The sequence below is a fragment of the Streptomyces sp. NPDC002754 genome, from assembly GCF_053592315.1.
Genome location: NZ_JBSFVM010000013.1, coordinates 1 through 55,349, shown reverse-complemented (window position 1 = coordinate 55,349; position 55,349 = coordinate 1). Strand labels below are relative to the sequence as shown.

The window sequence follows — 55,349 nt, the reverse complement described above, 5'->3', positions numbered from 1 at the left end:
TGACGACGCCGGCGCGGAACTCGGTCGAGCTGCCCGCGAGGGCCTTGTCGAGGCCGTCGAACGACTCCTCGTCGACGGCGGTGTCGCCGTTGATCACGGTGTCCTGAAACTGGGTCCGGGTGGCCTTGATCTTCTGGCTCATGTTGAGCGTGACGGCGCCGGACGCGGCCGGACCGATCCGGGCGACGACGCGGTCGACGCGGAACGCCCCACCCATCACCTTGAGATCGACGGTGTAGCGCTGCGTCTGGACTTCCGACGCGGTGTACTCGGTGTTGATCGGACGGAACGACGCGGTCGGCTGGGTGATCAGCCGGCGGTATCCGTACGTGAGGGTGTCGCCCCCATCGGCGGGGTTGACGACGTCGGCGAACGTGAGCGAGTCGAGAACGGCGGATTCCTTGCGGAACTCATCGATCACGGCGACGTCGATGTCGTCCTGAGCGTTGTTCTTCGCCTCGGCGAGAGTGACGGGCATGTGCGGTGCTCCTAGGTTCAGGCGCCCAGACGGGCGGCGATTGCGTCGTGCAGCGATCCGGGCTTGCGCTCGGGCGGGGTGGCGCTGCTGAAGTCGGCGCCCCCACGGGCGGGGCCGACGGCGGCGGCGAGGTGCGGCTGTGCCTGTACGGCGGTCTTGATCGCCTCGGTCACGGCGGCCTGGTCGTTGGTGTCGACCGCGGCAAGCGCGGTCATGGCGGACTGCGAATCGAGCAGGGCCGCGGCGTTGGCGCCGGCGGTCGGCGCGATGCGCAGTACGGCGGCATGGACGGCGGCGGTCCGGGCCTGCTCCTGCGCCTGGCCGAGCTGGTCGCGCGCCCACTTCGGGAGCTTGGACAGGTCGCCCTCGGCGGCCGGCTCGGGCGCGGGCGGGGTCGGCTGCGGCGGGTCGGCCGGGGCCTTCTCCTGCGCCTTCTTGATGAGTTCCTGGGCCCACTCGGGGAGCGCGGACACGTCGCCCTCGGCGGGCTGCTGCGGGTCGCCCTGCGGGGCCGGCGGGTTGGCCGGGGGCGCGGGCGGCGTCGGCGGTCCGGCCGGGGGTGCCGGGGGGTTGGCCGGGTCCGTCGAGGGGTCGCCGGACGGGTTCGGGTTCGGGGGCTGCTCGGGCACGGTGGCTCCTCGTGGGACGTGGCGGGGGGGGTGCGGACATGCGAAAGGGGGGCCCGCCGTGGTGGCGGACCCCCCTTCGGGGTGTGGTGCTGGGGTGGTGCTACTCGACGGCCTGGTCGTCCTCGACGACGTCGGCCGGAACGGGGCGGGCCTCGGCGTACGCCTTGATCCACGCGGTCCGGAGTAGGGACGTGGCCGGGTACGGGCAGGCGCTCGCGCGCTCGCCGTCCCGGCCGGCCTTCCGTCCCGCGACGGTCGCCCGGATGATGTCGCCTCGCGCGCCCATGCTCACCTCTTCATCTGCTCGCCCCACCGATTCTCGCTCGCGCCGGTCGCCCAACGCTGCGTCTTGCCGGTGACTTGCGTGATGAACTCGGCCTGTGTGAGGCGCGGGTGGGTCTCCCACCACTCTTTGAGTTCGTCGGACGCGCGGGCGTAGCCGATGCGGTGCGGGCCGGTGAACAGGGACTCGTACGAGTAGCCCTTGGTGGCGTACTTCTTGTTGAACATGTAGCCGTTGGTGGCGGCCTCGGCGTCGGCGATCTGCCGTTGCACCCATTCCCAGTACATCTCTCGGGCCTCGGCCCGGGTGATGCGGTGTTCGGGCACGGCTTCGTCGCCGGCGTCCTCGGCGGCCTTCGCCGCGCGCTCCTCGACGCGCTGCCAGTAGGCGGCGGCGGCCTCGGAGTTGCGGAACTGCGCGAACTCCTCGTCGGGTAGGGCCTCGATTTCCTCGTCGCTGAGCGCTGCCCAATCCCGTGGCGCGGTGGCCTCGCCGTCGCCGGCGAGGGCGCCCCACACGATCGGATCGGGTACGGCGCCCATCACCTCGGCGAGGGCGTCGCGGTCGGCGAGCAGGTCGGCCACGGGGTCGCCCGTGTCGGCCGGCTCGGGGAGCGGCGCCGCGTCGACTCCGTCTCGGCGGTCGAACTCGTCGGCGATCCGCAACAGTTCGCCGTCGTTGGCGTACTGCATGACCCACGCGAGGTCGTCGTCGCCGAGGGTGGGCAGGTCGTCGACCAGGCGTCCGCCGGGGAACATCGCGGCGAGCATGTCGCGGCGGTGCGCCTCGGCGGCGAGCTGGTCGACGTCGTCGGTCCCGTGCTCGATGGCGTGGCGGACGCGGGCGGCGAGTTCGTCGTCGGACAGGCCGACCAGATCCGGGCGGACGCCCGGGAGTCGGGCGGCGACGTCGCGGCGGTCCAGTTCGGCGGCGATCCGCAGTGCGTCGGCGTCGTCGACGTGGCCGATCACGCGGCCTAGCTCGCTGTCGCTGAACGGCGTGAGGTCGGCGGCGAGGGTGCCGCGGGGCGCGGCGCGGTCGAGCAGGGCGTCGAGGTCGCGGCGGTCGGCCTCGGCCTCGATCCTTGCTCGGGCGCGGTCGTCGAGCAGGTTCGAGCGCATGGCGGCGGCGAGGTCGTCGTCGCTCATGGCGCGCACGCTGGCGTCGTCGCCCGACCACACGCGGGCGGCCTCGACCTGCTCGGGGGTCGGGTCGGGGTTCTGCCGGCGGGCCTCCTCGCGCTTCTTCGCGGGCTGCTCCGACGGGTCGAGCTGTTCGCGGTGCGGGAGGCGGCGCAAGTCCGGATGCGCCTTCAAGTGGTCGCGCATCGCGGTTTGCCACTGGCGTACCTTGGCGCGGGCGACGCGCTGCCCGACGGGGTCGACGGCGGCGGCCTCGCGGCGCTTCCACTTGCGTATGGTCCGCTCGATCTCGCGCTGTCGCTGCCCGGCGGCGTACCCGTCCGGGTCGCTGGTCGCCTGCTCGATCCGGGTGAGGCCGGGCGAGTACAGGCTCACAGAGTGCCGGCAATTCGGGTGCTGCAACCCACGGGCGCGCGCTTCGTCGAGGCTGCCGGCGACGCGGACGGGCACCATGCGGCCGTCTTCGGTGGCGTGTTCGGCCTCGACCGTGCGCGCCCCCGCGGGCCCGCTGATCGTCAACACGCGGCCTTCCCACGGGGCGCACAAGGAGCACTCGCGCGGGGCGTCGCTGACGACGACCAGCTCGACGCCGGCGGTCTCCAGGGTCCGCATGTGCGCTTCGGTCGCGGCCCGCGCGGTCGCGGTCCTCACTGCCATTTCGGCGTAAGAGGGAAGCGACCAGCGGCGGCCGGCCTTGTCGACGAACGCCTGTATCCCGCGGTCGGCAAACGCCCGCATCGCGTCCTGTGTGGCCTGCCGGCGGGTGCCGGTGCCGAGTAGGGGCGTGGCGGCCACGGACGCGATGACGGCCCGGAAACCGTCGACGACGGCGCGGAGAATCGACCGATGCGTCGCGGTGACGACGTCGACGGCCTCTTGCGCCAACCTGTCGACGGCCTGGGCGTTCGGCGTGCGCTCGTCGACCAGGGCGCGGGCCTCGTCGGACAGGGCGCCCAACTCGGCGACGGCCGACCGGTGCCCGACGTTGTACGCCTCGGCGACCGCGTCGAACACGTCGAGGGTGGTCGCCTTCCCCAACTCGTCGACGACGGCCTGTGCGGCGCGGCGTACCTGCTGCACGGCGGCGAGCTTGGCCTCGACCCACCCGGGCGCGTCAAGTCCCTTGGCGAGCTGGCGCGCGATGATGCCCAACAGCCGCTCCTCGGCCGAGGCGTAGGTGTCGCGCGTCGTCTCGGCCAGAACCTCGACCATGCCCGGGTGAATCGGCACGGCGCACCCCCTCGTCGTCTACGCGGCGAGCGGGTACGTGTCGCCGGGGTCCGGGGCGGCGGTGCCGGTCTCCCGAAGGATCGCGGCGGCCTCGGCGGCGACCTCCGTGTCGTTCCAATCCGGGTGCAGGATCTTGACCCGGGTTGCGGTCGACACGGCCTGTGCGCGGTTGAGCAGGTCAAGGGTTGTCGCGGTGTCGAGCGGCGACTCGGCGACTCCGTCGGGGAACTCCACCCGCGGGCGTTCCGCGGGCGCCCCGCTGCCGAAGTGCGCGACGTCGAGTTCGAGCACGGCGAACAGGGCGTCGGACATGCCCTGTTTCCAGTGGCCTGCCTTCTTCCTGCGCGTAATCGTGCTCTTGTCGTCGTCGCTGTCGACCTCGGTCGCGGTCCGGGCGGCGCCGCCGTCCTGGTCGAGGCCGAACGACCGTGCCGCGTAGCCGGCCGACTGGGCGGCCTGCCTGGTCAGTGCCTCGGCCGTGCGCTGGTGCTCCTCGACCCTGATCTCGAACTGACTCAAGGTGATGCCGCCGTTTTCGGTCGGCGGCATGTTGAGCTGTGCGTATACCTCGGCGTCCTCGTCGAACGACGCGCCGCGGCCGGGGCCGTTGCTCCGTAGGTACCCGTCCGGAACGATCAGGCGCGCGCGGGCGAGGCGAATGTCGCGCATCCAACTCGTCCACACCTCGTCGAGGCTGTCGAGCTGGTCATAGATCGGCGCGGCGTAGTCGCTGCGCCCGATCGGTGATCCCCTGTGCAGCCGGTTGGGGGTCATGTTCGGGATGTACGCGGCGGTGAGCCGGCGGATACCGGTGGTCGTCGACTCGCCGTCCTGCTCGATGCTGCCGACCAGGGCGGCCGTGTCGGGGTGCTCGGTGAGCGGGACGCGGCGGCCGATGTTGTCGCCGCTGCCCTGGTAGAGCGCGTGGGCGATCCGGCCGGGCTCGTGCCGCTCGACGTGTCGCCATACGGCCTGTGTCGTGCTGCCGGACAGTTCCCGCCAGAAGTTCACCGCGGCGAGCATCCCGAATCGCCACTCGGGGATGGCGTTGTCGGGCTGCACGGCGGTGAGTAGCGGACGGTCGACTAGGTCGCGGTCCCACGTCGCCCGGAGGTAGACCCCGGACAGGGCGGCGCACTGCTCGGCGGCCGACAAAAGCATCTGCTGTGTGTGCCCGTCGGCGAGCAACTGGTCGAGGCGGGTCTGTGTCCGGGCGTCCTCGACGACGACGCGCGGCATGTCCGCGAACAGCATGTCGGCGGACGTCTGGGCGATATCGCCGGCGAGGGGGACGTGTAGGCGGGTGTCCCGGCCGGGCCGGTGCGCGGTGCTGCGGCGGGCCCACAGGCGGCGGCGCGGTGTCTTCTGCTCGCGGCCGTAGATCCGGGCGAGGCGGCCCCGGTCACCGGAGTACCACGCGTCGTCGACGGCTATCCGGTCGTAGTACGCGGCCCACTCGGGGGGCGGCCACGCTGCGCCGTTCTCGGGCAGTGCCATGGGGTCACCTCCTGGTCGTGGGGTCGGACTGGCGCGCGCTGAGCAGGTGGCGCCACTCGTGCGACGTCGAGTGGACGGCGTACCGCAGTGCGTCGGCGCTGTGGTCGTTGATCTTCAAGGGGGCGTCCTCGCCTCGCTCGGTGGCTTTGGGATCCCACGAATAGCCGGGCATCTCGCCGAGCAGGCCGTCGCACGACCGATGTACGTACAGGCGGCCGGCGGCGAGCAGGGCGGCCACTGACCGGATGCCGTCGGCGACCGTGTTGTCGGCGCGCGCGAGGCCCGGGTGTCCGTCCTGCCATAGCTGGGTGGAAAACGACTTCGCCGAGGGGTCAACGAACGTCCACTCGGGCCCGACGCCCTGGTCGGCGAGCCACGCCCGGACGGCGGCGCTGTACTGGGCGTCGGTCATGGACCGGTGGGCGGTGCGCGAGTCGAATCGCCACTCGGCGCACACGTACAGGCGGTCGTCGACGCCGAGGCCGAGCAAGATCGCGCTAAACGGGTTCGTGGTGCCGTAGTCGATCCCGACCCAATGGCGCCGGATCGCGGGCAACTCGTCGACGACGTGCCGGTCTTCGTCCCACTCGCTGTAGATCGCGCCCTCGGCGACGACCCACGCGCCGTCGATCATGCGCCGGCGCCATAGGCCGGTGTACTCCGCGGCGAGCGATGCGACGTACTCCGCCGACAACGACGGGTTGTCGGCGAGCTTGAAATGCCACGCCCGCATGTCGAGTTCGGCGATCCGGTCGAGGTATCCGACCTTGAGCCAATGCCTCGGACTGTCCGGGTTGGTGGTGGCGTACAGGCGGGCGCTCGGGACGCTCAACCGGGCAAGTAGCTGGGTCCAGAACCCTTCGGGCAACAGGGTTGCCTCGTCGACGTAAGCGAGCTGGGCGGTAAGGCCACGTAGGCGGCCCTCGGCCCGCGCGTCGGCGGCGCCGATCAGGTGGACGGTGCGGCCGAGGATCGTCGCCGTCGTGGCGCCCCTGGTGTGCACGACGTGCCGGGCGAGGGGCCCGAACAACGCGTGATCCTGTAGGGGCTCCAGAACGTTGCGTTCGATCGTCTGGAGGCTGCGCCCGACGATGATGATCAGGCCGGACGGTCCCGCGGTGGCGACGGCGATCACGAAAGCGAGTAGCGAGGCGATCGTCTTGCCGGACCGGACCGACCCATGCCACAAGTTGATACGGGCGGTCGCCTGGCCGATCGACCGGAGTTGCTTACGGGACAGGGGCAGACGGTCGAGGTCGAGCACGACGGCTCACCCCCCGGCGTCGCCCCCGTCGTCGTCGAGGGCCTGGTCGTCGTTGGCGGCCTGTGTCAGGGCCTCGCCGAGGGCGCCCAACATGCTGCGCACCTGCTCGGCGTTCTCTCCGCCCTCCGCCGGGGCGAGGCGTAGCGAGGTGCCGACGGCGGTTTGTACCGACGCGACGATCGCCCGTTGATCGCCGAACCGCGGTTGCGGTAGGTGGGTCTCGTGCCACTCGCCCTCGCGGCCGGCGAACTCGCCGTGCGTGGTCGGTTCCCATAGTTGGCCGAGCAGGCGCTCGGCGGCGGCCTGTAGGTCGAGGGCGAGGCCGGCGCGGCGTGAGGCGAGGTCGGCGGTACGGACGCGGGTAGCGGCCTCGACCTGCTCGGCGCGGTCGAACGATAGGGGCGGGTCGAGGTTGCCGGCGATCTTCGAGACGGTCGAGGGGGAACGTTTCAGCGTGCGGGCGATTGCGTTGCGGGACTCACCCGCGGCGTGCAGCTCGCGCACCTTGCGGCGGTCGGCGGCCGTGATGGGGCGAGCCATCGGCGACACCTCCTCGCCGAGCATGCGAACGCCCCGCCGGGGGTGGGCCGACGGGGCGTTCGGGTTGTCGGCGCCCCCGGGGGCGGTAGTCGCTCGCGGGGGCGCGGTCTGGGGAGTTCCGGGCACGCCGGAGACGGCCCCAACATTAGGTCACAGATCGATAACGGCGCAAGTCCGTTCGGGGGCGCGCGCGCCTACGCGGGGGCGCGTCCGGTCGCGCGCTGTCGGACGGTCCCCGCGCGCTGTCCTACGGCTGTCGGACGGGTACGCCCGGGATCGGGCCGGAGCGTGCTACCTGGGGCCCGCGGCCGGGGGCCGGTGCCCATGGGCGTGCGACCGGTGCGGCCGGACGTCCGACGGGGAGCGCCGACGGCTGCCGACGGGCGTCATACGCGCTGGTCGGGGCCGGTGCGGGCGTCGGACGGGGCGGCAACATGGCGGGGTCCTGCTGGAGCTGGTAGGCGAGCAGGGTCGGCGCGGTGCCCTCGGCGACGACACCCTCGGCCCATCCGGTCCGGTACATGTCGGCAAGCTGTCGGACGGCCCGTCGCACGGCGTCGGACAGGTTGACGTCGGTACGCATGACGACGGCGAGGTCGGCGGCGAGCTGGTCGTCGACTCGGATCGACGGACGGGTGCCCGGCTTGGGCGGGCTGGTCTTCTGGTTACGCTTCTCGGTAGCCATCGGGTTGGGTCGCTCCTTCTGCGGTGGTCAGGGCCCGCCCATACGGTCTGTGAGGGACCGGGCGGGCCCGCTTGCGTCTGCGGGCCTAGTGGCGGGTGCGGTCGACGGTGTGCGCGGCGTCGGCGTCGTCGCCCTCGTCGCCCTCCCACAGGAAGATGCGGGCGCGGCCCGTGCGGGCGCCGCTCTCGTCGATCAGGCGGTTCGCCTCGGCCGGCAGGTTGTTGGGGTCGAGTTCTTCCTCGCCGACCTCGCGGTCGGTCCACTCGCCCTCGGCGCCCATCACGTCGACGCGAAACGTGTACCGGGTGAGCGGGACGGCGGCGGCGCGCTCCTTCTCCTGCCGGATGAACTGGGCGACCCTGCTCGACGTGTAGCCGGTCGCCTGGGCGATCTCGTCGGGGCTCTTGCCACCCTGGCGAGCGACGTACGCAATCCGCGGCATGGCCTCGGTAACGGCGGTCCACGCGCCCCGCATGATCCGGACGTCGGACAGGGTGAACGTGTCGGCGACCTCCTCGATCAGGTCGTCGTACGCCTGCCCGCCAACATCCGGGCGCATGACGGTGCGATGGTCGCGGGCGAGGTTGACCAGGGCGGCGCGGCTGAGCACATCGGCCGGTCCGTCGGCGGCGGCGCTCTCGCCCCGGGGGCGGCCGGCGCGGTCGGCGGTGTAGTTGTCGACCAGGTCGACGACGGCCCGCAGGATGCCGGCTTGCAACGCGGGTACCTGCTGCGCACCCTCGACCAGGTGCTCGCGGAACTCGGCGAGGGTCGGCTCGACGCGGGCGGCGCGGACGGCGCGGCTGATCTGGCCGGACGTCCACCCCTTGGCGGCGGCCATGCCCTCGACGGCGGCCTCTTGCCCGGCCGGTGTCGTCGGGAACTTCGACGCGTCGGCGCGGGTGTACTCGGCGGCGGTGGGCTCGACGCCCTGCTCGTCGTCGTGCGGCTGCTCGTTGCTCATCTCGGGGGCTCCTGTCGGTGGTACGGGGCCCGCCCTCGGGCGAGGGCGGGCCGGTCGGCGGTCAGTCGGTGGCCGGCCGGTGGGCAAAGACGCACTGCGACGACTTGAGCATCTTCTCGACGGTCCAGCCGCGGCGGGTGAGGCGGTCGGCGAGGCAATCGAGGCTCGGGCCGTGCCACGAGTCGTCGCGGCGGATGATGCGCCCGCCCTCAAGCCAGTACACAGCCACGCGGGCGCCCTCGCGGGGGTCGACCAGGTACCCGCGCACGTGCCGTTCGTCCTCGGTCGGTTCGGTCACGTCGTGGTGGTCGGTCATGGTGGCGACGGCGAGGCCGTCGAGGGCGGCGCGGGCGGCGACGACGTCGGGGTGCGAGGCGTTGCTCGGGGTGCTGCCCTCGGCGGTGCCGGCGTGCTGGACGATGACGCCCTCGATCACGCGGCGGGCGGGCGCCTGCTCGGCGGCGCGGGCGGCGATCCGGTCCCGTACGCCCTGTGACGGGGCCACGCCGTGGGCGGCGCACTCCGCGGCGATCCGGTCGTCGCTCTCGGCGCGGTACGCGGCGCGGTCGGCGTCGGCCTTCTCCTTGATCCGGGCGAGGTCGGCGGGGCGGAAACTCGCGCGGGCGACGATCGGCTCGCGGACGGTGGCCACGGGGGCGAATAGGGCGCCTTGTTCGACCGTGCCCTCGACGGCGAACAGGACGTCGGCGGCCGGCTGCTCGCCGATCCACGCGCCCCGCCACGTGCCCTCGGTGGCCTCGGCCTCGGTGACCAGGGCGGCGGCGTACAGGGCTTCGGCGTCCTCGACGGTCTCGACGCCGGCCTCGACCTGCTCGGCGTGCTCGACGGCGTCGACGGCGCGGGCGGCGCGGTCGAACTGCTCGCCGGCCTCGGCGACGGCCTGGTCGTCCCAACGGTTCAACAGGGCCATGACGTCGGGCAGGTACAGGGCGGGGCGCATGCCGAGGGCGGGGAACATGATGTGCACCTCGCGTTCCCCGTGCCGGATGTGCGCGGCGACGGCGGTGCGGACGCGGGCGACGGCGTCGGCGGTGGTGTGTCCGCTGTAGGCGAGGGCGTGCAGGTCGTCGCGGGCGAGGGTCGCCTCGGGGCTGCCCTCGACGACGCGGACACGGTAGGTGCCGGCCTGGGGCAACTCGCGGACGACCTGACGGACGGCGGCGACGGCAAGCTCGTAAGCGTTCGCCCCGCGGGAGTCGGCGAGGTGCTGGCGGCGCTCGGCGCGCTCCTCGGCGGCCTGCTCTGCGTCGGCCTGCTCGACAGTCTCGGCGAGGTCGACCGCGGCGGCGGCGAGCGGCGACGCGGCGGCAAGGGCGCGGGCGTATGCGCGCTTCTCGGCGGCCTTGATGCACGGCGAGCACAGCAAGTCGTGACGCTTGTCGGGGCCGTCGGTGTACTGGGTGACCTCGCGTCCGCACAGGGTGTCGTCGTTGTTCGAGTAGTGCACGCGGCGGCCGGTGCCAACCAGGCAGTACCGGACGCCGGCGCGCTCGGCGAGGGTCGGGCCGTCGAGGTTGCGGTCGGCGACGACCTGCTCGGCCTCGACGCGGTCGCGCTGCTCGCCCTTGGCGCACTGCTGGCACACGCCGGTCACGTCGGCCTCGGTGACGGGCTGCGCCTGCACGGTGCGCCCGCAGTAGCTCGCGGACGTGCCGGGGCGGCGGTAGTGGCCGGCGCCGCGGCTGCGGGGGTTGGCGGGTCGGTACAGGTCCATGGGGTCGCTCCCTTGGTTCGTGTCGGTGCCGGGTGAGGGCCGGCGGTCCTGTCGGGGTGAGGACCCGTCAGGAAGGCCAACACTAACCGTTGCTGTAGTCATTACAGCAACGGTTGCAGCAAGCGTTACCGAACCGTGATCGGGCCGGTTCGGGGACGGCATGCCAACACCCCCGGGGCCCGTATCCCGGGGGTGTGGGGGTGCTGCGCCCTACGCGGCCGGGGCGGTGCGCCTCGACTCCAGCGCGGTCAACAGGCCGACCAGGGCGGGCCCTCGCCACGCCCGGCGGCCTCGCTCGGCCTCGACCGGTGCCGGGCACGTCGGCCCGGTCGAGCAGGTCGCCACGGCCTGTTGGGGGTCGCCCCCTCCGTTGTGCACGGTGATGCGGCCGGCGCGGCAGAACGGGCACGGCTCGTCGAGCGTGATCGTCCGGGCGGTGCGGCCGAGGGCGCCCTCGACGCGGCGGCGTGCGGTCCGGGCGACCTCGGCGATCTGGTCGACCAGGGTCGCGGGGGTGGGGGCGAACAAGTCGCGGTCGGCCTGGTCGTCAAGGGCGCGGCCCTCCAACCAGACGGCGGCCCAATGGAGGCCGAACACGCGCGATCCGGTCGAGGCGATCGTCGTCGGGCCCGCGTCGCGGTACGTGGGCAGGCTCCACAAGCGCGGGTCGCTCGGGGCGCTGCCGAGGGTCCAACGGCCGTGCCGGTCGCGGGCGGGGAGCTGCACGCGCTCGGCGACGGTGTCGCACATGTCGAACACCTCGCGCTCGACGTCGAGGGCGGCGTCGAGGGCCCGCAGATCGGCCGGTGCGGGGTGCTCGCGGAGGATGAGCGGCAGACGGCCGACGGCGGCCTCGGCGAGGGCCTGGTCGTCGTCGGCGCGGTCGTTGGCGGCGAGCTGGTCGAGGAAACCGCGGCGCTCGTACGGCATCCATTCCGCGGCGCGCGGCGGCTCGGCTATCGCGGCGAGCAGGTCGCCCCACGACTCACGCACGGCGGCGAGGTCGTCGGCGGCGCGCTGGCCGGGGGTGGTCGTCATGTGCGGTTGCTCCTGGTGCTCAGTGCTGACGGCGGCGGGGCGGCGGGCCGTAAGGGCTCTGCCATGCGGGGCGGTCGCGGCGGCCGGGGCGCGGCGGGGCGAGGGCGTAGTCGTCCCTGCTCGCCGTACGCGCGGCCTCGGCGAGCTGGGCGAAAGCCTGGGCGGCGGCCCGGACGGCGGGGGCGACGGCCTCGGCCCATGCCCTGAGCGCGGTGCGCACCTCCTCGACGGCGGCGCGCACCTGCTCGGGGTCGACGGTCGGTGGGGTCGGGGGCGGGCTGGTCATGTCTGCTGCGCCTGGTCGAGGACGTACCGGATGCGTTCGGCGAGGTCGTGCCGGCCGTTGGCGTACGCGAGGTCGGTCGGTAGGCCGAGGCGCGGCCGGGGCTCGTCGGGCAGTGCGGCCCGGACGGCGACGACCTGCTCGCGGTAGTGGTCGACGGTGCGTTGCATGGTGGCGCCGAGGCGGCGGGCGCGCTCCTCGACGGTGGCGAGGGCGACGTCGTGCTCGCGCTTCTGCTCGGCGAGGCGGGCCGTCGTCGAGTCGGCGGCGTCGAGAAACTGGGCACGTATCGCGGTGTCGGGGTCGAGGGCGCGGCGGTCGTTGTCGAGGGCCTGCTCGATGCGGTCGGCGTAGATCGCTGCTGCGCCCTGGGGCGAGCCGGCGCGCATCCGTTGGGCGAGGACGCGCACGCGGGACACGGCGTCGAGGGCGGCGCCCTGCTCGGCCTTCCATCGGCGGGCGCGGTCGTCGGCGGTCCGGTGCTCGACGGGGTCGGCGTCGACGGCGGCCCATACGGCGGGGGCCGGTACGGCGGCGTGACGGCCGACCAGGGCGACGACGCGGGCGACGGCGGCGGCCTGCTCGCCGGCGACGCGCTTCGCCTCCGTGGCGCGCTCCTCGGCCTGGTCGCGGTCGCGTTCGGCCTCGACGATGGCGGCCTCGGCGGCGGCAAGCTGGGCGCGGGCGCGTTCGAGGGCCTGTGTCGTGCCGGCCATGGCGCGGCGGGTCTCGTCGGCGAGGTGCTGCTCGGTGCGCACGTGCTCGGCGAGTAGGGCGCCCTCGGCCGTGGACAGGACGCCCCGGTGTGCACGGGCGAGCAGGACGTCGACGACGGCCCGCCGGTCGACGCGGTCGCGGTCGCGTCCCTTGGGTGCGCGCTGCTGGGTGCGGGGGCTCATGCGGGCGGCTGCTCCTGGTCGTCGTGCTGGGGGTGGTGTACGCGGCCGGGCTCGCCGGACAGGGCCCACACGATCAGGCGGGCCGAGGCGGCGAGCAGGACGACGGCGACGGCGAGGTTCGCCGCGGTGGCGACGGCCGGGGTCACTGGCCGGCCTGCTCGTTCGCTGCGCCCTCGGCGAGGGCCTGCTCGTCGGCGAGGCGGTCGGCGTACGTCCGGATGGTGCGGCGGGCGCTGCTGTACCCGGTGAGCACTCCGCGAGTTGAGCGGTTGAGTCCCCATCGGGTGTGAGTCTCGGCGCGCTCGACCTCGACCAGGGCGGCGAGCTGCTGAGCGTGCGCGGCGAGGATGATGCGGGCGGCGCCGAGGGCCTGCTCGGGGTCACGCGGCGCGGTGGTGTCGAGCAGGACGTCGCGGAGCGTGGCGAGCACCTGGTCGCGCTCGTCGGCGTTGAACGCGAGGGCGTCGCGTACGTCGCCCGGGGTGAGCGGCGCCGGCTCCTCGGCGGCCTGCTCCTCGTCGACCATGCTCGCGGCGACGTAGCCGAGCAGGGCGTCGAGGCCGGCCGGGCGCTGCGCCTGGGACGGCGAGGCGGGGGCGTCGTGCACGGGGCACGGGCGGCCGGTTATGAGCGCGGTCTCGCACTGGCCGGCCGGGCTGTCGAGGCCGTCGGCGAGCTGTCGCAGTACGGACGCGGCGACGGGGCGCGGGAGGTTGCACGACACCTCCGCGGGGCCGTGGTTCGGGACGGCGACGATCAGGCGGTGCGTGTCGAGCGAGGCGACGGCGACGGCGTCGGGGATGCGGGTCATGGTGGGTTCGCTCCTGTGTCAGTGGTGGGTGGTAGACGCGCGCACGCCCGCGCATGGGGCGGCCCGCGACCGGTCGCGGCGAGGGCCTAGAACGGCGGCTCGTCGGTGTATCCCTGGCGGGGCTGCTGGGTGCTCCACTGGTCGGCCTGGGGCGCTCCGTAGCCCTGCTGGGGGGCCTGCTGGCCGTACCCCTGGCCGTATCCCTGGGCGCGCTGCTGGCCGTTCTGCTGGCCGTTCTTGGAGACCTGGGCGGTCGCGTTCTTGAGCGCGGGGCCGACGTCCTCGGCCTGTACCTCGTACGACGACTTGCGCTCGCCGTCCTTCTCGTACTGGCGCTGTCCGAGGCGGCCGACGACGATCACGCGGTCGCCGCGCTTGATGGACTCGGCGACGTTCTCGGCCTGCTGGCGCCACACGCTGACGGACAGAAACAGGGTGTCGCCGTCTTTCCACTCGTTCGTGGCGCGGTCGAGCGTGCGGGGCGTCGAGGCGATCCGGAAGTTCGCCACGGCGGCGCCGGCGGGGGTGAATCGCAACTCGGGGTCGGCAACGACGTTGCCAACGACGGTGATCGGGGTCTCTCCAGCCATTACGCGGCGGTCCTCTCGGGGGTAGTGCGGGTGGGAAGGGTGGCGACGGGGGCGAGCTGGGGCTCGCGGGTGCGGCGGGCGCGGTCGCGGGCGCATGTGCGGCACTTGCGCATCCCGTTGGGGTGCGACGGGGGGTAGCTCACGCGGACGTTGGCCGGGTCGGTGAGGTCGTGGCCGTTCACGCATCTGGTGCGGCGGGCGTTGATCGCCGAGGGGCCGGTCGAGCGGAGCACGTTGGTTCGGTGGTCGACGGGGTCGAGGTGGTCGTCGGCGACGCATCGGCGGACGCTGCACGTGTGGTCGAGTTCGAGGCCGGCCGGTATGGGCCCGCGCTTCTGCTCGAACGACCAGCGGTGCGCGGGGACGACTCGGCCGTCGATCCAGAAGCGGCCGTAACCGTCGCGGTCGAGGCTGCCCTCGGGCCACAACAGGCACGGGGAGTCTGGGGTGTTGGGGCCGTCGGGGGTGGTCCCTGGGGTCGTCTTGGCGGCGAAGCGCTCGGCGGCTGTGGGCCGGCTCATGGACGTACCTCCGCGGGATGTGGTCGACGACTGGACGTACTTTCTCGGATGGCTCGAACCATCCATGGATGGAAGATACAGCACGGGGGCGACCCTTGTTCGATCGGTTTCGCCCCCGTGTGCTGGGCGTCAGGCTGCGTGCGGCTCGGGCTGTTCGAGCGGGGCGAGCGTCCACCCCTGGTGGCGTAGCTCCCTGGCGATCCGGTCGACGACCGCGGCCGGCTGCTCGACGTGGTCGCGCTGGGCGTCCTCAACAGCGGCCCGGACGACGGCGAGGGCGGCCGGGGTCATCGCTGCGCCCCGGTGATGTGCCGGGCGCGCTGCCGGTTCTCGGGCCGGACGATTGCCGGCGGGCACATCAGGGCGCGGGCGTCGCGGTGCGCTTCGGCGGCGAGGCGACGGCGGCGGGCGCCGGCCTCGGCCTGCTCGCGGGCGGCCTGCTCGGCGGCGCGGCGGTCGGCCTCGGCGCGGGCGCTCATCCATGCGAGCCACGTGCGGTGTCGGTCGTCGGCGTCCGGCCGGTACGCGGGCGGGGCCGGCGGGTGCCCGGCGGCGGCGAGCTGCTGCTCGGCCTCGCGCTCGGCGAGCAGGGCGGCGCCGTCGACCTCGCGCACGGTGCGCCACCGGTCCCACCCCTCGTGTTCCTGAAAGATCACGTACGCGCCCTTGTCGGCGAGGTCGGCAACCTTGCGGCGGGCCTGCCTCTTGTCCGACGTCCGGATGACGACCGGTGCGTCGGGACGGTGGTCCCAACTCGCCTCGACGCGCCACAACGTGACGTTCTTCGTCCGGTCGCCGGTCGCGGCCTTGCGGCGGTGGGTGCGGGCCTGCTTCGGGGTCGGGCTCATGCTGCGGTCTCCTGCTCCTGGCGGCGGGCGTGGTGGACGGTGGCGCGGTCGAGGCGGGTCGGGTGGGGCTTGGCGCGGACCTGGCGGCGGGCATTGCGGCACGGCTCGCCGACCGGGGCGAGGCAGTGCTCGTATGCGCACGACACGTCGAGGGCGTCGGGGCGGTCCTCGACGGCGGCGCGCTCGCGTTCGGTCCGGCGCGGCCGGTGCTCGGCAAGCACCTGCTTGACGCTGCGGGGCATGTACTCGCCGAGGGCGGCGAGGCGACGCTCGACCTCGGCGGCGGCCGGGCCCGCAGTGATGGCGCGGAGCGTGACGGGTGCGATCCGGCCCGCGGCAACGGCCTCGCGCTCGCGGCGCAGTGCGGCGACATACGCGTCGCCGGTCTCGTCGTCCGGGTCGATCTCCGGGTGCGCGGTGGGCTCGAACGTGCCCACGTGCCGGCCCATCACGTCGGCCTTATGGGTGTGCCACGGCCGGGACACGTCCGACGGCTGGATGCGGTACGGGTTGCGGGCTATGTAGTCGCGGGCGACGCGGGCGGCGTCCCACCCGTGCGCCTGGGCGGGAACGTCGCTGAGCAGGTCGCACCACTGGGCGAGCCGTTCGGCGGCGGCGGCCTGGTCGTCGAGGGCGAGGCGCGGGTCGAGCTTGACGACGTAGGCGATCAGGGCGGCAACTTCACGGGGGGTCACGGCTGGGCCTCCATGGCGGCGAGGGCTTCGGCGAGGTAGTCGGCGGACTGGGCGACGCGTCCGCGGGGCTGGGCGCGGTCGAGGGGGATCACGTTCGAGGCGGGCCGGGCGGGAGCGGCGGCCGGGACGGTGCCGGGCGCCGGGGCGGGCGGTAGCGACTGCCACGCCCGCAGGAAGTACCGGGCGTGCGATACGCCCTTGCGGTTGCGGGCGGCGGCCTGCACGGCGGCGGTAGCGAGCATGTCGAGGCCGGACCGCTTCACCAGGGCGTCGACGATGAACCACTCGGCCGGGGCGAGGTTCCACGCGACCAGGACGCCGGCGGCGGTGATCTGGTCGACCAGGGAGCGGGCGAACTCGGGGATCACTGCGACCGCGTCGCGTGCACGCTCGCTCCCTCCTTCACTCAATCCCTCTATGGGTGGGTGTTGGGGGCCGAAATCCGGTCCCCAAAGGGGCCGAGATTCGGCCCGGTAACCGGTCTCCGGGGTATCTGCGAGGGGACCGGACTCCGGCCCGGTAGAGGGGCCGAGATTCGGCCCGGTAGCCGGTAGGGGGCCGGATTCCGGCCCGGGGGTCTCCGGGGCTATGGGGCCGGATTCCGGCCCGGTAGCGCGGGCGGTCCGGCGGTACCCGACGGCTCCGGGGAGCTTGTACCGGGTCGCGCGGCTGCCCTTGGCGGGCTCGTCCTCGACCAGTTCGCCACTGGCGAGGGCGGCGTCGACGGCGGCGCGGGCGGTCGAGCGGGACGCGGCGAGGCGGCGCATGAACTCGGCCGTACCCATGCGCGCGGTGGCCTCGGGGCCGGTCGCGGCGTCGGCGACGGCGAGCAGGACTAGGCGGGCGTTCCCGCGCGCCTTCGCGCGGGTCCACACCCAATCCATGGCGTCGAGGGTCACGGGGTGGCGCTCCTGTCGTGCTGGGGGCCCGGGGGCGAGGGCGGCCTCGCCCCCGGGGGGCCGGTCAAGGCGAGGGAGTGAAATACGGGCGGGTCCGGCTGGGCTGGTGCTCCTCGCACCGGTGGCCGCACGGGTAGAACCGGACGGGCCGGGCGCCGCACTGGGGGTTCCCGTGGCCGCACGCGGGCGGCGGCTTTTCCTCGCCGGCCGGGACGTCGACGGCGAGCTGACCGGGCACGTTCTCGGGCGGCGGCTCGTCGAGGCGGCGACGCATGGCGGCGAGGCTCGCGGCGGTCGCCCGGGTCACTGCTCGGGCTCCTCGGCCGGCGCGGTGGCCGCGGCCGTCGGCGCGGCCGGGGCGAGGGCGGGCAGGAACTCGACCAGGACGCCCGCACGCCACGCGGCGGCGACCAGGTCGCGCCCGCTGGTCGGCTGGGCCTTGCTCCCCCGGGTGTAGGTGAGGCGGTGCGAGGCGGCCCTCGACGGCCTCAACTCGACGCCGGGCACGTCGTGCACGACACCGGACGTCCCGTCGACGAACTGGGAGGTACCGGCCGCGGTCGCCTCGGCGAGCACCTTGCCGGCGAAACCGGGGCGCACGCTGGTGAGCACCTGGGCGGGCACGAACTCGACGACGTGCTCGGTCGGGTAGTTGTCCCGGACCCACCCGCGGAACGCCTCGGCGTCGACGACCTGGGCCTCGCGCTCGCCCCCCGAACGGGACGACGAACCGACCTTCGTCCCGTCGGGCAACAGGGCGTCGACCTGAGTCGTCCCGCCGGCCTTGTGCGACTTGTCGAGCAGGTCGTCGGCGGTCTTCTTGGCGTCCTTGTACGCGTCCTTGACGTGGTCGAGCAGGGCGCCGAGGACGGCCTGTCGGGTCACGGCGTCGCGGACGACGACGGGGTCGGGTGCGGTCGGCTTGGCTTCGGCCTGCTCGGTCTGGGGCTGCTCGGTCACTGGGCGCCCCCGTTCTCGATCATGGCGCGGAATGCGTCGAGCTGGGCGGCCGGGGCGTGCTCGATCGGCAGGCCGTGAACGCGCTCGAACGCTTCGTCGAGGTTGGCGAGCTGGGCGCGGCTCGCGGCGAGCCTGAGCCGGTTCTCGGCCTCGGCGGCGACCTGCTCGGCGTTGGCAACGCCGGCCGGTATGGCGCCCTCGGCGGCGACCGCGTCGGAAACCGAGTGCGGCGTCGGTCCGGCCGGGGGGCCCTGCTCCTCGGGCGTCGACCGCTCCTCGCCCCCGCCGGTCTGCTGCTTGGCGCCCGGCTTGGTGGCGCCGATGGCGACCAGGCGGGCGAGGTGGTCGGGGTGAACGCCTCGGGCCTTGGCGGCGGCGTGCAGCTCGCGGACGGGGCCGACGGTCTCGGCGGCGTGCGCGTCGCGGAGTTCGCCGAGGCACGTCATGTAGTCCGCGGGGGCGCCGGCCGCTTCGGCGTCGGCGAGGATCGCGGCGAGCTGGTCGGCGTCGGCCGTCTCCGCGGCCTCGGCGAGGTAGTCGCGCGTCGGCGCGGTCGCGGCCGGGGGGCCGTTCGGCGTCGACTGCACGACGGTCGCCGTCTGCTGCATGGGCGGGGCGTCGGTCCGCTCGACGGCGACCGGGTTTCCCTCCTGGTCGACGACGGCGCCCAACTCCTCGGGCGTGTAGATCGCCCCGTGCAGCACTTCGGGGCACGCGATGCGCACGCCCTCGGCAATGCACCGGGCCCGCAGCATGGCGCGCGGGAACTTCTCCCACGGGGTGGGGTCGCCGTGCTTGTCGCGGGCGTACGGGCGGTCGTTCTTGAGCGTGCACAGGCCGGCGGTCACGGCGTCGTCGAGGGTCCACTCGACGACCGTTTCGTCGTCCGGGTCGTCGTGGCGCTGAATACGGACTTCGCACCGGGTGCGCTCGGACTTGATCCGCACGCGGTGCCCGGCGGAGCGGGCGCGGCCGAGCATGAGGTCGGCGGACTGGCACGGCTTGCCCTTGATCACGTGAATCGTCGTGATGGTGGTGACGACGTCGAGGCCGAGGGCGCGGCCGTACTCCAGTGCCCACAGAACGGATGCGGGGTTCTTGCGGTAGACGTCAGGCAGTAGAGGCGTGTTGGCCAGGGACTCGCAGAACTGCCACGCCTCGTAAGGGGACATCTGGGAGAGGGACAGGGCGCCCCCGCGGGCGGGCGCGACCGCGGCCGGGGCGTGGGCGGTGGGCAGGGTGGTGACGGTCACGAGCGGGTGTTCCTGTTCTGTGCGGGGGTGTGGCGGATACGGCCGGCGAGCCTGGTGATCCGGCCGGCGAGGGTGATCGCCGAGTCGGGGTCGAGCAGGTCGTCGAGGTCGACGGCGATCGGGCACTCGGCGGCCAGGGCCTCGCGACTCCCGTCGGCGGCGGCGGCCCTCATGGCGCGCTCGTACTCGGGCATGTCGACCGCATAGATCGCGTGGTCGAGGGCGCGCACGTTGTCGCCGTGGTGGGTGAGCAGGGCGCCGACGGTGTCGGGGTCCTCGGCGTACGCGAGGGCGAGGTCGTCGAGCAGGGACTCGGCGCGGGCTGCGATCGGCAGGCGGACGGCGAGGCCGTCGGCGCTGAGCTGGGGGCGGATCACTGGTGCAGCTCCTCGGGCAGGGTCGGCGCGTCGAGGGCGAGGTCGCCGGCCGCGACGTCGTACGCGTGGGGGCGGGTCCAGTCGGCGGCGGGGAAGGCGCGGCGGAGCAGGCCGCGGGCGGCGCGGTGCGCGGCGCGGTCGGCCTTGAGCGGCAGGCCGAGGGCGTCGTCGAGGCCGACCCACGTTGCGACGCGCTGCTCGCCGTCGCGGTCGGTGGTCACGGGGACGATCCGCACGCGGGCGGTGCCGGGGGCGATCTGGTCGAGCTGTCGGGCGATCACGCCCGTGCGGGCGAGGTGCTTACGGGCGGCGAGGGCGCCCTCGACGGCCTGGGCGGCGCGGGGGGCGGCGGTAGGCTGGGTGGTGTTCACGATCGGTACCTCTCGGGGTTCGGTCGGGCGGGGCCGTCCGGGTCGCTTCCGGGCGGCCCTCGCGCGTTTCAGGCGGCGGCGCGGTGCTCGACGGCGGGCGCCTGCTCGGCGCGCTGCTGCCGTTCGAGGCGGCGCAAGATGAGTTCGGCCTCGGGGTCGAGGCGGCCGGCGGCGCGGTCGCTGTCGCGGCGGTCGCGGGCGGCGTCGAGGACCCGGCGGGCGTTGGCGAACGCCTGCTCGCGGGAGATCACGGGGCCAGTCATGCGGCGGCCCGCTTGACCAGTTGACCAGCGGTTACGCCGTAGTGCTCCTCAACTGCCGCGGCAATGGCGGCACTTGGGGCGGTGCGTCCGTGCCACAGACGCCATGCGGTATTACGTGCAACCTTCAACCGCCTTGCGGTGTCTGACGGGTTGCGGTCGCCTGCTGCCTGGGCGGCTGTGACCAGAGTGGCGCGGTCGTACATAGCGGCATCGTCCTTCCGTGGATGGTTTGTTCTATCCACGGATGGAACGTTAGCACGACGGACGGGTGTTCGGTCTGGCATATGCGAGCGGAGGGCGAACCTCCGAAGTCTGTTGACAGGCGGCATATGCCCGACAACAATCGGTCACCTGTTCGACTGCAACGCCGCAGCTCAGGGGGGTGGACCGTGGCAAACGCGTATATTCCGGGCGCCTTTAAACGATCATGTGGTAGGCACGCCCCACGCGCGGTATGTTCCATCCATGGATCGATCGAACCCCCCGCGGAACAACCGGGCCACGCCCGAAGAATTTGCCGACTGGCTGAGAGCGCAACTCGAACGTCGCGGCTATGACCTACGACCTAGGGGCGGCGGGCAGACACGTTTCGCCGCCGACTCGGGCATCGGACAGGCATCCATCAGCCGCATGCTCCGCGGCCAAGGGATGCCAGAGACGCGCGTACTCGAAGCGCTCGCCGAAACCCTCGACCTCCCGCTCGCCGAGGTCCTGGTCGCCGCCGGCATCCTCACCCGCGACGTGCTGCTCGCCATCCGCCAACAGACCCCCCGCACCGACCCATTGACCCCCGAGGCAGCAGCCGAGGAACTGGGCATCACCGACCCCCAGAAAGTCGAGCTGTTCGTCTCCATGACCGAGACCCTGCGAAAGCAGCGAGCCGAAAACGGCGAGGGACGCATCGCCGAGAACTAACCCGCACGTGCACGGAGGCCGCACAGTGACTCACCGCTACATGCCCGTTCTCGCCATCGCCCTACTTCTGGTGGGACTGTCCGCGGGAGTCATGGGCCTCCTCGGCACCAACGACGATCTATGGCGGGTGGGTCTGTTCTGTGTCCTCACTGCCGTACCGCTGTTCGTCATCCGCGCCGTGCACAACTCCCAGCGCGTAAGTCGCGAACAGCTCGAAGCGGCGGACCAGGCGGGTTACATCCGGGCCCTCGATCACGTCGCGCGCGGCCTGCTCGACGTACCCCAGTCGCCCCACGGCGGCCGGCGCACCGACCGCGAGCAGGTCGCGGGCAACGTGATCACACTGCGCCCGCACCACATCCACCAACCCGAACGGAAGGCACTGTGACAACAGCGCAGATACCTGCCACGTTCAAACGTACGAAGCTGGCTCCGTACGTCGGATACATCCGGGTCTCGACCTGGAAAGAGGAGAAGATCAGTCCGGAGATCCAGCGCGCGGCGATCCTCGAATGGGCCAAGCGCAACGGGGCCGAGATCACCGAATGGATCGAAGACCTCGACACGACCGGCCGCAACTTCAAGCGCAAGATCATGCGGGCGATCGAGATCGTCGAGAAGGGGAAAGAAAAGGGCATCGCCGTATGGCGATACTCGCGCTTCGGACGCGACCGCGCCGGCAACGCGATCAACCTCGCGCGCGTCGAATCCATCGGCGGACAGTTGGTCAGCGCGACCGAACCGGTCGACGCCACGACCGCTATCGGCCGTTTCCAGCGCGGAATGATCCTTGAGTTCGCCGCGTTCGAAAGCGACCGCATCGGCGAGGCATGGGCCGAAACGCACCAGCACCGCCGGGCACAGGGACTCCCGGCCACCGGGCGCCCCCGATTCGGGTACATCTGGCATCGCCGATGGGACGCCCGAACCGAGAAGCTGCAAGACGAGAAGTACGAGCCTCACCACGAGGTCGGCCCGATCGTCGCCGAGCTGTATCGCATGTACACGCACCCCACGAAGCCGAAGGGGTTCGCCTCGCTTTGCGGGTGGCTCAACAACAACGGGCACCGCACCACCCGCGGCACCCTGTGGACGACGCAAACCCTCACCCGCTACATGGACGGCGGATTCCCGGCCGGCCTGCTCCGCATCCATGACGACGACTGCAAGTGCAACGGAAGGAGGACGAACGGCAGTTGCCCGAACTACTTCTTCGCGCAGGGCGCACACGAGGAACTGATCGACTACGACCTGTGGCAGAAGTACCGCGCCAGGCGCACGGAGGTCCAGAACACCCCGCCACGGGCCCGGAACGCCATGTACGAACTGACGGGCATCGTCCGTCACGACGCGTGCCGCGGCGGTACCAGCATGACCACCAACAGGTGGAGGAACGCCGCCGGCGAGGTGATCAACCTCAACGGTCACGCCTACCGCTGTTCGCAGCGTGCAGCGTCCGGCGGCACCAAGTGCGAAGGCATCTGGATTCAGCGCGTCCCCGTCGAGAAGGAGGTCGAGAAGTGGCTCATGCGTGAGGCCGCGCCGGGCGTCGACACCGCGCCGCCGACCGAAAAGGAACAGGTGAAGGTCGACGAGCGGGCCCTCGCCAAGCTCGCCCGCGCCAGGCTCACGGCGGAGTATGAGACGGCCGAGGCCGCCCTTACCCGCCTGATCATGGACCAGGCCGAGCACCCCGAGAAGTACCCGGCGGGGGCGTTCGAGCGGGCGCGCGACACCTACGTGCAGCGTCAGGAGCGGATCAAGCGCGAGCTTGAGAAGCAGGCCGACGTAGCCGAGGCGCCCCGACGCTCAGATTTCGACCGGCTGGTCGTGAGCACCGCGGCCGAGTGGAAGACGTTCAACACGTCCGAGCGGAACGCCATGATCAAGCAACTGGTACGGCGCGTCGTGCTGTCCCGTAAGAAGGACGAGAACGGCGAGCCGATCCCGGGTGGCGAGGGCGTCGCGGTGACGGTGCACCCCCTGTGGGAGCCGGACCCGTGGGAGCGGGCCCGTATCTGTCGAGGGCCGTTTGGGACCGCTACGGCCGGCCTGTGGCTGTCCGCCGAACTCTGGACACGTCCAGACACCTGGGAACAGATTCCCCCGAGGTAGTGACATACCGCGTGGTATGCCCCGAGAATCGCGGACAGGCGCTACCGCCGCGTAACTCAATGGGGAGGCCCACCGGTGTACGGCACGATGCAAGATGTACCGCTGCTTGTCTCGCGGATTCTGGAACACGGCCGGAAGATCCACGGTTCGTCTCAGGTCACCACATGGACCGGCGAGCCTGAACCGCACCGCCGTAGTTTCGCCGAGATCGGCAACCGCGCCGCACAACTGGCGAACGCACTCCGCGACGAACTGGGAGTGAGCGAGTCGGATGTTTTGGGCACTCTCATGTGGAACAACGCGGAGCACGTCGAGGCGTACTTCGCCGTGCCGTGCATGGGCGCCGTCCTGCACACGCTCAACCTGCGGTTGCCCGCCGAGCAGTTGGCGTGGATCGTGAACCACGCCGCCGACAAGGTCGTTCTCGTCAACGGCTCGCTGCTCCCGATGATCGCCCCGCTGCTCTCGAAGCTGCCGACGGTCGAGCACATCGTGGTGTCAGGCCCCGGCGACCGCTCCGTACTCGACGGCGCCTCCGCGCAGGTGCACGAGTACGAGGAGCTGATCGCGGACCGGCCGACCACCTACGACTGGCCCGACTTGGACGAACTCCGGGCCGCCGCCATGTGCTACACCTCGGGCACCACGGGCGACCCCAAGGGTGTCGTCTACTCGCACCGCTCCATCTACCTGCACTCCATGCAGGTCAACATGACGCAGTCGATGGGCCTCACCGACGCCGACACCTCGCTCGTCGTCGTCCCCCAGTTCCACGTCAACGCCTGGGGCCTGCCGCACGCCACGTTCATGACCGGCGTGAGCATGCTGATGCCGGACCGCTTCCTGCAGCCCGCGCCGCTCGCCGAGATGATCGAGTCCGAGCGCCCCACGCACGCCGCCGCCGTCCCCACCATCTGGCAGGGCCTGCTCGCCGAGCTCACCGCCAAGCCGCGCGACGTCTCCACGCTCACGCAGGTCACCATCGGCGGGGCGGCCTGTCCGCCCTCGCTGATGAAGGCGTTCGACGACCTGGGCATGCGGGTCTGCCACGCCTGGGGCATGACGGAGACCTCGCCGCTCGGCACCGTCGCCCGTCCCCCGGCGAGCGCCGCACCGGGCAGCGAGGAGGAGTTCGCGTACCGGCTCACGCAGGGCCGCTTCCCGGCCGGCGTCGAGGGGCGGCTCACCGGCCCCGGCGGCGAGCAACTGCCCTGGGACGGCGAGTCCGCGGGCGAGCTGGAGGTGCGCGGCCCCTGGATCGCGGGCGCGTACTACGGCGGTTCCGGCAATGAAGTGCTGCGCCCGGAGGACAAGTTCAGCGAGGACGGCTGGCTGAAGACCGGCGACGTCGGCACCATCAGCCCCGACGGCTTCCTCACGCTCACCGACCGCGCGAAGGACGTCATCAAGTCCGGCGGTGAGTGGATCTCCAGCGTCGACCTGGAGAACGCGCTGATGTCCCACCCGGACGTCGCCGAGGCCGCGGTCGTCGCCGTCCCCGACGACAAGTGGGGCGAACGGCCGCTCGCCACGGTGGTGTTGAAGGAGGGGGCGAGCGCCGACTTCGAGACGCTGCGTTCGTTCCTCGCCGAGAAGGTCGCGAAGTGGCAGCTGCCGGAGCGCTGGACGATCATCCCTGCGGTCCCGAAGACCAGCGTCGGCAAGTTCGACAAGAAGGTGCTGCGCAAGCAGTACGCGGAGGGGGACCTGGACGTCACCAGGCTGTGACGGCCTGTTTCACGTGAAACGGGGGCGGCTCGAAAGGGCCGCCCCCGTACGTGTGTTGAGGCTCGGAGCCCGAGGCTCAGGACCCGAAATTCAGGGCTCGAGATTCAGTTCGTGCCGATTTTCGCCAGTACGTCCACGATCCGGCCCTGCACCTCGGTGCTCGTCGACCGCTCCGCCAGGAACAGCACCGTCTCCCCCGCCGCGAGCCGCGGCAGCTCGGCGGGCTCCACGGCGGCCGTGTAGACGACCAGCGGAGTGCGGTTCAACTGCCCGTTCGCGCGCAGCCAGTCGATGATGCCTGCCTGCCGGCGACGTACCTGCAGCAGATCCATGACCACGAGGTTCGGCCGCAGCTCGGACGCGATGGCCACCGCGTCCGCGTCGTTCGCGGCCCGCTCGACCTGCATCCCGCGCCGCTCCAGGCTCGCGGTCAGGGCGAGCGCGATCTCCTCGTGCTCCTCGATCAGCAGCACCCGCGGCGGGTGCTGCTCGCTGTCCCGAGGGGCGAGCGCCTTGAGCAGCACGGCGGGGTCGGCGCCGTACGCGGCCTCGCGCGTCGCCTGTCCGAGGCCCGCGGTCACCAGGACCGGCACCTCGGCGGCGACGGCCGCCTGGCGCAGCGACTGGAGCGCGGTCCGCGTGATCGGCCCGGTCAGCGGGTCCACGAACAGTGCGGCGGGGAACGCCGCGATCTGCGCGTCGACCTCCTCACGGGAGTGCACGGTCACCGGGCGGTAGCCGCGGTCGCTGAGCGCCTGCTGCGTCGACACGTCCGGCGCGGGCCAGACGAGGAGTCGGCGCGGGTTGTCGAGCGGCTCGGGCGGCAACTCGTCGTCCATCGGCATCGGCTGCGGCCGGTTCGCGACCTCCACGGCACCGCCGGGGCCGTCCAGCGGCTCCGGGCCCTCGACGCCGTCCTGGTCGGGCGCGCCTATCGCGTAGGCGCGACCGCCGCCCTCGGAGGCGTTCGGCGACAGGAGCGGGGTCTGCTGCGGGTGCGGCCGGGCCTGGGCACCGGCCTGGGTGCCCTGCGGAGGCGTGCCGGGAGCGGCGCCCTGGGGCGGGGTGCCCTGGGCCCGGGTGCTCGGCGGCGGGGTGGTCTGCGCCGGGGGCTGCGGGGTGCTGCCGGTGTCCGGCTGCTCCTTGCGGTTCTCCTGCCGGTTGGACAGCTTGCGGCGCCGTCCGGAGCCACCGAGGGTGCCGGAGCCGCCCTGTGTCTGGCCCTGCGTCTGGCCTGCCGCAGGGCTCGGCTGCGGCGCGGCGCCCGGCTTCGGCGGAGCCTGCGGCGGCAGCGGCTGGACCGGTGGCTGCGGACGACGCTGCTGCGAGGCGACCTGGCGCCCGAACGGCACGCCCTGCCCCAGCGTCCGCACGCTGAAGGCCCGCCCCTGCGTCGAGTTCGTGTCACCGGAAGGGGCCGGGTCCTGAGCCTGAGCCTGCGGCTTCGGGGCCTCGGCGGGCAGCGGCTGGGCCGCGGCGGGGGTCGGGGCGCTCTCGGCCGGGGCCGCCGGGTCACTTTCCGGTTCGTCGGCCGGGGCGGTCTGCGGCTGGGGTTCGGGCTGGGCCGCGGATTCGGGTTCCGGCTGGGGCTTCGCCTGCATCGCGGCAGGGGCAGGGGCAGGGGCCTGGGCTAGGTCCTGGTCCGCCGCCGGTTCCTCCGGCTTGCTGACCGGTTCCGTACCCGGTTCCGTACCCGGCTCGCTCCCCGGCTTGTTCTCCGGCGGCAGCGCGGCGCCCGCGCCACCCGTCGTGGGCGTACCCAGGGCGGGAGTTGGCTGCGCCGGGTGCGGCTGCGGCGGCGTGTGGCCCGCGGAGGGGTGCGCCTCGGCGGTGTCGTGCTGGTGCGCCTCGTCCGGCACCGGAAGGGGCTGCGGCTGTGGCTGCGCGCCGCGTTCCTGAGGGGCGTCCTGCGGTACGTCACTGGGAGCGGGCTGCACATCGGCCTGCCGACCGGCCTGTTCGCCCGCCTGCGCCTCGGCCCGCGCTTCGGCCTCGGCCTTGGCCTCTGCCCGGTACTCCGGCGTGCGGTCGGCTTCGGCGGGCGGCAGCGCGAACACCTCGCGCGGACCCGCCTGCTGCTCCTTCGCCTGCTGCCCGCGCACCGCCGGAGCGCCCTGCGCGTCCTGTGCCGGTTGCGCGTTGCTGAGCGCGCGCCGGCCTCGGCGCCCGGAGGGCTGCGGGGCCCCGGCACCGGCCAACTCCAGCTCGCCCTGAGCCGGTTCGGCGCCCTGCTCGTCCGCTGGGGTGGACCCGGACGGCAGCGCGGGCAGGGCGGCCTGCTCCTGATGCCCGCCGCGCCGGGCCCTGCGCCCGGTCGGCGAGGGCACGCCCTGCGGCGGCACCGTTTCACCCAACGTCGGGGAAGCCGCATCGTGTTCGGACGAGGTCACCACGGCGCCCCGGGCGGCGTTCTCTTCCGGGGCAGGTCGTCCGCGCCTGCGGCCCGTACCGCTGGAGGGAGCCGGTTCCGGCTGCCCACCGCCCGAGACGCTGCTCTCCAGGAACGCGTCCGTCGAGGGCCCGGCGGCCCGCCGCGCCCTGCGGCGCCTGCTGCCGCCACCGGTGGCCTGCGCGGGAAGGTTCGGGTTCGCCTTGGCGGAGGCATCGTGCGAATCGGTGGCCTCGGAGCCCTCGACGGAGACGTTGGCGGGCACACCGCCGGGAGCCTCATCGGGCCCCGCCTCCTGATCGAGACCACCATCGGCCCCGGGAACGACCCCGGCGGCAGGAACGCCCCCACCATCAGGAACGACCCCGGCCCCCGTCCCGATCGGTACTTCGAGGACGTACGCGCTGCCGCTCATCCCCGGCATCTCGTGCGTCTGCAGCACACCGCCGTGCGCCCGCACGATGCCGTGCACGATCGGCTCGTGCACCGGGTCGCCGCCCGAGTAGGGACCGCGCACCTCGATGCGTACGTTCGCGCCCCGCTGCGCGGCGGCCACGACGACGGTCGAGTCGACGTACCCGGAGGTAGCGGGTACCCGGGCGTTGCCGGTCGCGTCGATCCCGGCGACGTCGGCGATCAGATGCGCGAGCGCGGTCGCGAGCCGCCCAGCGTCCACCTCGGCCTCTATCGGCGGCGCGTGCACGGCGAACTGCACCCGGCCGGGCCCGATCAGCTCGACGGCCCCGTCGACACCGGCGGCCACGACGGCGTCGAACATGACCTTCGTACGGGAGAGCAGGGAACCGCCCTCGTCCAAGGTCTGATAGGCCAGCACGTTGTCGACGAGCGTTGTCATCCGCGAGTACCCGGCGGCCAGGTGGTGCAGCACCTGGTTGGCCTCGGGCCACAGTTGGCCGGCGTCGTCCGCGGCGAGCTGGCTCAGCTCGCGGCGCAGCTCGTCCAACGGGCCGCGCAGCGACTGCCCGAGCACGGCGAGCAGCTGCGTGTGCCGTGCGGCCAAAGCCTCGTAGCGGTCCTTCTCGCGCTCCGCGAGCGAGGCGCCCCGCTCCTTCTCGGCGGACAGCTCCTCGGCGTGCTGCTCGCGGACGGCGGCGAGTTCACCGGTCAGCGCCTCGCGTACGGACGTGAGCTCGGAGCCCAGTTCCTCGCGTACGGACGTCAGCTCGGAGCCCAGCTCCTCGCGCACCCGCGCCAGCTCGGCGGCGCCCTCTTCACCGACCCGCCGCAGCTCGGCGGCGTGCTCCTCGCGCTCCTGCTCTGCGGCCTCGTCGCGCCGGGCGATCTCCTCGGCGTGCTCGACGGCCTGCTTCTCGGCGGAACGGCGGTCGGCGAACGTCATGACGGCGCCGACCAGTTGGTCCCCGTCGCGGACCGGCGCCGTCGTCATGTCGACGGGCACCTTCGCGCCGCTCTTGGCCCACAGCACCTGTCCGCGCACCCGGTGCTTGCGCCCGGAGCGCAGCGTGTCGGCGAGCGGCGACTCCTCGTACGGGAACGGTTCACCGTCCGGACGCGAGTGCAGGATGAGCGGATGCAGCTCCTGCCCGCCCAGATCGCTGGCCCGGAAGCCCAGGATCTGCGCGGCGGCAGGGTTGACGAGCACGATCCGCCCGTCGGTGTCGGTGCCCACGACGCCCTCGGACGCGGCGCGCAGAATCATCTCGGTCTGCCGCTGCGAGCGGGCCAGTTCGGCCTCGGTGTCGACGGTCCCCGACAGGTCCCGTACGACGAGCATGAGCAGCTCGGAGCCGCTGTAGCTCTGGCCGCCACCGGTGCCGTACGGATCCATCGCTTCGCGCGCGCCGTCGGAGAGATTGGCGGAGGTCACCTCGACGGGGAACTCGACGGCGTCGGTGCGGCGCGCGGTCATCCGCGTCGGCTTGGTCCGCCCGCGTTCGTCGGTCGCGGTGTCGGGCCGGCGCATGGAGCCGGGGATCAGCCGCGAGTCGAACTCGGGCAGGAGGTCGAGCAGGCCGCGCCCCACAAGTGCCGTGCCCGGGGCCTCGAAGGACTCCAGGGCAATGGAGTTGGCGTTGACCACGGTTCCGTTGGTGTTGACGAGCAACAACCCGTCCGGAAGCGCGTCAAGTATGGCTGCGAGGCGAGCAGCGCCTCGGGATGGCCTGCTGCTCACGACGACGGTTCCTCCCTGATTACTGCGACTTGCCGACCGCGTGGACCATCTTGCCTCGTGGCCCACGACGTATCACGGGAGGGAGTCTACGGGCAGAGGTTGAACTCGAGGCGCCGGATGCGACGGAGCCCACGTAGAGGATGTGGGGATCCCGGGCGGGCCGAGTCACGAGTCTGTGACCGTGGGACCGAGGGTCACGGCCCCGTCGCAGGCAGCACGGGCTCGAGCTGCTGCCACCGGGCGATCTCGCACCCGTTGCTCAATGAGTAGGAGGAGTCGACGAAGCGCCCGTGCCAGGTCCCGGTGACGCGGGCGGTGGCCTGGCCCCCGTACTGCATGGTGCAGCGCGCGTCGTCGGCCACCGGGGCGAACGGGTCCACGCCCTGTGCCTCCAGCTCGCCGAGCCGCCCGCAGGCCGCGCCGGGATCCGAGTGCGTCCCGCCTACCGGCGAACACTCCAGCTCGTACGTCCCGTCGCCGCCGTTGTCCGAGTCGGCGACGGTGACGGTCAGGTGATCGAGCCCAGTGTCCGCGTGCGCGGCGACGGGAGTGGCCGCGAGGAGGGCGAGCGGGCCGACGACGGACGCGACGGAGCCGACGGAGGCGATGAGTCGAGAAGAGATGCGCATGAACATGCCGTGTTCAACGCCCGTACCCACCCCGACGTTGCGGCCCGACACCCCCGGCTTTGCCCTGTGGCCTGCCCTCCTAGTACCGTAGGAGGCGATTGGTGACGCGCCGCTCAGCTGTGTCATCATCTGCACGCACCCACTCGCGCATCCGCGAGAGGGAGCTGCGCTGGAGGCGTCGCCTAGTCCGGTCTATGGCGCCGCACTGCTAATGCGGTTTGGGGTTTACCCCCCATCGAGGGTTCAAATCCCTCCGCCTCCGCACGCTGACCAGGGAGTTCATGTCATTCGGCATGGGCTCCCTCGGTCGTTTCCGGGGCGAATTCACAGCACATCGGAACCTTGATCGTCCGGGCCATCCGACAGTGACCGCGCCGAGTGTCCAGTTGGGCCAGATTTGTTCGCCGGGGTGAGGCGGTTCGTCTGATCGCCTTCGCTGCACCCGACGCACATGGCACAGTCGCCGCTATGACGTTGGACGACCTGCCGCGCTGGTTGGGCGGCTGGTGTGTGGACCAGTTGGGTAACGAGCCGGCCAGTGTGCTGTTCGAGCGGCGGTCGCTATCGGCGGTGTTCGGGCTGAAGCTGGTCGATGGACGAGACGTCGTGGTGAAAGCGCGGGAGGCCGACGGCCGGGCCGCTTCGTGTCTCGCCGCCCAGGCCCGGTTGGCGGAACGCGGGTTTCCTTGCGCCCGGCCGCTCACGCCCGTGGTCGGCGTCGGTGCGCTGGCCGTACACGCCGAGGAGTCTCGGGCAGGCGGGGAACTGCTGGGCGGCAACTCGCCGGACGTCGCTGTGCGCTACGCGGCGGTGTTCGCCTGGCTGATGGCCGAACTCGCCGATGTGACCCCGGCGCCGCCGCCGAATCCGCGCTGGGTGCGTTGGGACCATGCGGATTCAGGGACGTGGCCGGCCATCGACTTCCTCGATGAGCGGGACCAGAGCGCTGTGCCTGAGTATGTCGTCGAGACAGCCGAGCGAGCCCGGACGCGGCTGCTGGCCACCGGCTTACCGTGCGTGCTGGGCCACGCCGACTTCGAAGCGCAAAACCTCCGCTGGCACGACGATGACGTGTGGGCCGTGCACGACTGGGACAGCCTGGCGTGGCAGCCGGAGGCGGCGCTGGTGGGTGCGGCGTGCGGGGCGTTCGCCAGCGTCTCGCCGCCGACATTGGCCCCGGTCGAGAGTTCTTCCGCGTTCCTGGAGGCCTATCAGGATCTCCGAGGTCGTAGCTTCACCGTGGAGGAGCAGGAGATCGCGTGGGCCGCCAGCTTGTGGCCGGCGGCGCACAATGCCCGCTGGGAGGCGCTGCACGACGACCCCCCGAAGTCCGGTGACGCCGTCCGCGCACAAGCAGACGAACGTCTCCGCCGAGCGAATGCCTAGTGCTTCTCAGGAGAGGTCGTCAGGTCGATCAGGCTTCAACGTCGACGACGAAGGGCTCCTGACCCGGCTTCGGGAGCGGTGACCCAAGGAGTAGAAGCCGGTGCGCGTCGCGCAGGCCGCGATGCTTGTACCGCCCGGTCCGCGCAAGCATGGCCGCGTCCGCTCAACGCGTGTGCGCGGCTTCACTTGCGCCCCCGGCAGTTGGAGTAGAGGGCGAGCCCAGCCAGTATGAGGATGCAGATCCCGATCACGATCAAGAGGTCGCCGCCAGGAAGGGCCTCGCCGGTTGTGTTCGGCATGCGGCTCACTGTCTTCACTCCCGCTCGATAATCCCCCCCCCGGCTGTCGATGTGTGCGGGGGACGCTTAGCGGCGGGGCTAGGCGGACGAAAGTTGATCACAGGGGTTCGTTGTGGGTCCCACATACCTCGGGGCGACGTGCCTCGTCATGGCAGGCGACTGGCACAGCCGCCCTTGGCCGCGAGTCGCCGGTGTGGGCCAGCCTCTCTGAATGACCTGCGATGACGTGCTTGGGGGGAGTCACCCCTCGTGGTCGTTCGGCGAGGGGCAGACCGTTGTTGATGCGGCGTGGGGTTTACCCCCATCGAGGGGCGGTCCCTGCGTCTCCGCAGCAAGATCCGAAGACACGGTCCTGGGGGCCAGGGCTTCGGTGCTTTTCGGGGGTGGCCGCTGACTGCCTCGAAGTGCGTTTTCGCAGGTCAGGCCAGGTGGGGCAATCGGATTTCACATGGCGGCGGCAGTCATGTAATGTTCTTCTTGTCGCCGGGACGGGCCGAAAGGCCGGGAGCGGGGACAAGGAAAAATAGAAAAAAGCAAGCACTCGTAGCTTAACGGATAGAGCATCTGACTACGGATCAGAAGGTTGCAGGTTCGAATCCTGCCGAGTGCACACTGGTCAGAGGGCCCCGGACGATGAGTCCGGGGCCTCTTGCGTTTTCGGGTGTTGTCAGTGGCGTGCGTCATCCTGGCTCTATGACGTGGTGGTGCACCGGGATGCGGTGGCGTGGGGGCGGGCCGGTCTTCGGGTGGGTGGGGGACGGCGGGGCCGAGCGGGAGAGCGGGGTGCGGTTCGGGGAGGGCGTCGCGTTTCGGGTCGGTGGGGAGCGGCGGTGTCTCGGGGTGTGGCGGTCGGGGCGGTGGACCGTCTGTCCCGGGCGGGATGCCGTGCCGGTGCGGGGGACGCGGGCGCAGTGCGCGGAGTGTGCCGCGATCGACCGGTCGCGGTCCGTGGCCGCGGACACCATCGCCGATGACCCGCGGCCGTACCACGTGTATTTGGCGTGGTTCGGGGATGGGCTCGTGAAGGTGGGGATCACGGGCACTCGGAGGGGCCCTGACCGGCTGCTTGAGCAGGGGGCCGTTGCCTTTACATGGCTGGGGCGGGGGCCCCTGATGGCGGCGCGGCGGGCCGAGGAGTTGCTGCGGGTGGCGCTCGGGGTGCCGGACCGGATTCCGTACGAGAGGAAGCGGGCCGTGCGGGGCGGGTTGCCGGGGGTCGAGGAGCGGGGCGCCGAGTTGGTGCGGGTGCATGGCGTCGCGGCGGGGCTCGAGCAGTGGCCCGAATCGTTGGAGCGGCTGCCGTGGCAGGTGGTGGATCACGGGGAGGTTTTCGGGCTCGGCGGGATCGATCGTGTTGATGCCGTCGTGGGCGGGCTCGGTGAAGGGGACGTCGTCGCGGGGCGGGTGGTCGCCGCCGCCGGGCCCGATCTGCATCTCGTGGAGGCCGGCGGAGAGCGGCGGCTCGTCGTCGATACGCGGGTGCTCGCCGGGTGGCCGTTGGAGCGGGTGCCGCAGGGGGAGAGCGGGGTCGGAGGGGCGAGGCTCGAGGTGCGGGAAGTTCCGGGGGTGCAGGGTGGGCTCTTCTAGCGGGTCGGCCGACCGGCTGGTCCATTCCCTTCCGGTACGCCGGGGAACGAGGGATCGTAGGGACATGAGTGATCACGCGTATGCGACTGACGGGCCGGCAGTCCGGCCGTTGCCCGCCTTCGAACCGCCCTATTACGTCGTGGTGTTCAGCTCCGTGCGGACCCCGGGAGACCGTGGCTACGGGGAGGCAGCCGACCGGATGGACGAGCTGGTCAAGGAGATACCGGGGTACCTGGGGCACGAGTCCGCACGCAATCCCGGTGGGCTCGGGATCACCGTCTCGTACTTCCGGGACTCCGCCGCCATCGAGCAGTGGCGCTCCGTCGGCGAGCACCGCGCCGTGCAGAAGCAGGGCCGCGCCGAGTGGTACGAGCGGTACACCGTGCACGTCGCCAAGGTCGAGCGCAGTCAGGGGTTCGAGCGTGACTGAGCCCGGCCCCGACCACGGCGACCGCCTCGACTCCGAGCCCCAGCAGGTCGCCGCGTTCCTCGACCGGTACCGGCTCCCCGGCCTCGTCGACGTGCACACCCACTTCATGCCCGAGCGCGTGCTCCGCAAGGTGTGGGCGTACTTCGACTCTGCCGGGCCGCTCGTCGGGGCCGAGTGGCCGATCACGTACCGCGAGGAGGAGAGCGAGCGGCTGGCCCGGCTGCGGGAGTTCCGCGTCGAGGCCTTCACGTCGATGCTGTACCCGCACAAGGCGGGCATGGCGCGCTGGCTGAACGAGTGGGCGGCCGGTTTCGCCGCGCGTACGCCCGACTGTCTGCACACCGCCACGTTCTTCCCCGAGCCGGGCGTCGAGGCGTATGTGCGCGATGCCCTGGACGCGGGGGCGCGGGTGTTCAAGGCGCATGTGCAGGTGGGTGCCTATGACCCGAACGATCCGCTGCTCGATCCCGTGTGGGGGCTGCTCGCCGAGGCCGGGGTGCCGATCGTGGCGCACTGCGGGTCCGGGCCCGCGCCCGGAAAGCACACCGGGCCCGAGCCGATCGCGCGGCTGCTCGCCCGGCATCCGCGGCTGCCGCTGGTCGTCGCGCACATGGGGATGCCCGAGTACACCGACTTCCTCGCGCTCGCCGAGCGGTATGCGCAGGTGCGGCTCGATACGACCATGGCGTTCACCGACTTCGTCGAGCGGCACTCCCCATTCCCCAGGGACGAGCTGGGGCGGCTCGTCGACCTCGGGGACCGGGTGCTGCTCGGCAGCGACTTCCCGAACATCCCGTATCCGTACCTGCACCAGCTGGAGGCCATCGAGCGGCTCGGCCTCGGGGACGACTGGGTGCGGGCCGTGTGCAGGGACAATGCCGCAACGCTGTTCGGGCTCTACTGAGCACGGCCCCTTGTTCGTTTCTCGGATTCGTTTCTCAGAGTTTTCACAGGTACGGGAAAGGGTGCTCTCAGAGGCGCGTCGCAAGCTTGCGCCATGACCGCGACCTCGCCCCAGGGGCGTACCGAACTGCTGAGGCCGGACGGAAGCCCCGTCCGGGTGCTTGTCGTGGACGACGAGCAGTCCATCACCGAGCTGTTGTCCATGGCCCTGCGCTACGAAGGCTGGCAGATCCGCACCGCGGGGGACGGGACGGGGGCCATGCAGACGGCCCGCGAGTTCCGGCCCGACGCCGTCGTGCTCGACATGATGCTGCCGGACATGGACGGGCTCAGCGTGCTCGGGCGGATGCGCCGCGAGCTGCCGGAAGTGCCCGTTCTCTTCCTGACCGCCAAGGACGCCGTCGAGGACCGGATCGCGGGGCTCACGGCGGGTGGCGACGACTACGTCACCAAGCCGTTCAGCCTCGAAGAGGTTGTCGCGCGGCTGCGTGGGCTCATTCGCAGGACCGGCGCCGCCGACCGGCGCAGCGAGTCCGTGCTCGCCGTCGGCGATCTGATGCTGGACGAGGACAGCCATGAGGTGTCCAGGGGTGGGGACAACATCCATCTCACCGCCACCGAGTTCGAGCTGCTGCGCTTCCTCATGCGCAATCCGCGGCGCGTGCTCAGCAAGGCGCAGATCCTCGATCGCGTGTGGAGTTACGACTTCGGCGGGCAGGCGAACGTCGTCGAGCTCTACATCTCGTACCTGCGCAGGAAGATCGACGCCGGGCGCGAGCCGATGATCCACACCCGGCGCGGCGCCGGCTATCTGATCAAGCCCGCCATGGCCGCCAGCACGACGTCGTGAAGCGCAGGGGCCGGCCTCAGACGCTCCGGACGCGGCTCGTCGTCACGGCCGTCGCGCTGATGGCCGTCGTGGCGTCCGTGATCGGAGTCGTGTCCGCCGTCTCGCTGCACTCGTACCTGTACGACGAGCTCGACAAGCAGGTGTCCGGCATAGCGATGCGGGCCGGCGGGCCGAAGGGTGACTTTCCCGGCGGGTCCGGGCCCCGTGGCCAACAGGAATTCGGCGACCTGGCCTTCGTGACGATGGGCTCCCCCGCGGGGACCCTCGGGGCGGAGGTCAGCGGCGGGAAGGCCACCGACGGCGAGGTCAGCGTCGAGGGAACGAACACCGCGGGCGGCGGGCAGATCCAGACCGACGGGCTGTCCCAGGACGTGCTCGACGCCCTGGACGACGTCCCTCAGAGTCACGACAGGACCCAGCCCACCACCGTCGACCTGCCGGGTCTCGGCAGCTACCGCGTCCAGTACGTCTCCGGCTCCAACGGCGACTACTACGTGGGCCGCCCCACCGACCAGGTCGACTCCACCGTCAACAAGCTCATCGCCACCGAGCTGCTCGTCGCCGCCGCGGCCCTCGTCGCGGCCGGTGCCGCCGGGGCGATCATGGTCGGCGTCAACCTGCGGCCACTGCGCCGCGTCGCCGCGACCGCGACCCGGGTCTCCGAACTCCCGCTGCACAGCGGCGAGGTGACCCTCTACGAACGCGTCCCGGAGTCCCTGGCCGACCCCAGGAACGAGGTCGGCCAGGTCGGCGCCGCGCTCAACCGCATGCTCGACCATGTGCACGGCGCCCTCGAATCACGCCAGCAGAGCGAGATGCGGGTGCGCCAGTTCGTCGCGGACGCCAGCCATGAACTGCGTACGCCACTGGCCTCCATCCGCGGCTACGCCGAGTTGACCAGGCGCGGTCGCGAGGAGACGGGGCCGGACACCCGGCACGCGCTCGGCCGCATCGAGTCCGAGGCGGACCGGATGACCGGGCTCGTCGAGGACCTGCTGCTGCTCGCCCGGCTCGATGCCGGCAGACCGCTGTCGTACGAGCCGACGGATCTGTCGCCGCTGGTCGTCGACGCGCTCAGCGATGCGCGGGCCGCCGACCGGGAGCACGAGTGGCGTCTGGAGCTGCCGGACGAGCCGGCCGCCGTGCTGGCCGATTCCGCGCGGCTGCATCAGGTCCTCGTCAACCTGCTCGCGAACGCGCGTACGCATACGCCGCCCGGCACCACGGTGACCGCGCGCGTGCATCGGCAGGGTGGGTGGGTCTGCCTCGACGTGCAGGACGATGGGCCGGGTATCCCCGAGGAGTTGTTGCCGCGGGTCTTCGAGCGGTTCGCGAGGGGCGACTCCTCGCGGTCTCGGAAGGCGGGGTCCACGGGGCTTGGGCTGGCCATCGTGCAGGCCGTTGCGGCGGCGCACGGGGGGTCGGTGACGGTGGGCAGTGTGGTCGGCCGGACCGTGTTCACGGTGCACTTGCCGGCGTACGCGGCCGGGTTCGTGGCGGGTCCCGGGGTTGACGACGCGGGGCTCCGCCCCGGACCCCGCGCCTCAATCGCCGGCGGGGCTTGAATTTGCCCGGACCCCGCGCCTCAATCGCCGGCGGGGCTTGAATTTGCCCGGGCCTCGTAGCCTCTCGTCCAGGAGCGGGGCTTGACGTTGCCCGGCCCTCGTAGCCTCTGGCTCGAGTGCGGGGCTTGATGTTGCCCGGTCATCGTCCCAACGCGGCTTGGTTTTTGTTGGGGATGGACTCACAGGCGGGGCAAAGCCTCACCACACAGCCCTAACAGGGCAGTTGGTGAATGTCGGTGGTATGCGAACCGACTCTTCTCCGGGCATTGACCCCACCGTCTCCGCGAGGTTCGGGGCGCTGCCGGCGCGGGAGCACCTCCCTGCCGGCAGCGGCGATGTGCCGGTCCTGGACGTTGTCATCCCCGTCTACAACGAGGAGAAGGACCTCGGTGAGTGCGTGCGCAGGCTGCACCACCACCTGGTCCGCACCTTCCCCTACCCCTTCCGCATCACCGTCGCGGACAACGCCTCCACCGACAGCACGCCCGAGGTGGCGCACGAACTGGCCGCCGAACTGCCGGAGGCCACGTACTTCCGCCTCGAGCAGAAGGGCCGCGGGCGCGCCCTGCGCACCGTGTGGTCGGCGTCCGACGCGCCGGTCCTCGCGTACATGGACGTGGACCTGTCCACCGACCTGAACGCGCTGCTCCCGCTCGTGGCGCCGCTGATCTCCGGGCACTCCGACCTCGCGATCGGCTCCCGGCTCGCCCGCGCCAGCCGGGTCGTGCGCGGCACGAAGCGCGAGTTCATCAGCCGCACGTACAACCTCATTCTGCGCGGCTCCCTGCAAGCCCGTTTCTCCGACGCCCAGTGCGGGTTCAAGGCGATCCGGCGCGACGTGGCGCAGGTACTGCTGCCGCTGGTCGAGGACACCGGCTGGTTCTTCGACACCGAGATGCTGGTGCTCGCGGAGCGGGCCGGGCTCCGGATCCACGAGGTGCCCGTCGACTGGGTCGACGACCCGAACTCGACCGTGCACATCGTCAAGACGGCGACCGACGACCTCAAGGGCGTCTGGCGCGTCGGCAAGGCGCTCGCCACCGGCTCGCTCCCCCTCGACCGGCTCGCGCGCCCCTTCGGCGACGACCCGCGTGACCGGCGGCTCACCGACGTGCCCAAGGGGCTCGCCCGCCAGCTGCTCGGCTTCTGCGTCGTCGGCGGCCTGTCGACGCTGCTGTATCTGCTGCTGTACTCGGGCTTCCGCTCGTTCTCGGGCGCGCAAGTCGCCAACGCGGCCGCGCTGTTCGTCTCGGCCATCGTCAACACGGCGGCCAACCGGCGTCTGACGTTCGGGGTGCGCGGCCGGGACAAGGCCGTACGCCACCAGGCCCAGGGCATCGTCGTCTTCGGCATCGGCTGGGCCCTGACCGCCGGCTCGCTCGCCGCGCTTCAGACGGCCTCCGGCGCGCCCGCGCACTCCACCGAGCTGATCGTGCTGATCGCGGCCAACCTCGCGGCGACGATCCTGCGCTTCCTGCTCTTCCGGGCGTGGGTGTTCTCGGACCGGTCCGAATCCGCCGACCGGACAGCCGACCGGAGCACCCCCGAGCCCGCCCCCATCCCCGTACGGAACTCCGAGGTTCCGCAGGCAAGGACGACCCAGCGATGACCACAGACACCCGACCCTCGTACGAGGCGCCTCCCGCGCCTCCCGCCGAGTCGCCTCCCCGGGCGGCATTCCCTACGCGCGTGTGGCGCGGCAGGCCCGAGGACCCGCGCTGGGCCCGCCCGGCGTTCCTCGGCATGCTCCTCGTGATCACGGCCGCCTACTTCTGGAACCTCTCCGCCTCCGGCTACGCCAACTCCTTCTACTCGGCGGCGGCCCAGGCGGGCAGCGAGAGCTGGAAGGCGTTCTTCTTCGGCTCGTCCGACGCGGCGAACGCGATCACCGTCGACAAGCCGCCGGCCGCGCTGTGGCCGATGGGCCTGTCGGTGCGGCTCTTCGGCCTCAACTCGTGGGCGATCCTCGCTCCGCAGGCCCTGATGGCCGTGGCCACCGCCGGTCTCCTGTACGGGGCGGTACGCCGCCGGTTCAGCGCCGCGGCGGGCCTGATCGCCATGGTGGTCCTCGCGACGACTCCGGTCGCCGCGCTGATGTTCCGCTTCAACAACCCGGACGCGCTGCTCGCGCTCCTGATGACCGCCACGGTGTACTGCGTCGTGCGCGCCATGGAGCACGGCCGCACCAAGTGGCTGATCTGGGCGGGCGTCGCCGTCGGCCTCGCCTTCCTCACCAAGACCTTGCAGGCCTTCCTGGTCCTGCCGCCGCTGGCGGTGCTCTACGCGGTGTTCGCGCCGGTACGAGTACGCAAGCGGTTCGGTCAACTCGCCCTGTCCGCCGTCGCGATGATCGTCGCGGGCGGCTGGTGGGTGGCGATCGTCGAGCTGTGGCCCGCGTCCTCGCGGCCGTACATCGGCGGCTCCCAGAGCAACTCGTTCCTTGAACTGACCTTCGGCTACAACGGACTCGGCCGCATCAACGGCGACGAGGCCGGCTCCGTCGGTGGCGGTGGCGGTGGCGGTGGCGGCGGCGCGGGCGGCGGCACGGGACAGTGGGGCGAGACCGGCCTCACCAGGATGTTCAACTCCGAGATCGGCAGCCAGATCTCGTGGCTGATCCCCGCCGCGCTGATCCTGTTCGTCGCGGGCGTGGTCCTGACGTGGAAGGCCAGGCGCACCGACACGGCGCGCGCCGCGTTCCTCGCCTGGGGCGGCTCTCTGTTGGTGACCGGCCTGACGTTCAGCCTCATGGCCGGCATCTTCCACCAGTACTACACGGTGGCCCTGGCCCCGTATCTCGCGGCCGTCATCGGCATGGGCGCCACCGTGCTGTGGGAGGAGCGGGCGCGGCTCGCGTGGTCGGTGACGCTGGGCGCCTCGGTCGTGGCGACGGCCGTGTGGGGGTACGTACTCCTCGGCCGGACGTCGGACTATCTGCCGTGGCTGCGCTGGGTCGTGCTGATCGGTGGCCTCGTGGCGGGTGCGGGCCTCGCTCTCGCGGGCCGGCTCAACCGTCAACTCGCGCTCGGGGCCGCCGTGTTGGGCCTGCTCGCCTCGCTGGCCGCCCCCACCGCGTACACCATCTCGACGCTGAACACCGGGCACACCGGGTCGATCGTGACGGCGGGGCCCTCCGGGTCCAGCATGATGGGCGGCCCTGGTGGTGGGCCCGGTGGCGGCGGCAAGGGCGGCGGTCCCGGCGGGATGCCGGGCAAGCAGGGCGGCAAGGCCGGAGGAGGCATGGCGCAGGGGCAACCCCCGACCGGCGGCGGCAAGGGCTTCCCCGGTGGCGGAACGCCGGGCCAGAGCCAGAAGCAGGGCTCCAAGCAGCAGGGCGGCATGCCCGGCGGTGGCAAGACCGGTGCTCAGGCCGGTGGCAAGACCGGTGCTCAGGCCGGTGGCAAGGGCGGCGGCGGAGGCGGCGGCATGGGCGGCCTCCTCAACGGCGCCACGGTCAGCAGCAAGGCCAAGAAGCTGCTCCAGAAGAACGCCGGTGACTACACCTGGGCCGCGGCCACGATCGGCTCGCAGAACCAGTCGAGCTACCAACTGGCCACCGGCGACCCGGTGATGGCGATCGGCGGCTTCAACGGCACCGACCCGTCCCCGACGCTCGCCCAGTTCAAGCAGTACGTCGAGGACGGCAGGATCCACTACTTCATCGGCAGCGGATCCAGTGGCGGCGGCATGGGCGGCTCCAGCTCCGGCACGTCGACGAAGATCACGAAGTGGGTCGAGGCCAACTTCAAGTTGGTGACGGTCGGCAGCAGTACGTTCTACGACCTGACCCAGCCCAAGTAAAAGCGGTTGTACGGCGTACAACACATCCTCTACGGTGTATGGGAAACTTCAGCCCATGCACCGTAGAGGAGTGCCCATGGCCCCCACGGCCGACCCGGCCACCCAGGCACCCCAGGTCACCGCGGGTCACCCCCAGCGCTGGCTCATCCTCGGCGTCATCTGCCTCGCCCAGCTGACCGTGCTGCTCGACAACACCGTCCTGAACGTCGCGATCCCCTCCCTCACCAGGGAGCTGGAGGCCTCGACGTCCGACATCCAGTGGATGATCAGCGCCTACTCGCTCGTCCAGTCCGGCCTGCTGCTCACCGCGGGCAGCGCCTCCGACCGCTACGGCCGCAAGAAGATGCTCGCGGCGGGCCTCGCGATCTTCGGCGTCGGCTCGCTGACCGCCGCGTTCGCGGGCTCGACGGGGCAGTTGATCGCGGCCCGCGCGGGCATGGGCGTCGGCGGCGCGCTGATGATGACGTCGACGCTCGCCGTCGTCGTACAGATCTTCAGCGAGGCCGAGCGCGTCAAGGCGATCGCCCTGTGGTCCACGGTCAGCACGATCGGCTTCGCCGTCGGTCCACTCGTCGGCGGCGTGCTGCTCGACCACTTCTGGTGGGGCTCGATCTTCCTCGTCAACATCCCGGTCGCACTCATCGGCCTCGTCGCCGTGCTCGCCCTGGTCCCCGAGTCGAAGAACCCGTTCGGCGACCGCCCGGACCTGCTCGGCGCGGTGCTGTCCACCGTCGGCATGACCGGCATCGTGTACGCGATCATCTCGGGCCCCGGCGACGGTTTCACCTCCGCGCCCGTCCTCGTCTCGGCCGCGATCGGCCTCGTGTCCATGGCCGCCTTCGTGACGTGGGAGCTGCGGATCCCGTATCCGATGCTCGACATGCACTTCTTCCGGAACCGGAGGTTCACGGGCGCGGTGACGGGCGCGATCCTCGTCGCCTTCGGCATGGGCGGCTCGCTGTTCCTGCTCACCCAGCACCTCCAATTCCTGCTCGGATACGGTCCGTTGGAGGCGGGGCTGCGCACCGCGCCGATGGCGCTCACCGTCGTCGCGCTCAACCTCACGGGCGTCGGCCCCCGGCTGCTCGGCAAGCTCGGCACGCCGGTCACCATCGCGTCCGGCATGACGTGCATGGCGGCGGGGCTCGCGGCCATCTCGCTGCTCGGCGGGGGTGGTTACGGCGGCATGCTGCTCGGCCTGGTCGTCATGGGCGCGGGCATGGCGCTCGCGATGCCGGCGATGGCCAACGCCATCATGAGCGCGATTCCGCCCGAGAAGGCGGGCGTGGGCGCCGGGGTCAACGGCACCCTCGCGGAGTTCGGCAACGGGCTGGGGGTCGCGGTGCTCGGCGCGGTCCTGAACGCCCGTTTCGGCGCGCTCGTGTCGGTCTCCGCGGCCTCGTTCCCCGCGGCGCTCGCGGCGGCGGACTCGGCCGGGGAGAAGGCCCGTATCAGCGAAGCCTTCTCCTCAGGTCTCGAGACCAGCCAGCTGGCCGGCGCGGCCGCCGTCCTCGCGGGCGGCCTGCTCGCGGCGGCGTTGCTGCGCAGGGCGGAACAAGCGGAGAACCGGCAGCGGTGACTTCCGCTTAGCATCGGTGCGGGTGGGGAGCGGTCCTGTGCGCAGGCCCGATCCGCCCGCGTACGAGGAATCCCTGGGAAGGAACGCCATGGCGAAGGCAGCGCGGATGAGCGTCTGGCTCGAGGACACGGATGGCGCCGTGGAGCCGAGGCCCAGAGCGTCGCGCGGCCGGCGGGCCGAGCAGCCCAGCGGGCTCGACCGGGAGCGGATCACCCGGGCGACGGTGGGGCTCCTGGACGCGGAGGGGCTCGCCAAGTTCTCGATGCGGCGCCTCGCGGGCGAACTGGGCGTCACCGCGATGTCCGTCTACTGGTACGTCGACACCAAGGACGACCTCCTCGAACTCGCCCTCGACCAGGCCTTCGGCGAGCTGGAGATCCCGGACACGGACGCGGAGGACCTGCCGGACTGGCAGACGCAGCTGCGTGAACTGGCCGCCATCTACCGGACGTTGCTCGTCCGGCACCCGTGGATCTCGCCGCTCGTCGGCAACTACCTCAACGTCGGCCCGAAGTCGCTGCTGTTCTCGCGGGCGGTACAGAGGGTCATCGCCCGCACGGGCCTCACGCTGGCGCAGCAGCGCGGCGCCGTCTCGTCCGTCTTCCAGTTCGTGTACGGATACGGCACCATCGAGGGCCACTTCCGGCAGCGCTGCGCCGAGGTGGGGCTTACGCAGGACGAGTACTTCCACAAGGCGATGGCGGCGTTTTCCGTTCCGGAGGAGATGGCGGACGACTTCTCGCATGCGGATCGGATGATGGAGGCGGTGGAGGAGGGGGGTGACGTGGACGCGATGCGCGACATGGACTTCCAGGTCGCCCTGGACCTCCAGATCGCCGGCATCGAGTCCCTGGTGGCCCACCACACTTGACGCCACGGGGCTCCGCCCCGGACCCCGCTGCTCAATCGCCGCAGGGGGTTGAAAGGCCTGCTCAATCGCCGCAGGGGCTTGTTAGATCAAGGCTCGCCGACGGTTGGTATTTCAAGCCCCGCCGGCGATTGAGGCGATCTTTTCAGCCCCGCCGGCGTTTGAGGCGCGGGGTCCGGGGCGGAGCCCCGAGGCCGTAACGCCGGTGCCGCCTAGGACAGCCTCGCCGGGAACCCACCCGTGGCAACCGGCCCCCACTTCTCCGGCGTGACCCGGATGATCGACTTCCCCTGCTCGACCATCGCCTCGCGATACTCGTCCCAATCCGGATGCTCCCCCGAAATGCACCGGAAGTACTCCACGAGCGCCTCGACGGAATCGGGCGAGTCGATGACCTCCGCCACCCCGTCGACCTGCACCCACGGCCCGTTCCACTCGTCGCTGAGCACGACGAGACTGACCCGCGGATCCCGCTTCGCGTTCCGCGTCTTGGCGCGCTCCGGGTACGTGGAAACAACAATCCGCCCGTCGCCGTCGACCCCGCAGGTCAGAGGTGAGGCCTGCGGGGTGCCGTCGGCGCGGGCGGTGATGAGGAGGGCGCGGTGCCTGGGCCTTACGAAGTCGAGCAACTCGTCGATGGAGACACGGGTGTTGGTCGCGATATTCGGAGCCATCCCCGCACTTTAGGGCCTGCCCGGCGGATCATGGTGCAGGCGAGCGGGGGCTGACATCGCCGGGGTCACATCTGTGGCAGCGCGTCGCCCTGTACGGCCTGGATGTCGAGCTCGACCTTCAGCGTCGCGCCGATCGCGGCGATGCCGGCCTGCACGACCTGGTTGTAGTTCATCGCGAAGTCCTCGCGCTTCAGCTCGGCGATCGCCTTGAACGCCGCGCGCGTGCCGCCCCACGGGTCGGCGCCCGTGCCCAGGTAGCTGAGGTCGAGGTCGACCTCGCGCGCCACGCCGTGCAGGCTCAGCTGGCCGTGCACGGTCCAGCGGTCGGTGCCCGCGGGCTCGATGCCGGTCGACCGGTAGGTGATCTCCGGGTACGTCTCGACGTCCAGGAAGTCCGGGGACTTCAGGTGGCCGTCGCGCATGCCGTTGCCGGTGTCGATGGACGCCGCGTTGATGACGGCCTCGACCCGCGACTTCTCCACGTCCTGCGCTATGTCGATGCGCGCCGAGAACTCGGTGAACCGGCCGTGCACCGACGTGATTCCGAGGTGCTGTGCCGTCGCCGCGATCGTCGAGTGCATCGGGTCGACCATCCACGGCCCGGGCGGCGGCAGCTCGGCCCCGCCCTGCCGGTGCAGCACAATGCTGCCCACGTCGGCCCTGCCGCTCGCCGTCACCATCGCGGTGGAGGCGGCGGGGGCGTAGCCGACGGCGGTCACGATCACCGTGTAGGGACCGGGCGTGAGCGCGGCCGGGTCGTGCACGGCGCCCTCGTCGTCGGCCTCTGCCCGCAGCACCTGCGATCCGGTCATGTCGGTCACCGTGACGACGGCGTGCGGCAGGGCCCACCCGTCCCGCGTGCGGATCCGCGCGCTCAGTCCCATGCTTTTGCTCTCCTAGCTCAAGTTCTTACGTACGTAGAGGGGCGGTCGTTCTCTCCCCCTACGAAGACGGGCCCCGGCCGGCATGCGTCTCGGCCGTCCCCTGCCGATGTGACGACGCCGCCGGGTCCGGGGCCCATTCTCACAACCGGGCCTGTGTGGTCCGCGTCCGCTCAAAGCGCGAACCACACCTTCAGGTGGCCCGGGGCCTGATCACTCGCCGGGGTGGGCGAGTTCGATGTCGTGGCCGTCGATGCCGCTGCCGTTGACGCTGAGGCCCGTGGCCACCGGCGGGTAGCCGGTCGCGATCACGGTGTACTCGCCGCCGTCCAGGTCGGTGAAGGCGTACTCGCCGTCCTCACCGGTGGTGGCGGTGGCGACCACGTTGCCCGCGGCGTCCACCAGCGTGACCCGCGCGTCGTTCAGCGCGCGGCCCGCGGCCCGGATGGTGCCCTGGACCTGGGAGCCGGAGTGCAGGTCGATCTCGACGCGGGTGACACCCGTGCCGCCCACCTCGACCGGCAGTGCCGTCGGACGGTGCCCCGCCGCGTTCACGGCGATGGTCACGGTGCCCGGGACCAGCTCGGCGAAGGTGAACTCGCCGCCCGGACCGGACTGACCAGTGGCGAGCACATCGCCGCGGACGTCGGTGACGATGACCATCGCCCCGGCGACCGGCGCCTTGGTCTCGCTGGCCCGCACCACACCGGTGAGGCCGCTGGTCCCGCTGAGCAGGATGTCGTACGTGACCGGGTCCTCGCCCACCAGGACGGTGGACGCCTGCGGCTGGTAGCCGTCGGCCGAGGCGATCAGGACGTAGCTGCCGGCGCCGGGGGCGTCGACCGCGTACGAACCGTCGCCCTGGGCCACGGCGCGGCCCAGCTGACGGCCGCCGAGGGAGATCAGCGTGACCGCGGCGCGGGACACCGGGGCGGACTCGGCACCGCGGACGAAGCCGTGGACCGGGGTGCCGCCGCCCACCGGGGCACCGGCGCCCGCGGAGGCCACAGCGGCGAGCCGCTGGGTCTGGTGGTCGGCCGCGGGCTCACCCGCACCGACGAGGCTCGGCACCTGCTCCGGCGCGGGGGCGGGAGCAGCGGCCTGGGCCGGGGTGGCCGAGGGCGACGCGTCGCCCTGTGCGGCCTGTTCGAGGGCTCCGGTGGTACGCAGGGGAACCTCCTTGATGAAGATCGTGAAGACGAATGCCAGGAACGCGACCGGGGCGGCGTACAGGAAGATGTCGGCGATGCCGCTTCCGTACGCGGCCTCGAGCCAGTTGCGGATCGGGCCGGGCAGGACGGACATGTCCGGCAGTGCGCTGCCGCCCATGGCCTTGCCCGCGGCCTGCTGTTCCTGCGGGCTGAGGGAGCCGATGGTGTCGGTGGCGTGGGTGCTGATGCGGCTGGTCATCACGGAGCCGAGCGCCGAGACGCCGATCGTGCCGCCGAGGGACCGGAAGAAGCTCACCATCGAGGAGGCGGAACCGAGGTCCTTGGGGGCGACCTGGTTCTGCGTGCTCAGCACGAGGTTCTGCATCATCATGCCGACGCCGAGACCCAGCAGCGCCATCCAGATCGCGACGCGCCAGTACGGGGTGTCGTACTCGATGGTGCCGAGCAGCCCCAGACCCGCGGTCAGGAACAGACCGCCGGCGACGAGCCAGGCCTTCCACTTGCCGGTCCGGGTGATGATCTGGCCGGAGACGGTGGAGGAGATGAACAGTCCACCGATCATCGGGATCGTCATGACACCCGACATCGTGGGCGTCTTGCCGCGCGCCAACTGGAAGTACTGCGAGAAGTACACGGTGCCCGCGAACATCGCGACACCGACGAACAGCGACGCGAGCGAGGCCAGCGTGATGGTGCGGTTCTTGAAGAGTCGCAGCGGGATGATCGGCTCGGTGGCCTTGGACTCGACGAGCGTGAAGATCAGCGCCAGTACGATCGAGCCGCCGACCATCGTGTAGGTCTGCCACGACAGCCACTCGTACTTGTCGTCGGCGAAGGTGACCCAGAGAAGGAGCAGGCAGACCGCGGCGGTGATGAAGAAGGCACCGGCCCAGTCGACCTTCGCCTTCCGCTTGACCACCGGCAGGTGCAGCGTCTTCTGCAGCACGATCAGGGCGATCAGCGCGAAGGGCACACCGACGAAGAGGCAGTAGCGCCAGCCGAGCCAGTCGGTGTCGGTGATGACGCCGCCGAGCAGCGGACCGCCGACGGTGGCGACGGCGAACGTGGCGCCGAGGTAACCGGAGTAACGGCCGCGCTCACGCGGGGCGATCATCGCGGCCATGACGATCTGCGCCAGGGCGGACAGACCACCGGCGCCGATGCCCTGGATGGCACGGGCGGTGATCAGCATCCCCGGGTTCTGCGCGAGGCCGGCGACGACCGAGCCCACCACGTAGACGACCAGGGCTATCTGGACCAGGGCCTTCTTGCTGAACAGGTCCGCCATCTTGCCCCAGAGGGGCGTGGTGGCGGTCATGGCGAGCAGCGAGGCCGTGACGACCCAGGTGTAGGCGGACTGGCCGCCGCCCAGGTCGCCGATGATCTTGGGAAGAGCGTTGGTGACGATCGTCGACGAGACGATGGCGGCGAACATGCCGAGCAGCAGCCCGGACAGCGCCTCCATGACCTGCCGGTGCGACATCGGGGCGCCCGCTTCGGGGGCGGCCCCTGAATGCTTGGGATGGCTGCCCCGCACACCGGACGGTGTGGTTGTTGCCATGGGATTCCTTTTCTTACGTGTTACGCGGGTGTACGGGTGATGGTCTGAGCGGTCGACTGGATGGTCGGCTCAGTGGCGGCCTGCGGAACCGTCGTTCGGGACCCCGTCGTGCGGCAGTCACCGAAGCTCTCGCGCAGTCGTGTCATGAGGACGATCAATTGATCGACCTCGTCGTCGGACCAGTCGCTCAGCCGGTCGGCGAGCAGTTGGGTGCTCCGTTCATTGAGCACCTCCATCTGCTTCGAGCCCTTTTCGGTGAGGCTGAGGATGCGCGAACGCTTGTCGGCGGGGTCGGGATGACGCTCGATCCAACCGCGGTCCGCGACGTGTGCCACGTGCCGGCTGGCCACGGACACGTCCACGGCGAGCAGCTCGGCCATGCGGCTCATCCGCATGTCGCCGTAGCGCTTGAGCAGCGTGATCACCGCGGCCGAACCGGTCGGACAGTCGGGCGGGAGGATCCGCGCCATGTCCCTCTTGACGGCTCCGAAGGCACTCATTTGTCGCGCCAGCTCGTCGTAGTGACGTTGTGCGGCCACGGCACCTCCTGACCAAAAGATCTTTATTTGTTGCTTAGGGCAACCATAGAAGCAGTTGGTTGCCACAGGCAAACGAAAGGGGGTGGTCGCGGATAAAATCGCGGCAAAGAACGAGTGCAAATCAGTAAAGTCGCAGCTCAGGCGCCCTGCGCGCGGGCTGTGGCGTCCTTCACGGCAATTCGCTAGGGTCCTGCCCCATGGCTAACAACCCCCAAGGCCCCGGCCCCCAGGGCACTAACGACCCCGCGGGCAACACCCAGATGTTCCGCGCCTTCGTCGACGAACAGCCTCCCGCAGGACCCGGCCGACAGCAGGCCGCCGCGAAGTCCGGGCCGAGCGCCGGCCTGATCATCGGCATCGTGCTCGCGATCGTGGTGGTGGCGGGCGTGGCCTGGCTGGCACTCAAGTAGTCGGCCCCCGGAGGCAGTTCACCTCCGGGGCCGGTCCGGCGAGGCAGTTCACTTCCAGTCGACGTCGACGTCCTTGGTCTCGAGCCGCATGCCGAGCGGGACGCGCCACTGGTCGACGCACACCGTCCACGTCTTCCGCTTCTTCTCCCCGGCCCCGAGGGGCGCGGGGAGCTTCTTTGTGACGTCGACGGTCGCCCAGTCGACACCCAGGGCCCCCAGCACGTGCGTCTCGAAGGTCACCTTGCCCGAACGCACCGCGCTGCCACCGGAGTTGTGCAGCGCCAGCGTCACGTCCTGGCACCAGCGCTTGTCGGCGTCCTTGAGCACGGGGTCGCCGACCTTGAGCAGGGCGGGGCCCGAGGGGGACGAGGAGGGCGTGTCGCCGCGGTCGGAGGCGGCGCCGGACCTCTCGGCGCTCCCGGAGCCGCCGGCGCTGCCAGAGTTGCCGGGGGGCTTCTCTGTGGCGGGTGTTGTGCCATCGCCGCCGGGGGACTCGCCGGGGACCTCCCGGGCTGGAGGGGCGCCGCCCGCGTCCGGACCGTCTTCCGCGGCCTTGCCCGTCCCGCCCTTCCCCGAGGAGCCAGAGGCGCCAGGGCTGCCCGTCTCTGGTGGGTCCAGCGGTACGAGCTCCACCTTGCCGTGGGGCGCGACCCGGTCGCCCGGTCCCGTGGGCGCCGCTCCTGCCGCGCCCACGGCCACGTACGGATCGGGACCGCCGTCACCGTCGAGGGCGACGACGGCGCCCGCGCTCACGCACACCGCGGCGACCGAAGCGGCCCCCACGGCGACCTTCCTGTGACCGAGCAACCAAGTCCGCAGCATCGCGCCAGTGTGTCTGACGGCCCGTCAATTAGGAACCCCGTGGGGCGGTTGTGATGGTTGGCCACACATGCGGCGGGGCGGGCCCGGACACCGGACCCGCCCCATGCAGCGCCTTCGCCCAGTCGGCTATCAGTCGGCGATCAGACCTTCCCGCAGCTGCGACAGCGTCCGCGTGAGCAGCCGGGACACGTGCATCTGGGAGATGCCGACCTCCTCGCCGATCTGCGACTGCGTCATGTTCGCGAAGAACCGGAGCATGATGATCTGGCGCTCGCGCGGCGGCAGCTTGGCGAGCAGGGGCTTGAGCGACTCGCGGTACTCGACGCCCTCAAGGGCCGTGTCCTCGTAGCCGAGCCGGTCCGCGAGGGAGCCCTCGCCGCCGTCGTCCTCGGGCGCGGGCGAGTCCAGCGAGGACGCCGTGTACGCGTTGCCCACCGCGAGGCCGTCGACCACGTCCTCCTCGGAGACGCCGAGCACCACGGCGAGCTCCGGGACGGTCGGCGAGCGGTCCAGCTTCTGCGCGAGCTCGTCGCTGGCCTTGGTCAGGGCGAGCCGCAGCTCCTGGAGGCGGCGCGGCACGCGCACCGACCACGAGGTGTCCCGGAAGAACCGCTTGATCTCACCGACGACCGTCGGCATCGCGAACGTCGGGAACTCCACGCCCCGTTCGCAGTCGAAACGGTCGATCGCCTTGATCAGGCCGATCGTTCCGACCTGGACGATGTCCTCCATCGGCTCGTTGCGACTGCGGAAGCGGGCCGCCGCGTACCGCACCAGCGGCAGGTTCAGCTCGATCAGCGTGTCGCGGACGTACGCCCGCTCCGGGCTGTGCTCGTCGAGCGTGGCAAGACGCAGGAACAGGGAACGGGACAAGGTTCGGGTGTCGATGGACCCGCTTGTCGGAGGTGTCACGGACACCTCGCGGTCCCCGGCGGCCTGCGCCGGAACCGAAGCGGGAACAGGAGCGTCGATCAGCGCGGCAGGCGTCTGCTCGCTCAGGTCATCGGTCGCGGCGGGTGCGCCGGGCGTGAGCGTGAGCACCTTCGAGCTGCCCTGGTCTGCGGACATGCCACCCCCTTGAGGTCGCGGACGGTCGCGGCGGACGCTCCCGTCAGGTAAGAGCGCAGCCTCCACCTGAATACCGGACGAGGGGCTGCGCCAAACGCCGTTCCAGCAGAATGTCACATGTCGGCAACACGCTGTAGTGACATGTCGACATGTATGGGATGGATCGACGCAGGAAGCAAGGGGTGTGGCGGGAGATGGCGCGGATTCCCGCGGGAAATGCCCCGCGGGTCTTCTCTACCCGTTCGAGCTAGGAATCGATCCTGTTTGCGGACCGAAGTCGAGCGAAGCTGCGGGCGAGGAGTCTTGACACGTGCATCTGCGAGACACCCAGCTCGGCGCTGATCTGAGATTGCGTCAGATTGCTGTAGTAGCGGAGCAAAAGGATCCGTTGCTCCCGCTCGGGCAGCTGCACGAGGAGGTGCCGTACGAGATCGCGGTGCTCGACGCCGTCCAGCTCCGGGTCCTCGTAGCCGAGCCGGTCGAGCAGGCCCGGCATCCCGTCGCCCTCCTGTGCGGCCTCCAGGGACGTCGCGTGGTACGAGCGGCCGGCCTCGATGCAGGCGAGCACCTCGTCCTCGCCGATCCGCAGCCGCTCGGCGATCTCGGCGGTGGTCGGGGAGCGTCCGAAGGCCGTCGTCAGGTCCTCGGTGGCGCCGGTGACCTGCACCCACAGCTCGTGGAGGCGGCGCGGCACGTGCACGGTGCGGACGTTGTCGCGGAAGTACCGCTTGATCTCGCCGACGACCGTGGGCATCGCGAAGGTCGGGAACTGGACGCCGCGCTCCGGGTCGAAGCGGTCGATGGCGTTGATCAGGCCGATGGTGCCGACCTGGACGACGTCCTCCATCGGCTCGTTGCGGCTGCGGAAGCGGGCCGCCGCGTACCGCACCAGCGGCAGGTTCGCCTCGATCAGGGCGCCGCGCACCCTGGAGTGCTCGGGGCTGCCCGGCGGGAGGTCCTTGATCTGCGCGAAGAGGACCTGGGTCAGCGCGCGGGCGTCGGCGCCCCGGCTCTTCGTGGGCGCGGGCGGCGCTTCGGGCGCGGGCGGTGCTTCTTGAGGCGCAGTACTGGCCGGCACGGTCAACTCCACCTCTGTTTCCGTCAACTCATCGGTCAAAAGCGGTCATAGCATCACAAGACATGTGCACTGTGTGCAAGCACCGCATAACTCCGTGTTGAAGCCTCAGTTGGGGCATCGGCGGGGGTTCAGGACGGGTTCAGGACGCACGAAAGCCCCTCACCGTTCCGGTGAGAGGCTTCTCGAACGAGTGACGGTCCGGAGGGTGCGCCTCAGAACTCGTAGTCCGCGATCACCCACGTGGCGAACTCGCGCCACATCGCGACGCCCTCCTGGTGGGCGGGGTGCTCGAGGTACCGCTTCAGGGCATCGGTGTCCTCGACGGCCGAATTGATCGCGAAGTCGTGGGCGATCGGCCGGTCGGTGATGTTCCAGCCGCACTCCCAGAACGTCAGCTCGGGGATCTTCGCACCCAGCGCGCGGAAGGCCTCGACGCCCTCGGCCACGCGCGGTTCGTCACGGCTCACACCGTCGTTGAGCTTGAAAAGGACCAGATGGCGGATCACGGGGCGCTCCTGAGGTGCTGACGGCCGGTCTGCCGGACCGTTACTTCCCGCCTACTTCCCGCCGTTGACGACCCAGGTCATGAAGTCACCCACGGACTGGGCGGCGGACGATACGCCTTCGAACCCTATCTGGACGTAATCGGCCGCCTTGGAGGGGTCGGTGATGATCACGTAGAGCACGAAGACCACCCCGACGAAGAGCGCTATTTTCTTCGACTGCACCACGTTGCCTCCCCGTACCCGTGTCCGGTCCCCGTCCGACCCCTGTCGAACGGCGGTGAGTCTAACGCGGACGATCACCGACGCGACCTTTAAGGACCAACGGCCTCCGGTTATGGGTCCTTTGCCGACGTCCCGCACCCCCACAAAGGGGCAGTATTGGTGACGAGCCCGGAGGGTCTGGCAGGAATCCGATGGGCTGGGACGTGACCCCGACTGCGGGGTCCGCGCCGCGGCTTCCCCCCAGAAGCGGCGCGGACTACGGGAGATCGTCCTCACCGGGGGGAGCGGCTTGTCCCCCCGATTGCCGCTCCCCCCGACCCGAACGGGACGGCTGAGCCCCGGCGCCTCTGGTCAGGCGCCGGGGCTCTTCGTATGCGCGGGTGCCGACCGACCGGCCCAGCGGGCAAAGCGAAGGGGCGGATCCGCGATCGGATCCGCCCCTTCGAACGGCGGTAGCGGTGGGATTTGAACCCACGGTGAGTCTCCCCACACTCGCTTTCGAGGCGAGCTCCTTCGGCCGCTCGGACACGCTACCGAGAGGAACTCTAGCCCATGGGGGGCCGTGCTCCGAAATCCGTATCCCTGAAGAAACGGGTGAGCTGGATCGCACATTCTTCGGCGAGTACCGCGGAGATCACTTCGGGCCTGTGGTTGAGCCGCCGGTCGCGGATCACGTCCCACAGCGAACCGGCCGCCCCCGCCTTGTCGTCGCGGGCCCCGTAGACGACCCGGTCGACGCGGGACTGCACGAGCGCGCCCGCGCACATGGTGCACGGCTCCAGGGTGACGACGAGCGTGCAGCCGGTCAGCCGCCACTCGCCCACCTCTTGCGCGGCCCGCCGCAGCGCCAGCACCTCGGCGTGCGCGGTCGGGTCCCCCGTCAGCTCGCGCTCGTTGTGCGCCCGCGCGAGCACGGTGGTCCCGTCCGGCGCCAGCACGACGGCGCCGACGGGCACATCACCGGCCGCCGCGGCGAGCCCGGCCTCGGCCAGGGCCTGCCGCATCGGCGGCTTCCAGGGGTCTCGTACGGGATCGGGGGCGGGAGCGGCGTCGGAGGGTGTCACGGCGAGGAATCTATCGCCGCGGCGGTCAGCGCACCGTCTCCAGGACCTCCGATGCCCCCAGGGCGTCGGCGATCTCGCTCAGCGCGTCCGCCCCGTCGAGGGTGAGCAGATCCTTCTCGGGGACGCCCAGGTCGGCCAGGACCGCGCTGTCGCCGAGCGGGCCGGGCGGCACCGCCTCGGCTCCGGTGTCCTCGTCCTCGTCCCCGGACGCCTCCTCGTCGTCCGGTTCGCCGTCCTCCGTCCCGTCCAGGTCCAGGGCGTCCAGTTCGTCGACGGCGACGGCGTCCAAACCGTCCGGAGCCTTGCCGAGCAGTTCGTCGGTGAGCAGGATCTCGCCGTAGCTGCTGCGGGCGGCAGCGGCTGCGTCGGAGACGTAGATGCGAGGGTCCTCCTCGCCGTCGATGCGGACGACGCCGAACCAGGCGTCCTCCTGTTCGATGAAGACGAGGATCGTGTCGTCCTCGGCGCCGGCCTCGGCCAACGCCTCGCGGGCCAGGTCGGCCAGGTCCGACAGGGTCTCCACGTCGTCGAGCTCTGTGTCGCTCGCTTCCCACCCGTCTTCGGTGCGCGCGAGCAGTGCGGCGAAGTACACCGTGACTCTCCCACTTGTCTCAGGTGTGCCGGTCAGGAGGCGGGGAGTGCAGTTCAAGCCCCGCCCACTCGGAATCGTGGCAGAAAGTCCGGCTCCAAGAGAGGTCTTCCGCGCGCTGTGTTTGTGGCGCGTCTTCCGCGGGGTCCCGCGAGACGGGGGTCGGGGGCGGATCGGCGGGCCCCGTCACCAGCGAAACGTGCGCATCCGCATCTGCTGACGCATCCGTGCGGCCCGGGCGCGGCGCGGCTGGACCCTGGCGCGCAGCTCCCGCGCCTCGGTCAGTTCCCGCAGGAACAGGGCCCGCCTGCGCCTGCGCGCGGCGTCCGTCTCCGGCCCGGAATCCGGCTCCGTCTCCGGCTCGGGCCCGGCCCCGCTCCCGCCCGGCCCGTGCTCGGGCCGCTCCCGACGCTTCCCGTCCGCCATCGGCCACACCACCCCAGTCCGCCCGGTCGGCGCAGTCGGCGCCAGTCGGCGAGTCCCTTCCACCTTCCCTCCGCACCGGTCATTGATGCCACCGCGCGGGGCAGCCGCGGCCCTGTGGCCCGGTTACTGTTGAGGACATGCGGATCCACGTCGTCGACCACCCTTTGGTGGCGCACAAGCTCACCACGCTGCGCGACCAGCGCACCGACTCCCCGACCTTCCGGCGCCTGGCCGACGAGCTGGTCACCCTGCTCGCCTATGAGGCGACCCGGGACGTGCGCACGGAGCAGGTCGACATCGACACCCCCGTCTCGCGGACGACCGGCGTCAAGCTGTCGTACCCGCGCCCGCTGGTGGTGCCGATCCTGCGCGCGGGCCTCGGCATGCTCGACGGCATGGTGCGGCTGCTGCCGACCGCTGAGGTGGGCTTCCTCGGCATGGTCCGCAACGAGGAGACGCTGCAGCCCGCGACGTACGCGACGCGGATGCCGGACGACCTCTCCGGGCGCCAGGTGTACGTCCTGGACCCGATGCTGGCCACGGGCGGCACGCTCGTCGCGGCGATCCAGGAACTGATCAAGCGCGGCGCCGACGACGTCACGGCCGTGGTGCTGCTCGCCGCCCCCGAGGGCGTCGAGATCATGGAGCGCGAGCTGGCCGGCACGCCGGTCACCGTCGTGACGGCCTCGGTCGACGAGCGGCTCAACGAGCACGGGTACATCGTCCCGGGCCTCGGCGACGCCGGGGACCGGATGTACGGGGTCGCCGAGTAGCGGCGCCGCACGGGACACACGAGAAGGGCCGGGGGTGGAAGGGTCGGGGCTCTGCCCTGGGCCCTGCGCCTCGAGTGCCGGCGGGGGTGGAAGGGTCGGGGCTCTGCCCT

At 71.6% G+C, this 55,349-nt stretch carries 57 protein-coding genes and 3 tRNA genes (1 of these 60 running past the window's edge); 18 read left to right on the top strand and 42 right to left on the bottom strand.

Annotated elements, in window-relative coordinates; genetic code table 11:
* From ACWD2L_RS24625 to ACWD2L_RS24495, 27 genes are all read right to left on the bottom strand, one after another.
* Positions 1-478, bottom strand: the beginning of a protein-coding gene (locus ACWD2L_RS24625; protein WP_451191387.1) for a major capsid protein. It extends 530 nt beyond the left edge of the window; 478 of the gene's 1,008 nt are visible here — the first part of the coding sequence; its start codon is at positions 476-478; the stop codon falls past the left edge of the window.
* A gap of 17 nt (positions 479-495) precedes the next feature.
* Positions 496-1,107, bottom strand: a complete 612-nt coding sequence (locus ACWD2L_RS24620; protein ID WP_451191384.1) for a hypothetical protein — start codon at positions 1,105-1,107, stop codon at positions 496-498.
* A gap of 100 nt (positions 1,108-1,207) precedes the next feature.
* A complete protein-coding gene (locus ACWD2L_RS24615) occupies positions 1,208-1,393 on the bottom strand; it encodes an Rmf/CrpP fold protein (protein ID WP_451191381.1) in 186 nt (61 codons plus the stop codon).
* 2 nt (positions 1,394-1,395) lie between these two features.
* Entirely contained in the window at positions 1,396-3,762 is a 2,367-nt protein-coding gene (locus ACWD2L_RS24610; protein WP_451191379.1) for a phage minor capsid protein, read from the bottom strand.
* An 18-nt stretch (positions 3,763-3,780) separates the two neighbouring features.
* Positions 3,781-5,259 carry a phage portal protein gene (locus tag ACWD2L_RS24605; protein WP_451191377.1) on the bottom strand — a complete coding sequence of 493 codons (1,479 nt, stop codon included), beginning with the start codon at positions 5,257-5,259 and terminating at the stop codon, positions 3,781-3,783.
* A gap of 4 nt (positions 5,260-5,263) precedes the next feature.
* On the bottom strand, positions 5,264-6,523 hold the full coding sequence (locus tag ACWD2L_RS24600) for a PBSX family phage terminase large subunit (protein WP_451191374.1): 1,260 nt from the start codon (positions 6,521-6,523) through the stop codon (positions 5,264-5,266).
* A gap of 6 nt (positions 6,524-6,529) precedes the next feature.
* Positions 6,530-7,063, bottom strand: coding sequence for a helix-turn-helix domain-containing protein (locus tag ACWD2L_RS24595; RefSeq protein ID WP_451191371.1), 534 nt, complete (start codon positions 7,061-7,063; stop codon positions 6,530-6,532).
* Between the two features lie 247 nt (positions 7,064-7,310).
* Entirely contained in the window at positions 7,311-7,748 is a 438-nt protein-coding gene (locus ACWD2L_RS24590; RefSeq protein WP_451191367.1) for a hypothetical protein, read from the bottom strand.
* Positions 7,749-7,833: 85 nt separating this feature from the next.
* Entirely contained in the window at positions 7,834-8,712 is an 879-nt protein-coding gene (locus ACWD2L_RS24585; protein WP_451191364.1) for a hypothetical protein, read from the bottom strand.
* 61 nt (positions 8,713-8,773) lie between these two features.
* Positions 8,774-10,447 (bottom strand): hypothetical protein, encoded by a 1,674-nt coding sequence (locus ACWD2L_RS24580; RefSeq protein ID WP_451191361.1) that lies wholly within the window; start codon positions 10,445-10,447, stop codon positions 8,774-8,776.
* 210 nt (positions 10,448-10,657) lie between these two features.
* Positions 10,658-11,485, bottom strand: coding sequence for a hypothetical protein (locus ACWD2L_RS24575; RefSeq protein WP_451191359.1), 828 nt, complete (start codon positions 11,483-11,485; stop codon positions 10,658-10,660).
* A gap of 19 nt (positions 11,486-11,504) precedes the next feature.
* Positions 11,505-11,771, bottom strand: a complete 267-nt coding sequence (locus tag ACWD2L_RS24570) for a hypothetical protein (RefSeq protein ID WP_451191356.1) — start codon at positions 11,769-11,771, stop codon at positions 11,505-11,507.
* Positions 11,768-12,667, bottom strand: a complete 900-nt coding sequence (locus ACWD2L_RS24565; protein WP_451191353.1) for a hypothetical protein — start codon at positions 12,665-12,667, stop codon at positions 11,768-11,770. Before ACWD2L_RS24565 ends, ACWD2L_RS24570 begins: the two co-directional genes overlap by 4 nt.
* Positions 12,664-12,813 (bottom strand): hypothetical protein, encoded by a 150-nt coding sequence (locus tag ACWD2L_RS24560; protein ID WP_386480341.1) that lies wholly within the window; start codon positions 12,811-12,813, stop codon positions 12,664-12,666. The genes ACWD2L_RS24565 and ACWD2L_RS24560 overlap by 4 nt, the downstream gene beginning before the upstream one ends.
* Positions 12,810-13,478: a hypothetical protein gene (locus tag ACWD2L_RS24555; protein ID WP_451191351.1), complete on the bottom strand. Its 669-nt coding sequence runs from the start codon at positions 13,476-13,478 to the stop codon at positions 12,810-12,812. Before ACWD2L_RS24555 ends, ACWD2L_RS24560 begins: the two co-directional genes overlap by 4 nt.
* A gap of 86 nt (positions 13,479-13,564) precedes the next feature.
* Positions 13,565-14,068 carry a single-stranded DNA-binding protein gene (locus ACWD2L_RS24550; protein ID WP_451191349.1) on the bottom strand — a complete coding sequence of 168 codons (504 nt, stop codon included), beginning with the start codon at positions 14,066-14,068 and terminating at the stop codon, positions 13,565-13,567.
* Positions 14,068-14,589, bottom strand: coding sequence for an HNH endonuclease signature motif containing protein (locus ACWD2L_RS24545; RefSeq protein ID WP_451191347.1), 522 nt, complete (start codon positions 14,587-14,589; stop codon positions 14,068-14,070). Before ACWD2L_RS24545 ends, ACWD2L_RS24550 begins: the two co-directional genes overlap by 1 nt.
* 129 nt (positions 14,590-14,718) lie before the next feature.
* Positions 14,719-14,880, bottom strand: a complete 162-nt coding sequence (locus ACWD2L_RS24540) for a hypothetical protein (protein WP_451191344.1) — start codon at positions 14,878-14,880, stop codon at positions 14,719-14,721.
* Positions 14,877-15,437, bottom strand: a complete 561-nt coding sequence (locus tag ACWD2L_RS24535) for a hypothetical protein (protein ID WP_451191342.1) — start codon at positions 15,435-15,437, stop codon at positions 14,877-14,879. The genes ACWD2L_RS24540 and ACWD2L_RS24535 overlap by 4 nt, the downstream gene beginning before the upstream one ends.
* The gene (locus tag ACWD2L_RS24530; RefSeq protein WP_451191340.1) at positions 15,434-16,132 is read right to left on the bottom strand and encodes a zinc finger domain-containing protein; all 699 of its coding nucleotides are present in this window, start codon (positions 16,130-16,132) and stop codon (positions 15,434-15,436) included. The genes ACWD2L_RS24535 and ACWD2L_RS24530 overlap by 4 nt, the downstream gene beginning before the upstream one ends.
* On the bottom strand, positions 16,129-17,031 hold the full coding sequence (locus tag ACWD2L_RS24525; RefSeq protein ID WP_451191337.1) for a hypothetical protein: 903 nt from the start codon (positions 17,029-17,031) through the stop codon (positions 16,129-16,131). Before ACWD2L_RS24525 ends, ACWD2L_RS24530 begins: the two co-directional genes overlap by 4 nt.
* Positions 17,032-17,095: 64 nt before the next feature.
* A complete protein-coding gene (locus ACWD2L_RS24520; RefSeq protein WP_451191335.1) occupies positions 17,096-17,338 on the bottom strand; it encodes an aromatic ring-opening dioxygenase LigA in 243 nt (80 codons plus the stop codon).
* A complete protein-coding gene (locus ACWD2L_RS24515) occupies positions 17,335-17,991 on the bottom strand; it encodes a hypothetical protein (protein WP_451191332.1) in 657 nt (218 codons plus the stop codon). Before ACWD2L_RS24515 ends, ACWD2L_RS24520 begins: the two co-directional genes overlap by 4 nt.
* Positions 17,988-19,244, bottom strand: a complete 1,257-nt coding sequence (locus ACWD2L_RS24510; RefSeq protein WP_451191329.1) for a recombinase RecT — start codon at positions 19,242-19,244, stop codon at positions 17,988-17,990. The genes ACWD2L_RS24515 and ACWD2L_RS24510 overlap by 4 nt, the downstream gene beginning before the upstream one ends.
* Positions 19,241-19,621 (bottom strand): hypothetical protein, encoded by a 381-nt coding sequence (locus ACWD2L_RS24505; protein WP_451191326.1) that lies wholly within the window; start codon positions 19,619-19,621, stop codon positions 19,241-19,243. Before ACWD2L_RS24505 ends, ACWD2L_RS24510 begins: the two co-directional genes overlap by 4 nt.
* Positions 19,618-19,992, bottom strand: coding sequence for a hypothetical protein (locus tag ACWD2L_RS24500; protein WP_451191324.1), 375 nt, complete (start codon positions 19,990-19,992; stop codon positions 19,618-19,620). Before ACWD2L_RS24500 ends, ACWD2L_RS24505 begins: the two co-directional genes overlap by 4 nt.
* Before the next feature lie 68 nt (positions 19,993-20,060).
* A complete protein-coding gene (locus ACWD2L_RS24495) occupies positions 20,061-20,255 on the bottom strand; it encodes a hypothetical protein (protein WP_451191321.1) in 195 nt (64 codons plus the stop codon).
* Between the two features lie 465 nt (positions 20,256-20,720).
* On the opposite strand from ACWD2L_RS24495, the gene ACWD2L_RS24490 reads away from it, so the two are divergent.
* The 4 genes from ACWD2L_RS24490 to ACWD2L_RS24475 all read left to right on the top strand — a co-directional run bounded on the left by ACWD2L_RS24490 (position 20,721) and on the right by ACWD2L_RS24475 (position 25,013).
* Complete coding sequence (locus ACWD2L_RS24490) at positions 20,721-21,170, top strand: helix-turn-helix domain-containing protein (protein WP_451191318.1); 450 nt, start codon at positions 20,721-20,723, stop codon at positions 21,168-21,170.
* A 40-nt stretch (positions 21,171-21,210) separates the two neighbouring features.
* A complete protein-coding gene (locus tag ACWD2L_RS24485) occupies positions 21,211-21,558 on the top strand; it encodes a hypothetical protein (RefSeq protein ID WP_451191315.1) in 348 nt (115 codons plus the stop codon).
* Complete coding sequence (locus tag ACWD2L_RS24480; protein ID WP_451191312.1) at positions 21,555-23,285, top strand: recombinase family protein; 1,731 nt, start codon at positions 21,555-21,557, stop codon at positions 23,283-23,285. Before ACWD2L_RS24485 ends, ACWD2L_RS24480 begins: the two co-directional genes overlap by 4 nt.
* Positions 23,286-23,360: 75 nt before the next feature.
* The gene (locus ACWD2L_RS24475) at positions 23,361-25,013 is read left to right on the top strand and encodes a long-chain fatty acid--CoA ligase (RefSeq protein ID WP_451191310.1); all 1,653 of its coding nucleotides are present in this window, start codon (positions 23,361-23,363) and stop codon (positions 25,011-25,013) included.
* 104 nt (positions 25,014-25,117) lie between these two features.
* On the opposite strand, the gene ACWD2L_RS24470 is transcribed toward ACWD2L_RS24475, so the two are convergent.
* Together ACWD2L_RS24470 and ACWD2L_RS24465 are read right to left on the bottom strand one after the other, a co-directional pair.
* A complete protein-coding gene (locus ACWD2L_RS24470; RefSeq protein WP_351332040.1) occupies positions 25,118-29,557 on the bottom strand; it encodes a PAS domain-containing protein in 4,440 nt (1,479 codons plus the stop codon).
* A gap of 194 nt (positions 29,558-29,751) precedes the next feature.
* The gene (locus ACWD2L_RS24465) at positions 29,752-30,192 is read right to left on the bottom strand and encodes an SSI family serine proteinase inhibitor (RefSeq protein ID WP_451191307.1); all 441 of its coding nucleotides are present in this window, start codon (positions 30,190-30,192) and stop codon (positions 29,752-29,754) included.
* A 165-nt stretch (positions 30,193-30,357) separates the two neighbouring features.
* Here ACWD2L_RS24465 and ACWD2L_RS24460 point away from each other — a divergent pair.
* The 12 genes from ACWD2L_RS24460 (at position 30,358) to ACWD2L_RS24405 (ending at position 43,457) form a co-directional block, all read left to right on the top strand.
* Positions 30,358-30,448, top strand: a tRNA-Ser gene (locus tag ACWD2L_RS24460).
* Between the two features lie 206 nt (positions 30,449-30,654).
* Complete coding sequence (locus ACWD2L_RS24455; RefSeq protein WP_351332035.1) at positions 30,655-31,572, top strand: phosphotransferase; 918 nt, start codon at positions 30,655-30,657, stop codon at positions 31,570-31,572.
* 836 nt (positions 31,573-32,408) lie between these two features.
* Positions 32,409-32,481: transfer RNA gene (locus ACWD2L_RS24450), tRNA-Arg, on the top strand.
* 104 nt (positions 32,482-32,585) lie between these two features.
* Positions 32,586-33,458, top strand: coding sequence for a DUF2797 domain-containing protein (locus ACWD2L_RS24445; protein WP_351332275.1), 873 nt, complete (start codon positions 32,586-32,588; stop codon positions 33,456-33,458).
* A 64-nt stretch (positions 33,459-33,522) separates the two neighbouring features.
* Positions 33,523-33,888: an antibiotic biosynthesis monooxygenase family protein gene (locus ACWD2L_RS24440; RefSeq protein WP_351332033.1), complete on the top strand. Its 366-nt coding sequence runs from the start codon at positions 33,523-33,525 to the stop codon at positions 33,886-33,888.
* On the top strand, positions 33,881-34,792 hold the full coding sequence (locus ACWD2L_RS24435; RefSeq protein WP_351332031.1) for an amidohydrolase family protein: 912 nt from the start codon (positions 33,881-33,883) through the stop codon (positions 34,790-34,792). The genes ACWD2L_RS24440 and ACWD2L_RS24435 overlap by 8 nt, the downstream gene beginning before the upstream one ends.
* A 93-nt stretch (positions 34,793-34,885) precedes the next feature.
* Positions 34,886-35,641 (top strand): response regulator transcription factor, encoded by a 756-nt coding sequence (locus ACWD2L_RS24430; RefSeq protein WP_351332028.1) that lies wholly within the window; start codon positions 34,886-34,888, stop codon positions 35,639-35,641.
* A 59-nt stretch (positions 35,642-35,700) separates the two neighbouring features.
* Positions 35,701-37,206, top strand: a complete 1,506-nt coding sequence (locus ACWD2L_RS24425) for a HAMP domain-containing sensor histidine kinase (protein ID WP_351332273.1) — start codon at positions 35,701-35,703, stop codon at positions 37,204-37,206.
* Positions 37,207-37,447: 241 nt separating this feature from the next.
* Positions 37,448-38,815, top strand: coding sequence for a bifunctional glycosyltransferase family 2/GtrA family protein (locus tag ACWD2L_RS24420; RefSeq protein ID WP_351332026.1), 1,368 nt, complete (start codon positions 37,448-37,450; stop codon positions 38,813-38,815).
* Positions 38,812-41,007 carry a glycosyltransferase family 39 protein gene (locus tag ACWD2L_RS24415; protein ID WP_451191302.1) on the top strand — a complete coding sequence of 732 codons (2,196 nt, stop codon included), beginning with the start codon at positions 38,812-38,814 and terminating at the stop codon, positions 41,005-41,007. Before ACWD2L_RS24420 ends, ACWD2L_RS24415 begins: the two co-directional genes overlap by 4 nt.
* Before the next feature lie 76 nt (positions 41,008-41,083).
* Positions 41,084-42,586, top strand: coding sequence for an MFS transporter (locus ACWD2L_RS24410; RefSeq protein ID WP_351332021.1), 1,503 nt, complete (start codon positions 41,084-41,086; stop codon positions 42,584-42,586).
* Between the two features lie 88 nt (positions 42,587-42,674).
* On the top strand, positions 42,675-43,457 hold the full coding sequence (locus ACWD2L_RS24405) for a TetR/AcrR family transcriptional regulator (protein ID WP_351332018.1): 783 nt from the start codon (positions 42,675-42,677) through the stop codon (positions 43,455-43,457).
* 209 nt (positions 43,458-43,666) lie between these two features.
* On the opposite strand, the gene ACWD2L_RS24400 is transcribed toward ACWD2L_RS24405, so the two are convergent.
* From ACWD2L_RS24400 to ACWD2L_RS24385, 4 genes are all read right to left on the bottom strand, one after another.
* The gene (locus ACWD2L_RS24400; RefSeq protein WP_351344905.1) at positions 43,667-44,128 is read right to left on the bottom strand and encodes a PPOX class F420-dependent oxidoreductase; all 462 of its coding nucleotides are present in this window, start codon (positions 44,126-44,128) and stop codon (positions 43,667-43,669) included.
* 65 nt (positions 44,129-44,193) lie between these two features.
* On the bottom strand, positions 44,194-45,012 hold the full coding sequence (locus tag ACWD2L_RS24395) for a YceI family protein (RefSeq protein WP_351344902.1): 819 nt from the start codon (positions 45,010-45,012) through the stop codon (positions 44,194-44,196).
* Between the two features lie 210 nt (positions 45,013-45,222).
* Positions 45,223-47,742 carry an MFS transporter gene (locus ACWD2L_RS24390; RefSeq protein WP_351344899.1) on the bottom strand — a complete coding sequence of 840 codons (2,520 nt, stop codon included), beginning with the start codon at positions 47,740-47,742 and terminating at the stop codon, positions 45,223-45,225.
* A 20-nt stretch (positions 47,743-47,762) separates the two neighbouring features.
* Complete coding sequence (locus ACWD2L_RS24385; RefSeq protein ID WP_351344896.1) at positions 47,763-48,281, bottom strand: MarR family winged helix-turn-helix transcriptional regulator; 519 nt, start codon at positions 48,279-48,281, stop codon at positions 47,763-47,765.
* A gap of 197 nt (positions 48,282-48,478) precedes the next feature.
* Between ACWD2L_RS24385 and ACWD2L_RS24380 the strand changes: the two genes are divergently transcribed.
* Positions 48,479-48,691: a hypothetical protein gene (locus ACWD2L_RS24380; protein ID WP_351344893.1), complete on the top strand. Its 213-nt coding sequence runs from the start codon at positions 48,479-48,481 to the stop codon at positions 48,689-48,691.
* A gap of 48 nt (positions 48,692-48,739) precedes the next feature.
* Here the strand turns inward: ACWD2L_RS24380 and ACWD2L_RS24375 are convergent, their stop codons facing one another.
* The 9 genes from ACWD2L_RS24375 to ACWD2L_RS24335 form a co-directional block, all read right to left on the bottom strand.
* Entirely contained in the window at positions 48,740-49,513 is a 774-nt protein-coding gene (locus ACWD2L_RS24375; protein ID WP_351344890.1) for a hypothetical protein, read from the bottom strand.
* 129 nt (positions 49,514-49,642) lie between these two features.
* Positions 49,643-50,581 (bottom strand): RNA polymerase sigma factor SigF, encoded by a 939-nt coding sequence (locus ACWD2L_RS24370; RefSeq protein ID WP_351344887.1) that lies wholly within the window; start codon positions 50,579-50,581, stop codon positions 49,643-49,645.
* 247 nt (positions 50,582-50,828) lie between these two features.
* Entirely contained in the window at positions 50,829-51,698 is an 870-nt protein-coding gene (locus ACWD2L_RS24365) for an RNA polymerase sigma factor SigF (protein WP_351344884.1), read from the bottom strand.
* 173 nt (positions 51,699-51,871) lie between these two features.
* Entirely contained in the window at positions 51,872-52,165 is a 294-nt protein-coding gene (locus ACWD2L_RS24360) for a Dabb family protein (protein WP_351344881.1), read from the bottom strand.
* 51 nt (positions 52,166-52,216) lie between these two features.
* Positions 52,217-52,390 (bottom strand): hypothetical protein, encoded by a 174-nt coding sequence (locus ACWD2L_RS24355; protein WP_351344878.1) that lies wholly within the window; start codon positions 52,388-52,390, stop codon positions 52,217-52,219.
* Positions 52,391-52,837: 447 nt separating this feature from the next.
* Positions 52,838-52,922, bottom strand: a tRNA-Ser gene (locus tag ACWD2L_RS24350).
* Positions 52,923-52,932: 10 nt separating this feature from the next.
* Positions 52,933-53,391 carry a tRNA adenosine(34) deaminase TadA gene (gene tadA / locus ACWD2L_RS24345; RefSeq protein ID WP_351344908.1) on the bottom strand — a complete coding sequence of 153 codons (459 nt, stop codon included), beginning with the start codon at positions 53,389-53,391 and terminating at the stop codon, positions 52,933-52,935.
* A gap of 85 nt (positions 53,392-53,476) precedes the next feature.
* A complete protein-coding gene (locus ACWD2L_RS24340) occupies positions 53,477-54,043 on the bottom strand; it encodes a tRNA adenosine deaminase-associated protein (RefSeq protein ID WP_351344875.1) in 567 nt (188 codons plus the stop codon).
* 183 nt (positions 54,044-54,226) lie between these two features.
* Positions 54,227-54,466 carry a hypothetical protein gene (locus ACWD2L_RS24335; RefSeq protein WP_351344872.1) on the bottom strand — a complete coding sequence of 80 codons (240 nt, stop codon included), beginning with the start codon at positions 54,464-54,466 and terminating at the stop codon, positions 54,227-54,229.
* A gap of 137 nt (positions 54,467-54,603) precedes the next feature.
* Between ACWD2L_RS24335 and upp the strand changes: the two genes are divergently transcribed.
* A complete protein-coding gene (upp, locus tag ACWD2L_RS24330) occupies positions 54,604-55,239 on the top strand; it encodes a uracil phosphoribosyltransferase (protein ID WP_266712219.1) in 636 nt (211 codons plus the stop codon).
* Positions 55,240-55,349 lie beyond the last annotated feature (110 nt).

Coding starts and splice junctions, on each gene's coding strand:
- ACWD2L_RS24615 (WP_451191381.1), bottom strand. CDS start 1,393: ATGGGCGCGCGAGGCGACATCATCCGGGCGACCGTCGCGGGACGGAAG.
- ACWD2L_RS24605 (WP_451191377.1), bottom strand. CDS start 5,259: ATGGCACTGCCCGAGAACGGCGCAGCGTGGCCGCCCCCCGAGTGGGCC.
- ACWD2L_RS24595 (WP_451191371.1), bottom strand. CDS start 7,063: ATGGCTCGCCCCATCACGGCCGCCGACCGCCGCAAGGTGCGCGAGCTG.
- ACWD2L_RS24590 (WP_451191367.1), bottom strand. CDS start 7,748: ATGGCTACCGAGAAGCGTAACCAGAAGACCAGCCCGCCCAAGCCGGGC.
- ACWD2L_RS24585 (WP_451191364.1), bottom strand. CDS start 8,712: ATGAGCAACGAGCAGCCGCACGACGACGAGCAGGGCGTCGAGCCCACC.
- ACWD2L_RS24580 (WP_451191361.1), bottom strand. CDS start 10,447: ATGGACCTGTACCGACCCGCCAACCCCCGCAGCCGCGGCGCCGGCCAC.
- ACWD2L_RS24575 (WP_451191359.1), bottom strand. CDS start 11,485: ATGACGACCACCCCCGGCCAGCGCGCCGCCGACGACCTCGCCGCCGTG.
- ACWD2L_RS24570 (WP_451191356.1), bottom strand. CDS start 11,771: ATGACCAGCCCGCCCCCGACCCCACCGACCGTCGACCCCGAGCAGGTG.
- ACWD2L_RS24565 (WP_451191353.1), bottom strand. CDS start 12,667: ATGAGCCCCCGCACCCAGCAGCGCGCACCCAAGGGACGCGACCGCGAC.
- ACWD2L_RS24555 (WP_451191351.1), bottom strand. CDS start 13,478: ATGACCCGCATCCCCGACGCCGTCGCCGTCGCCTCGCTCGACACGCAC.
- ACWD2L_RS24550 (WP_451191349.1), bottom strand. CDS start 14,068: ATGGCTGGAGAGACCCCGATCACCGTCGTTGGCAACGTCGTTGCCGAC.
- ACWD2L_RS24545 (WP_451191347.1), bottom strand. CDS start 14,589: ATGAGCCGGCCCACAGCCGCCGAGCGCTTCGCCGCCAAGACGACCCCA.
- ACWD2L_RS24540 (WP_451191344.1), bottom strand. CDS start 14,880: ATGACCCCGGCCGCCCTCGCCGTCGTCCGGGCCGCTGTTGAGGACGCC.
- ACWD2L_RS24535 (WP_451191342.1), bottom strand. CDS start 15,437: ATGAGCCCGACCCCGAAGCAGGCCCGCACCCACCGCCGCAAGGCCGCG.
- ACWD2L_RS24495 (WP_451191321.1), bottom strand. CDS start 20,255: ATGACTGGCCCCGTGATCTCCCGCGAGCAGGCGTTCGCCAACGCCCGC.
- ACWD2L_RS24490 (WP_451191318.1), top strand. CDS start 20,721: ATGGATCGATCGAACCCCCCGCGGAACAACCGGGCCACGCCCGAAGAA.
- ACWD2L_RS24485 (WP_451191315.1), top strand. CDS start 21,211: ATGCCCGTTCTCGCCATCGCCCTACTTCTGGTGGGACTGTCCGCGGGA.
- ACWD2L_RS24465 (WP_451191307.1), bottom strand. CDS start 30,192: ATGTTCATGCGCATCTCTTCTCGACTCATCGCCTCCGTCGGCTCCGTC.
- ACWD2L_RS24455 (WP_351332035.1), top strand. CDS start 30,655: ATGACGTTGGACGACCTGCCGCGCTGGTTGGGCGGCTGGTGTGTGGAC.
- ACWD2L_RS24445 (WP_351332275.1), top strand. CDS start 32,586: ATGCGGTGGCGTGGGGGCGGGCCGGTCTTCGGGTGGGTGGGGGACGGC.
- ACWD2L_RS24440 (WP_351332033.1), top strand. CDS start 33,523: ATGAGTGATCACGCGTATGCGACTGACGGGCCGGCAGTCCGGCCGTTG.
- ACWD2L_RS24430 (WP_351332028.1), top strand. CDS start 34,886: ATGACCGCGACCTCGCCCCAGGGGCGTACCGAACTGCTGAGGCCGGAC.
- ACWD2L_RS24425 (WP_351332273.1), top strand. CDS start 35,701: ATGGCCGTCGTGGCGTCCGTGATCGGAGTCGTGTCCGCCGTCTCGCTG.
- ACWD2L_RS24420 (WP_351332026.1), top strand. CDS start 37,448: ATGCGAACCGACTCTTCTCCGGGCATTGACCCCACCGTCTCCGCGAGG.
- ACWD2L_RS24415 (WP_451191302.1), top strand. CDS start 38,812: ATGACCACAGACACCCGACCCTCGTACGAGGCGCCTCCCGCGCCTCCC.
- ACWD2L_RS24410 (WP_351332021.1), top strand. CDS start 41,084: ATGGCCCCCACGGCCGACCCGGCCACCCAGGCACCCCAGGTCACCGCG.
- ACWD2L_RS24405 (WP_351332018.1), top strand. CDS start 42,675: ATGGCGAAGGCAGCGCGGATGAGCGTCTGGCTCGAGGACACGGATGGC.
- ACWD2L_RS24400 (WP_351344905.1), bottom strand. CDS start 44,128: ATGGCTCCGAATATCGCGACCAACACCCGTGTCTCCATCGACGAGTTG.
- ACWD2L_RS24395 (WP_351344902.1), bottom strand. CDS start 45,012: ATGGGACTGAGCGCGCGGATCCGCACGCGGGACGGGTGGGCCCTGCCG.
- ACWD2L_RS24390 (WP_351344899.1), bottom strand. CDS start 47,742: ATGGCAACAACCACACCGTCCGGTGTGCGGGGCAGCCATCCCAAGCAT.
- ACWD2L_RS24380 (WP_351344893.1), top strand. CDS start 48,479: ATGGCTAACAACCCCCAAGGCCCCGGCCCCCAGGGCACTAACGACCCC.
- ACWD2L_RS24375 (WP_351344890.1), bottom strand. CDS start 49,513: ATGCTGCGGACTTGGTTGCTCGGTCACAGGAAGGTCGCCGTGGGGGCC.
- ACWD2L_RS24370 (WP_351344887.1), bottom strand. CDS start 50,581: ATGTCCGCAGACCAGGGCAGCTCGAAGGTGCTCACGCTCACGCCCGGC.
- tadA (WP_351344908.1), bottom strand. CDS start 53,391: ATGCGGCAGGCCCTGGCCGAGGCCGGGCTCGCCGCGGCGGCCGGTGAT.
- ACWD2L_RS24335 (WP_351344872.1), bottom strand. CDS start 54,466: ATGGCGGACGGGAAGCGTCGGGAGCGGCCCGAGCACGGGCCGGGCGGG.
- upp (WP_266712219.1), top strand. CDS start 54,604: ATGCGGATCCACGTCGTCGACCACCCTTTGGTGGCGCACAAGCTCACC.